The sequence below is a fragment of the Mycobacterium sp. 852002-50816_SCH5313054-b genome, from assembly GCF_001667185.1.
GTDB lineage: Bacteria > Actinomycetota > Actinomycetes > Mycobacteriales > Mycobacteriaceae > Mycobacterium.
In genome coordinates this window covers 55,018-110,802 of sequence record NZ_LZIC01000126.1, presented here as the reverse complement: position 1 = coordinate 110,802, position 55,785 = coordinate 55,018, and the positions used below count along the sequence as shown (strand labels likewise).

The following is a 55,785-nucleotide window of genomic DNA, read 5'->3' as shown; positions in this document are numbered from 1 at the left end:
GGTCGCTGCACCGATGCCCCGGCTGGCGCCGGTGATCAGTGCGACTCGTGGCATCGGCGCTCGCCTCCGGTCCATCCCCGCGGCCGCTTAATGCGCACCGCTGGTCGCCTGGGAGGCCGCCCAGTCGCTGAAGCGGGTGGGGTAGATCGTCGGGTCCTCGCTGTCGAGGGGAACGATGGTGTGCTCGTCGAGCTGGGTGCCGAAATAGCGCGCCTCGGGGTCCCCCACCACCTGACGTGGATCGTTGGACGCGGCAAGGGCAGCCCGGATGAACTCATCCATGCCGCGCTTTTCGGGGCCGGCGATGTTGGTCATGCCGTTGGTCGGATCGCTGATCGTTGCGCCGGCGACGGCGGCGGCGACGTCCTTGGCGGCGATCGGCTGGAACGCCCCGACCGGCAGGCGGACGGTGTCGCCTTCGGTTGCCGAATCGGCGATGGCATTGACGAATTCGAAGAACTGGGTCGCTCGCACGATGGAATACGGGTTTCCCGATTCCTCGATCAGCTTCTCCTGGGCGACCTTGGCCCGCATGTAGCCACTGTCCGGGGCACGGTCGGCGCCCACGATCGAGAGGGCGACGTGGTGCTGCACACCGGCGGCGCGCTCGGCCGCGAGAAGGTTTCTGGTCGACGCGGTGAAGAAGTGCATCACCGGGTCGTCGTCGAAGGACGGCGAGTTGGACACGTCCACCACCGTGTGCACGCCCGCCACCGCCTCCGCGAGACCCTCGCCGGTGACGGAGTCGACGCCCGAGCGCGGCGAGGCCGAGATCGCCTCGTGTCCCAGCGCGGTCAGGTTCGCGATGACCTGCGAGCCGATGAGTCCAGTGCCGCCGATGACCAAAACCTTCATGATCGAACCCTCCCGAAATAGCCGATGAACCGGTCAGCTCACCCTTCCACTTCTGCGCGAAGCGGACCAGAGACGGCCCACGGCTTAAATCAATTGCTTGACTTAACGCGGCCCGCGCCGATTAACTCGTCGTGTGGTCAACGATCTGGCGGGCAAAGTCGCCATAGTCACCGGCGGAGGGTCGGGCATCGGTAGGGGCACGGTCGAGAAGTTTGTGGCCGAGGGCGCGCGGGTCGTCATCGCGGACGTCGAAGCCGAGAGGGGCGAAGAATTGGCGGCGGGGCTGGGGCCCGACACCTTCTTCGTGCGCACGGACGTCTCCGACCCGGACCAGGTCGGGGCGCTGGTCGCCGCGGCGGTCGAGAGATTCGGCGGCCTGCACGTCATGGTGAACAACGCCGGCGTCTCGGGCACCATGCATCCCCGGTTCCTCGAGGACGACCTGGCCGACTTCCACCGCATCATGGCGGTCAACGTCCTGGGGGTGATGGCGGGAACCCGAGACGCCGCGCGGCACATGGCCGCCCACGGCGGGGGATCGATCATCAACATGACCTCGATCGGCGGCATTCAGGCCGGCGGCGGCGTGATGACGTACCGCGCGTCGAAAGCGGCGGTCATCCAGTTCACCAAATCCGCGGCAATCGAGTTGGCGTACTACGAGATTCGGGTCAATGCCATCGCGCCGGGCAACATACCGACGCCGCTGCTGAAGACGTCCGCGATGAACATGGATGCCGAGCAGCTCGAGCGCTACGAGGCGGGGATTCGCGAGACGATGCGGGCCGACCGGCCGCTGAAGCGTGAGGGCACAGCTGAGGACATCGCCGAGGCGGCGCTGTACTTCGCCAGCGACCGGTCTCGCTACGTCACCGGGACCGTGTTGCCGGTGGACGGCGGCACTGTCGCGGGCAAGGCGATTCGGTCCAAGAAGCGCGGAGGATGACGATGCGCCAGAGATTTAAATCAAGCGCTTGACTTAAAGTAATGGACGGGGTTGACTAGCGGGATGACCACGGCAGGCAGGACCGTTCGCACCGAGCGGGCAAGCTCCACCCAGGAAGCGATCCTGGTGGCGGCCGAACGGCTGTACGCCGAGCACGGCATGTTCGCGGTGTCGAACCGGCAGGTCAGCGAGGCCGCCGGTCAGGGCAACAACGCCGCGGTGGGCTACCACTTCGGCACCAAGGCCGACCTGGTGCGCGCCATCGAGCAGAAGCACCGCGGTCCCGTCGAGCAGCTTCGCGAACGCATGGTGACCGAGCTGCTGGAATCGGGCGGCTCGGCCGACATGCGCGGCTGGGTGGCCTGCCTGGTGCGCCCGCTCACCGATCACCTCGAACAGCTCGGGAACCCCACCTGGTACGCGCGCTTCGCGGCGCAGGCGATGACCGACCCGGCCTACTACAACATCATCGTCAAGGGCGCGCTCAGCTCTTCGTCGCTGGTTCAGGTCGTCGACGGGATCAACGACTGTCTGCCCAACCTGCCGGCCGAGGTGCGATTCGAACGCAACATCATGGCCCGCAACCTCTTGATGCACACCTGCGCCGATCGTGAACGCGCGCTGGCGGCGGGCTCATCGCTGCACCAATCGTCTTGGCGCGCGGCCGCATCCGGCCTCATCGACGCGATCGTGGGCCTGTGGCTGGCGCCCGTGACACCGGACGACTAGGGGTCAGCAGATGAAAGTCACTGTCGACCAGGACATTTGCGCGTCTTCGGGTAACTGCGTAATGAACGCACCCGAGGTATTCGATCAGCGCGACGACGACGGCGTGGTCGTCTTGCTCAATCCCCATCCAACGCCCGCGCTGGCCGACGGCGCACGACGCGCCGCCGCGGCGTGCCCCGCGCTGGCCATTCGCATCGAGGAATGAAATGTCGGACACACTGACGAGCATCAAGACCGAAGCGGGTCCGCAGATCCCGGACTACCCGATGGCGCGGGATGTGGGCTGCCCGTTCGCCCCGCCGCCGGACGTCATGGCGCTCGCCGAATCCAAGCCGCTGAGCAGGGTGCGCATCTGGGATGGCAGCACACCGTGGCTCATCACGGGCTACGACCAGGTGCGGGAGCTGTTCTCCGATTCGCGGGTCAGCGTCGACGACCGCACGCCGGGGTTTCCGCACTGGAACGAGGGCATGTTGTCCACCGTGCACAAGCGCCCGCGATCCGTCTTCACCTCCGACGGCGAGGAACACACCCGGTTCAGGCGAATGTTGTCGAAGCCCTTCACCTTCAAGCGGGTGGAGGGGCTGCGGCCGAGCATCCAACAGATCACCGACGACCACATCGACGCGATGCTCGCCGGCCCGCAGCCCGCCGATCTCATCACCGCGCTGGCCCTGCCGGTCCCGTCGCTGGTGATCAGCCAGCTGCTGGGGGTGCCGTACGAAGACGCGGACATGTTCCAGCACCACGCCAACGTGGGGCTGGCGCGCTACGCGACGGGGGAGGACACCGTCAAGGGCGCGGTGAGCCTCAACAAATACCTCGCCCAGCTGGTCGAGGCCAAGATGGAAAACCCGGCCTCGGAATCAGCGCCAGACGCGGTGTCCGACCTCGCCGAGCGGGTCAAAGCCGGCGAACTCAGCGTCAAAGAGGCCGCGCAGCTGGGCACCGGTCTGCTGATCGCCGGCCACGAGACCACCTCGAACATGATCGGGCTGGGTGTGCTTGCGCTGCTGCAGAATCGGGACCAGTTGGCCGTCATCCGCGATGCCGAGGATCCCAAGATCGTCGCGAACGCCGTCGAGGAACTGTTGCGCTACCTCAGCATCATCCAGAACGGCCAGCGCCGCGTGGCCCTCGAAGACATCACCATCGCCGGCGAGGTGATCCGCGCCGGCGAGGGCATCATCATCGACCTGGCCCCGGCCAACTGGGATTCAGGTGTGTTCACCGAGCCGGGTCGGCTCTACCTGCACCGATCGGGGGCGGACCGCAACGTCGCCTTCGGCTACGGCCGGCACCAGTGTGTCGGGCAGCAGCTGGCCCGCGCGGAGCTGCAGATCGTCTTCCGCACGCTGTTCCGCCGGGTCCCGACGCTGGAGCTGGGCATCCCGTTCGAGGAGGTGCCGTTCAAACACGACCGGCTCGCCTACGGCGTCTACGAATTGCCGGTGACCTGGTGAGCCAACCTGATTACTCTCGACAGAGCCGATCCCGAATGGAGGGTCAATGATGACGACTCAAGCAAGCACCGTTTCGCTTTATCCGCCGGGAGGCTTTGGCGCACCGAAGGATCGGCGCGGGCACGCCAGTGGCAGCAACGTGGGACTGCCGGAAGGGACGGTCGTTTTTTCGGCCGACAACCACATCTCCCTGGCCGCCGACATCTTCTACGAGCGCTTCCCCGAGGAGCTCAAGGACAAGGCGCCGCGGATCTGGTACGAGGACGGCGCCTATCAGGTGGGTCGCAAGGGCCAGTCGTTCCTGCCGGGTGACTTCAGCGCGGTGCTGATGCAGTACGACGACCTGCCCGGGGCCGCCAGCACCAACATCGAGGCCCGCATCCAGGAGCTGCACGAGGACGGCGTCGACAAGGAACTGGCGTTCCCCAACGCGGTGCTGGCGCTGTTCCACTACCCGGACAAGAAGCTTCGCGAACTCGCGTTCCGCATCTACAACGAGTACATCGCGGAGCTGCAGGCGCGCTCGGACGGCCACTTCTACGGCGCCGGGCTGATCAACTGGTGGGACGCACATGGCACCCGGCAAACGCTGGAGGAACTGAAGTCGTTGGGGCTCAAGACGTTCCTGATGCCACTCAACCCGGGCAAGGACGACGACGGCAACCCGATCGACTATTCCAGCACGTCGATGGACCCGGTGTGGGACGAGATCGAAGCCGCCGGCTTGCCGATCGCCCACCACATCGGGGAGACCCCGCCGAAAAGCCCGACCGAGTTCAACAGCGTCGTGGTCGGCATGATGATCAACATCGACGGATTCCGGGAGACGTTCGCCAAGTACATCTTTGGCGGCATCCTCGACCGCCACCCGGCGCTGCGCCTCGGCTGGTTCGAGGGCGGGATCTCGTGGGTGCCGTGGGCCCTGCAGGACGCCGAGCACCTGGTGGCCTCCTACCAGCACATGTTCAACCGGCCGCTGGAGCACGACGTGCGCTACTACTGGGACAACCACATGAGCGCGTCGTTCATGGTCGACCCCCTGGGTCTGCAGTTGATCGACAAGATCGGCGTGGACAAGGTGATGTGGTCCAGCGACTACCCGCACAACGAAAGCACTTTCGGTTATTCCGAAAAGTCGCTGGCCGCCGTCGTCAACGCCGTCGGTCCGGAGAATGCGGCACGCATCGTCAGCGGCAACGTGACCCAGTTCCTGGGCTTGTAGTGACGGCCGTCGCGCCGGCGGGCGGGCTGGCGATTCCCGAAACCCCCGACCTGACGCGGATGCGCTGCGAGACCGGGACTCGACTACGGGCGGCGATGGCCGAACGCGGCGTCGACGCGCTGATTCTGCTGGGCAACAGCGCGGTGGTCTACGCCACCGGGACGAGTTGGCCGCTGGGCGACGCCGGGATGTCCTACGTCGAGCGGCCGGTGGCCGTGGTGGTCGCCGGTGACGCGTCGCCGCATCTGTTCCTGCCGTTCCGTGAAGGCGCCGCGCACGAGTCGGAGCTGCCTGCCGACCACCTGCACGGGCCGGTCTACCTCGAATTCGACGAAGGTGTGGCCGATTTCGCTCGCCAGTTGGCCGATCTGCTACCGCCCGGCGCGGTGATCGCGGTGGACGAGTGCACCGGTGCGATGTCGCGCGCCGCGAAATCGTTGTTTCCCAACGGTGGTCCCGCCGATGCGTCCGCCATCGTCAGTGCCGCCAAGGTCGTCAAGACCCCGGACGAACTGGCCTGCATCCGTACCGCCGTTCGGATCAGCGATGAGGCGATGGTTGACGTGCACAAGGCTGTAGCCCCCGGCGTCCGCCAGAGCGATCTGTCGGCCAGCTTTCTGCGGCGGGCCTTCGAATTGGGCGCCATGGCCAGCATGCTGGAGCCGATCTGGCAGGTGATGCCGCCCAGCAAGGCGGAAGGGGTGTGGACGACGCACGGCGACTTGGCCCTGCCGCTGTTGAGCACCGAGCGCGAACTGGCCGAGGGTGACGTGCTGTGGACCGACGTCAGCATCACCTATCACGGCTATTGCTCGGACTTCGGCCGCACCTGGCTGGTGGGCCGTGACCCGGCGCCGCGCCAGCGGGCGCAGTTCGAAAAGTGGCAGGAGATCATGACCGCCGTCGAGGGCGTGGCCCGCGCCGGCGTCACCGCCGGTGATCTCGGCCGGGCCGCCATCGCGGCCAACGGCGGCGGCCGGCCCTGGCTGCCGCACTTCTACCTCGGCCACGGCATCGGCGTCAATGCGGCCGAGATGCCCATGATCGGAACGGATCTCGGACAGGACTTCGACGACAACTTCGTCCTGCAACAGGGCATGGTGCTGGTGCTGGAGCCGGTGGTCTGGGAAGACGGCACCGGTGGCTACCGCAGCGAAGAGGTCGTGGTGATTACCGAGGAAGGCACGATTCGATTGACCGACTACCCCTACGCCCCCTATGGCAACTGAAGTCCTCCCCGACGACCGGGCGCTGCGCTCCGGGCGCCGTCAGCGGGCGCTCGAGCAGATGGCGGCACACGACCTCGACGTCCTGGTCCTCGGGCGCCAGGCCAACATCCGCTATGTCACCGGCGCCCCGCAGCTGTGGGTCGCCGGGACCCGACCGTTCGGACCGTCCTGCGTGCTGGTGCGCGAAACCGGTGGCATCCACCTGCTCAGCACCTGGGACGAAGGCGTTCCCGACGACATCCCCCACGAGAACCTCTATGGCATCTCGTGGAACCCGATGAACACGATGTCCGCGCTGCAGCGCATCGACGGTGCGGCCGCCGCGCGCCGCGTCGGAACCGACGCGCTCTCACCGGCTTTCGCCCAGCTCCTGCCAACCGCGTTCCCCAACGCCGAGCTGGTCGACGGGGAGCTCGCCATGCGCGCCGCCCGACGTGTCAAGACGGATGAGGAGGTGGCGGCGCTGCGGGAGGCGATCGCGGTGGCCGAATCCGGCCTCGCGGCCGGGGTGGCCGAGCTGCAGCCGGGCGTGCGCGAACAAACGCTGGCCGGCGTGATGCTGGAGGCGATGGCGGCCGGCGGCGTGAGCACGCCGTCCAATCAGGAATTCGCCTGGATCACTTCGCCGGATCACCCGTGGCGGCGGGTCAACGGTGACAACCGCAACGGGCGTGTTCACGACGGTGACCTGGTGGCGTTCTCGGCCGGCGTGCTCGCCGGGGGCTACATGGGTGAGGTCGGCCGGACCTGGCCCGCGGGCGGCGTCGGCGGTGCGGCCGCCTTGTACCGCCGCTGGGACAACCTGTGCGCCAGGCTGTTAGCGGCATGCCAGCCCGGCGCCTCGGCCAGCGAACTGCTGGCCGCCTACGAAGCCGCGGGCGAACCGGCGCCCCCGATGCCGGTGGCCCGGGGCCTGGGCATGGGCTTCGATCCGCCCGTCGTGTCCAATCACCTGCCCCGCACCGCGGCCGACGAACGCCTGGAGCCGGGAATGGTTTTGGCAGTGACCGGATACGTCTGGCAGCAAGGAGTCGGCGCGGTGTTCGGGCGCGAGGCCGTGCTGGTCACCGCCGGCGGCCCCGAAGTGCTGACGTCGAGCCCGCACTGGCAGGGATAAGGTGCGCACCCGCTGCCGCCCAGGACGCTCGCCGCGACACATAAACCGTTGCGACGACACGCCGATAACCTTCGCACCCGCTTATGTCTCGCGGACCTAGCGCGTCTTCCGGGTCAGACGTCTCAGCAAAGAAGGGGCGCAGCAAGAAGGACTCCAAGGGGAAGAGAAAGCACTAGTGGCGCAACCCCTCTCCGAATTCCCGCTGGCCGGCTATACCGTGGTCGACCTGTCCATCGGGATAGCGGGCGCCTATTGCACGAAGTTGCTGGCCGACGGTGGTGCCGATGTCGTCAAAGTCGAACCGCCAGAAGGTGATCCGTTGCGTGCCTGGTCGGCGTCGGGAGCCGCCATCCCGCCCGGCGAGGATGGAGCGTTGTTCAGCTTCCTTGCCGGGGCCAAGCACAGCGTCGTCGCCGATCCCGAGGTCGGCGACGACCTCGCCCTGGTGAACCGGCTGCTGGCCACCGCGGAGGCGGTGGTGTGGTCGGGTGGTTCGAGACTGGCCGACGCCCCGGACTTCACACCGGCCGCCATCCACGACCGCCATCCGCACCTGACCGTCATGTCGATCACGCCGTTCGGGCTCGAAGGACCCTGGCGACACCGGGCGGCCACCGAGTTCACGCTGCAGGCCTGGTCCGGGGGAATCATCGGACTCGGACGTGGTGAGCCCGACCTCGCGCCGGTGTTCGTCGGCGGGCAGGTCGGGGAATACCTGGCCGGGGTCTACGCCAGTGCCGCCCTGCTGGCAGCGCGGTACGACCGAATCGGCGGTGGCCGCGGACAACTGCTGGACCTGTCGATGCTCGAGACGCAGATCCTTTGTCTGACCTACTATCCCGTCACCTACTTCGAAATGCTCGGGCGCCCGTGGCGCGACGCCAGGCGACTCACGGTGCCTGGTGTGGCCCGCGCCAAAGACGGACTGGTGAACCTCGGCTGTGGCACCGCGCAGCAGTGGTTCGACCTCTGCGCGATGGTGGGACACCCCGAGTGGATCGACGAGGAATCGCCGCTGACGATCACCGAGCAGGCCAACATCCACGCCGATGAGGTCTACGCGTGGGTCGAGAGCAACACCGTTGACGATATCCGGGAGCTGGCGACGGCGTTCCGGATCCCGAACGCGCCGGTCGCCAACGGCGCCAACATCGCAACGCTCGACCACTTCCGCGAACGCGGATCGTTCGTGCGCAACCCCCGCGACGGATTTCAGCAGCCGGGGCATCCGTACCGCATCGGGACCGCCCGGCTGCGTCCGCCGGGCCCCGCGCCGCGACTGGGGGAGCACACGTCGCGCTACCGGACGGCCGGCGCCGGTCCCCGGCCGGCGCCGAGAACTTCGTATGAACGCCCAAACCGACTGCCGCTGAGCGGACTTCGCGTAGTGGACATGACAACGTTCTGGGCGGGCCCTTGCGGCACCCACTTCCTGGCCATGCTCGGCGCCGAAGTCATCCACCTGGAATCCGCCCGCCGCCCCGACGGCACCCGCCTGATCGCCGGCCTACCGATCACCGAGGCCCAGTGGTGGGAGAAGTCGCCGATCTTCGCGGCGCTGAACACCAACAAGAAGGGGCTGACGCTGGACCTGCAGAGTCCGCGCGGCCGGGAGCTACTATGCCGGCTCATCGCGACGTGCGACGTCGTCGCGGAGAACTTCACGCCACGGGTGCTGGACCAGGTGGGGCTGGATTTCCCTGCAATTCAGGCGATCAAGCCCGACGCGGTCCTGTTGCGGATGCCGGGGTTCGGCCTGGACGGCCCGTGGCGCGACAACCCGGCGTTCGCCTATGTCATCGAGGCCGCGGCGGGCGTGAGCTGGCTGACCGGCTATCCCGACCGCACGCCGTATGACCCGTATTCGATCGGCGATCCCAACGCGGGTATGCATGCGCTCAATGCGTTGCTGCTGGCGCTGGAGCATCGTCGCCGCACCGGCGAGGGCGTGCTGGTGGAAGCGGCGATGGTGGACGCCGCGCTCAGCATCTCCGCCGAGCAGGTCATCGAGTACTCGGCTTACGGCGCGCTGCTGGAACGGGCGGGCAACCGGGGTCCGACCGCGGCGCCGCAAAACCTCTACCGCAGTGCCGATATCGACGAATTCGGCCGCCTGGACAGCTGGGTCGCCATCGCGGTCGCGACCGACGACCAATGGGCGCGCCTGGGCAAGGCGCTCGGGTCGCCCCGGTGGGCGACCGATTCGCAGCTGGCCACCGCGGCCGGCCGGGCGGCGCAGCACGATCTGATCGATGAGCACCTGGCCAAGTGGTGTGCGCCCCGCGGCCGCGACGAGATCGTCGCCACCCTTTGGGAGGTCGGCGTGCCGGTGGCCAAGGTCATGCAGCCGCATCGCCAAACGGAATTGGAACAGCTGGCGTTTCGACACTTCTTCGAAGAGGTCGATCACCCGGTGAGCGGTCCGGCGAGGCTGAGCACCGTGCCGATGAGGTTCTCCGCCGGGCCCGACGCGTTTCACACCCGGCACGCGCCGCTGCTCGGCGAGCACAATCGGGAATTGCTGACCCAGCTGGGTTTGACCGACTCGGAGATCGCCGACCTGGAAGCCGATGGCGTCATAGGGCAGGCGCCGGCGGTGCGCGCCGCGACGTGACCCGACGGCCCCCGGGGTGTCACATCGGTGACCGCTGCGGAGTCTAGAGGGTATGAACTCCCTACTGCATCGAAGCGTATTGGCCCTTTTGGGCGTCGGCGGCGCCGTGACGGGCGGGTGGGCCTATGCGGCGCCGCGCCACTGGTATGACACCTTTCCCGGTTTGGGGATGAGCTGGCTGCCGCCACTCGGCCCGTACAACGAGCACTTAGCCAAAGACGTCGGGGCGATGTTTCTGGCGATGGCGGCGGTCACCGCCGTGACGTTCGTCCTGGCGGCCAACCAAACCCTGGTCAGGGCCACCGCGGTGATGTGGCTTGTCTTCAACACGCTGCACTGCGTTTATCACCTGTCGATGCTGCAGATGTACGACACCCGCGATGCGACGGTGAACGGAATTCTGTTGCCCCTGGCCGTGTTAGCGGCGGCGGCACTGTTCATTCCGGTGCGCTCTGCGGCCGGCCGCTAGTGCTTCCAGCCCTCGGCGGCCTGGTCGTCGAACGTACCGTCAATGCGCTCGAACCTGCGCTTGATCGAGCGCCGGGCCGCCTCGTGTGGCAGGACGTACAGCCGGTTGGCCAGGATCGCATCGGCCGTCAGCCTGGCGACCTCGTCGACACTCACGCCCTCGTCCTGCGCGGGCAGCGGACCGAACGCGCCCTCGGGCGATGAGGACAACCCGTAATCCGCGCCGCGGATTCGTTCCGAGTTGGAGACCAGCTTGGTCTCCACGACCATCGGGCACAGCACCGATACGCCGATCCCGTTGTCCTTGACCTCGCGCGCCAGCGTCTCCGCCAGGCCCACAACGCCGTACTTGGCAACGCCATACGCCCCCAGGCCGGCGTTGGGCACGAGTCCGGCGAACGACGCGGTGAACGCGATGTGGCCACCGGTGCCCTGCTCGAGCAGTCTCGGCAGGAAGGCCTCGACGGCATGGATCGAGCCCCACAGGTCGATGTCGATCACCCAGCGCCAGTCGTCGTGCGTCATCTGTGCGATCGGGCCCGCGACGACGATCCCGGCGTTGCTGAACAGCACGTCGACCTGGCCGAGCAGGCGAAAGGCTTGTTCCGCGAGGTGAACCATCTCCTGGAGATGCCGCACGTCGCACATCACCCCGTGCGCGTCAAAACCCTGGCCGCGCAAGTGGGTCACGGCCTGTTCCAGCGCCGGTTGGTCGACATCGGCGAGCACCAGCCTGGCTCCGCGGCGGGCAAACTCGGTGGCGGTGGCCAAACCGATGCCGCTCGCCCCACCGGTGACCACCGCGGCGCGTCCTTCGAATCCGTCCATACGACGGCACCCTATTTCAGGCAGCTACCCGCATCGATGGGCAGGGTCACCCCGGTGACGTAGCGGGACTCGTCGGAGGCAAAGAACAGCACCGCGTTGCTGATGTCCACCGGTTCCACCCACGGCACCGGCAGCGTGTGGAACATCTGACAGATCGGCGCCATGTCGTCGGGGCCCGGGTTCTCCAGATCCGGACGGAACATCCTCCAGGTCCCCTCGTTCATGATCATGGCGGTGCTCACGTGGGTGGGATGCACGGAGTTGACGCGAATCATGTGCTGCCCCAATTCAACCCCGAACGCCCGCATCAGCCCGACCACGCCGTGTTTGGCGGCGACGTAGTGGCCGGTGTGCGGGTAGGCCTTGAGCCCGCCGACGGAGCTGGTCAGGATGATCGACCCGCCGCGGCCGCCGGCAAGGATGTGGGGGACACCGGCTTTCACCGATTTCCACACCCCGGACAGGTTGACATCGATCATCTCGGTCCAGTCTTCTTCGCTGGTCTTGTCCAGCGTTTGACCGCCATTGCCGATGCCCGCGTTGGCCACGATGATGTCGAGCCGGCCCAGCTGCTCCACGCCGCTGTCGACGGCGGCCTTGAGCGCGTCGTAGTCGCGCACGTCGACCTCCGCCGTGACGATGCGGCGGTTATGGCCCTTGACGAGGTCGGCCGTCTCCGCCAGGTCCTCGGGCGTCGACGCGGGAATCGCCGTGTCCGGGAGGCCGTCGCGGATCGGTTTGCAGATGTCGACCGCGATGATGTCGGCGCCCTCTTGCGCCAACCGCACCGCGTGGCTGCGGCCCTGACCGCGCGCCGCCCCGGTGATGAAAGCGACTTTGCCTTCGACACGTCCAGTCATTGGCTCCTACCTCATTTCCTCAACGGCTCAGCCGAGAACGGCCGGCATGGTCTCCCATCCCCGCACGGTGGAAGTCGGGGACAGCTTGGCCGCGGTCAGGTCGACGTCCCATTCGGGGAAACGCTTCAAGATCTCTTCGAGCGCGATGCGGCCCTCGAGGCGGGCCAGCGCCGAACCGAGGCAGTAATGGGTGCCGACACTGAACGTCAGGTGCTGGCGCGGTTCGCGGCGAATGTCGAAAACGTCCCCGTCCGGCCGGAATTGGCGGTGGTCACGGTTGGCCGCGCCCACGAGCATCATCATGACGCTGCCCGCGGGCACGCGTTGGCCGTAGTACTCGACGTCGCGGGTGACATAACGGGCCACGTGCGGCGCCGGCGGTTCGAAGCGCAGCAACTCCTCGATCGCCGCGGGGATCAGCGACCGGTCGGCGACCAAGGCGCGCCGCTGCTCCGGGTGTTCGGCCAGCACCTTGCCGGTCCACCCGATCAGCCGGGTGGTGGTCTCGTTGCCGGCGCCGGAGACCACGCTGATGTAGATGAGCAGTTCCTCGCGGGTGAGTCGGCGGACGGCTCCCGTCTCGTCCTCGAACTCGGCGCGGAGCAGTTCGGTCATGATGTCGTCGGAGGGATGCTCGGCCCGCCAATCGATGAACTGGCCGAAGAATTCGCCGTTCATCATGTGGTCGGCCGTGGCATCCATCGGCTTGCCCGCTTCGGTGCGCAGGTTCGCGTTGGCGCGATCGCGCGCGGCCTCCTGGTACTCCTCGGGAATGCCCAGCAGCATCCCGATCACCCGCATGGGCATCTGCGCCCCGAGGTCTGCGACGAAGTCGAACCGGTCCGTGCCGACCAGCGGATCCAAACTGCGAGCACAGAATTCGCGGATCTTCGGCTCGAGGTCGTTGATCTTGCGCGGCGTGAACATTCGGGACAGCAGCTTGCGGTGGACGTCATGGATCGGCGGATCCTCGAACAAGATCACCCCTGGCGGAATGTCGATGTTCGCCTTGATCAGCTCGAGGATCGCGCCCCTCGCCGAGCTGAAGGTTTGGTAGTCGACCAGCCCGCGGTCTACGTCGTCGAACCGGCTCAGCGCGAAGAAGTCGTGCTGCTCGTTGTAGTACAGCGGCGCCTCCTCGCGCAGCCGCCGAAACATCGGGTAGGGGTCGGCGTTGAGCCCTACGTCGTACGGATCGAAGTGGATTTCGCTGGGCGCGCTGAGTGTCACGGGTGGTCAATCGCCTCTCGCCGGAACCGCGTTCCCCCGGGATCGCGGATCTTGCCGCATGTGACTCTGTCATCACCCGCCAACGGGTGTCAACGACGAATCCGTTTCAGCTAGTTCTGATTCTAGATATTAGAGAATCAGATTCTCGGATGGCAAACGCCGTGCGTTATTTGCTCAGGTTCGCATGCCGAACGGGCCCGGGAAGGGTCAGCCGACGAATCCGCGTGAGCAGAAATCCCACACCTCGTCGGCGGTGATGGGGTGGACCGTCGCGTCGTCGGAACCGCCGCTGGATTGCGCGATGAACATGACGGTCTGCATGGCCATGGCGGCGATCCGCCGGGGGTTGACGTCCGCGCGCAGCTTGCCGGCGTCCGAGGCCGCCTCCATGAGCTCGGTCAGCAACGCCAGCAGCGGCGCGTGGGCGATCTTGACCTCCGCTGGATGCGTGACCAGCAAGCGCGGCGCAAAGTCGGTGAACAGCGGCCGCTTGGCCGTTGGGTCGGGGCGTGACGCCTCGTACAGCAGCTCGATGGCGACCTTCAGGCGCTCCAGCGGGTCGGCCTGGCTCTCGGTGGCCGCGCGGATCTGGTCGGCCGAACGGCTCAGTGCGTCTTCGAACAGGGCGAGCAGCAGCTCATGCTTGCCGTCGAACTGCAGGTAGAAGCTCCGCAACGACTGGCGGGACCGGTCGACGACCTCCTGGACGGTAAAGTCCGTGCTGCCCTTTTCGATGATGATGGCCTGCGCCGCGTCGAGAAAGCGCTGGACGCGCTGTGCTGCCCGCAGTTTCGCGGTTTTGATGGATCGTTCGACCGCGCGCTGCTTCCAGGCGGGCTCTTCGCTTGGACTCGTCACGGTCGGCTCAGATGATTGCCGCGTGGGGAGAACATGGTTGGACTCTACCGGAGAACGCCGTGCCATCGGTGTGCTCGACCCCCTATGGACGCCGTGTCGGAGATTGTAACTTTCTCACCACGAGAATACTATTCTCTTAGACGCGTGTATGGAAGCGCAATCGCAAGAGCATAACGCGCCGTGCCGGAGAATCCGGAAACCGCCATTCAAGGAGTGCAGTGCAGCTGACCTTTGACGCCGACGTCGAGGCGTTCCGCGCCGAGTTCGTGGCCTTTCTGGACGCACACCTCCCCTCGGAGGCCGAGGCGGTCGAGCGACCGCGCTCGAGTTCGCACATCCCGGAATGGGCCCGGCGCTGGCAACGGCTGCTCTTCGACAGCGGCTGGCTGTTGCCCGGCAATCCACCAGCATTTGGGGGCCGCAACGCCACGCTGTTGCAGCAATATGTGTACCTGGAGGAATTGGGCCGCCGGCGCATCTATCAAAGCTTCAATCCGCAGGGCGTGGGCATCATCGCGGCGTCGTTGTTGACGTTCGGCACTGACGAGCAGAAGCGGCGCTGGGCGGTGCCGATCCTGCGGGCCGAGATCACCGCGTCGCTGGGGATGAGCGAGCCCGGCGCGGGCTCGGACCTGGCGTCGTTGAAGACTCGGGCGGTGCTCGATGGAGACCACTTCGTCGTCAATGGGCAGAAGGTGTGGACGTCGGGCGCGCACGACGCCGACGTGCTGTTGGCGTTCGTGCGCACCGATCCGGACAAGCCGAAACACAAGGGGATCAGCGCGTTGATGATTCCCGCCGATGCCCCGGGTGTGGTGCGCCGCCCCTTTGCGTCGATGTGTGACGACGACGAAATCGACTTCAACGAGGTGTTTTTCACCGACGCGCGCGTGCCGGCCGAGAATCTGGTGGGTGAATTCAACGAGGGCTGGCGCGTGGCGACCGGTTCGCTCGGCCACGAACGGGTCATGCTGTGGATGGGCTACGTCGACTTATTGCACGAGCTGACCATTGATTTCAGTCCGTCGGGATCGCTCGAGCGGGACCGCTACGCGACCCTGGTGATGGATTCCTATGCGCTGCGGCTGCTGGGGTCCGCGGCCCTGGCGCGCGCGGCCCGCGGGGAAGAGGACGTGCCCGCGCAGTCGGTGCTCAAGCTGCTCGGCTCCGAGGCCCTGCAACGCGCCTCCGAGGACGCGCTCAACGCGGCGGACTCCGACGGGCTCACGTACCACGCGGTCACCGCGCCGTTTGCTCCGCTGAACCTCGACAGCCACTATCGCAGCTGGTTCGACCGCTACGCGCGCAGCTTCGCCGCGACCATCGCCGGCGGCACGTCCGAGATTCAGCGGAACATCATCGCCGAACGGGTGCTCGGCCTGCCGCGCAACTAGCGGGCGTCCGACCAGGCGTAGTAACCGATCGCGACGAGACCCGCGGCGATCGACACCGCCCCTAATATCATGCCCGCGAGGGCGATTCGTGGATTGTTCGCTTCGCCGCGCTGCACCCGTCTGCGGGCGACGTCGCCGGTGATCACCGCGGCTATGCCGAAGGGCACCCCGATGAGCAGCCAGCAGGTGAAGAGCGCGACGAGGCCGACGAGCAGCGAAGCAACGCCGACTTCGTTTCTGGGTGCGTCGGGCTGACTCATCGCGTCCCATCCTCGTGGTTGCCAGACGAGTGTACGCGCAGAAACGCGGTCCGCCGTTACAGCTGAGCCAGCCGTGGCGCAAAGCCTTTGGCTCGCAGTATCGTTCCGGCCTCGCGGGTCAATTCCCGGCTGCTGCCCAGCAGCGCATCGAGGATCAGCGCCCGCTTGACGTGGCGGTGCAGCGGGTGCTCGGCGGTGAAACCGATGCCGCCCAGCACCTGCTGACAGTGGCGCGCGGCGGTCAGCGCGGCCTGACCGGCCGCGGCCTTGGCGAGCAGGGCGGCCAACCCGTCCGCGTCGTCCGGCGATGCGGCCGCAGTCAGGGTCGCCTCGGCGCCCTCGATCGCGACGAGCGTCTCGGCCAGCCGGTGCCGGATCGCCTGAAAGGAGCTGATGTGCCGACCGAATTGAACGCGATCCAGGGCGTGCTGGCGCGCCAGGGACAGCATCGCCCGGCTCGTCCCGATCAGCCACCAGCCAACCGCCCGGCGGCCGGCGGCAAGCGCGGCCTGCGGCATGGGATCCCCCTGCGCCGCACGGTGTATCGGCAGCTCGCCGTCGAGCGCCGAGCCGGAGCCGTCGCTGCGTTCCCAGACCACCCAGGAGCCGCCGGCAAACGGCAGCGGCAGGGCGCCGCCGGGCGCGCTCAGCACGACATCGTTGAGGACCGGCGCGTGCGCGCCGGTTTCGCCCAGCAGCCGGAACACCAAAGGGATTGCGATGTCAGGTATTTCGTCGAGCATGTCGCCCCAGCCGAGGTCGGACAACGCCGCGTCGAGCTTGGCGCCGCTCGCAGCGGTCATGGTGGTGCGCAGGGAATCGGCCAGCATGCGCAGTGCCTCGGGATCCACGATTCACTCCTTCCCGAGGTCGAGCAGCCGGCGGGCGATGATGTTGCGCTGGATCTCGGCGGTTCCGCCATAGATGGTGGCCGCGCGCGAGTACAGGTACTCCGAGCGCCACGGCGTGTCGTCGAGTTCAAGCGTCGCGGGCAAAAGATCGCGCACGGTGTCGTAGAGCCGTTGCTCGGCGGTAGCCAGCAGCACCTTGTCGATGGAGGTGTCGGCCCCGAGGCGCGCACCCTCACCCAGCCGGCGCTGGGTGTCACGGGACCGGCAGCGCACGGTGTGCAGCGCGAGATAGGCTGCGCCGAGCGCGGATTCGTCCCGGCCGTCGGCTACTGAGCTCTCCGCGATGAGTTCGTCGAACCGCGAATAGAGGTAGGCGATCCGCTGCCAGAAGCAGGTGGAACGCTCATAGGGCAGCAGGTCCATCGCCAGTCGCCAGCCGTCGCCCGGGCGGCCGAGCATCCGGCCCGCCGGGACCACCACGTCGTCGTAGTACACCTCGCAGAACTCGTCGACGCCGTGCATGGTGCGCAGCGGACGAATCGTGATGCCCGGGGTGTCCAGGTCGACGAAGAACGCCGTAATTCCATCGTGGCCCGGCGCGGTGCGGGTGAGCAGGACGCAGCGCGTCGAGAACTGCGCGAAGCTGGTCCAGACCTTCTGCCCGTTGATGATCCAGTTGTCGCCGTCGGGGGTGGCGCGGGTGGTCAGCGAGGCGAGGTCGCTGCCGGATCCTGGCTCGGAAAAGCCCTGACACCATTGCTCGCGACCGCTCAGCAACCGCGGCACCATTTCGGCGGCGAGTTCGGCCGGCGCGTAATCGATCATCGTGGGCGCGAGCACCTCGAGCATCGAGTACGGACCGGGTTCGGCGAGGCGCCGACCGACGACCTCTTCGCCGACGATCGCCCGCAGCACGGCGGGGCCGCCCAGTCCGCCGACTTCTTTCGGCCAGCCGTAACGCATCCACTCGGCGTCATACAGCGCCCGGCTGACCCGGGCGAATTGCCGCATATGGCCCTGCAGCGAGTGGTCGGGCCCGGGGGTCAGGTCGTTCTCGTCGAGCCACGCGCGCAGGCCCGCCCGGAACTCTTCGACATTCACGGCGCGGGCTTTCAGGGCTGCGGGCGGCCGACCGCGTGCGGGCGCCCGGAATCGTGCACGCCGCTGCGGCGAATGAACGTCATGGCACGGGTTTTCAGCCGCCACCCATCGGGGGTGCGGGAGTAGGTGTCGCGGTAGTAGCCGATCCGCATGTCATGGGTGGCGTGGTCGATGAAGCACAACGGCTGGGTGCCGCTCGCCGAATCACCGTCGATGTTTTCGACCAACGCAGTTCCGGTGAGGAACAAGCCCTTTGGGGCCGCGGCCACCAGCTCGGGAAACCTGTCCAACTGGTAGGTGGAACCGAACGCGCTGTAGGTCCCGTCGGGCGTGAAGACGCCGGTGAGCCCGTCGATGTCTTCCTGGGTGATGGTGACGGCGTAGCGGGCCAGCAGCTGCTGGATCTCGACCAGGTCGTCAGTTCTGGTGGGTTGACTTGTCGACATAGACCTTGCCGCCTTTCATGACGAAACTGACATTCTGGGTAACCCGTATGTCTTCCAACGGGTTTCCCGGAACCGCGATGATATCGGCGAGCTGGCCCGGCGCGAGCCGTCCCCGGTCGGTGGCATTGATCAGCTCGGCGGCGGTCACCGTGGCGGCCCGCAGCACCGCCAGCGGCGGCAGGCCCCAATCCACCAGGGTGACCAGCTCGTCGGCGTTGCGGCCGTGCGGGATCGCGGGGGCGTCGGTGCCCACCGCAATCTTCACGCCCGCCTCGTAGGCGGCCAGTATCGAGGTGCGCGCCTTCGGAAACATCTCGGCCGCCTTGGCCTGCAGCTCCGGCGGCGCGTGCGAGACGTCCATCGCGTCGCCGTCGGCCAGCCGCCGGGTGCTGACCAGGAAGGTGCCGTGTTCCACGAGCTGCGCGATGGCCTCGTCATCGATCAGAAAGCCGTGCTCGATGCAGTCGATGCCGGCGGCGACCGCATGCTTGACCGCGTCGGCTCCGTGCGTGTGCGCGGCGACGCGCAGCCCGCGCCGATGCGCCTCGTCGACGATCGCGCGCAATTCTTCGTCGGAATAGTGTTGCGCGCCAGGCGGTCCCGTCATGGACATCACCCCGCCCGAGCAGCAGACCTTGATCAGCTCGGCGCCATGTTTGATCTGGTAGCGCACCGCCTTGCGAATTTCGTCGACGCCGTTGGCGATGCCTTCCTCGACCGTGAGGTCCAGCACGTGCGGCGCGAACGCGGCGAACATCGTCGGATCCAGATGCCCGCCGGTCGGGGTGATGGCGTGTCCGGCCGGTACCACCCGCGGTCCGTCGATCCAGCCCGCGTCGATCGCCTTGCCCAGCGCCACGTCGAGCAGATACCCACCGGTCTTGACGAAGAGCCCGAGGTTGCGCACCGTCGTGAACCCGGCGCGCAGCGTGCGGCGGGCGTTGCCGACCGCACGCAGCACCCGTGTCGGCGGGTCGTCCTGCACCTGGGACAGGCCGGGTTTCTCCCCGCGCCCGCCCATCAAAAGGTTGACCTCCATGTCCATCAGCCCGGGCAGCAGGATTTGGTCGCCCAGGTCGATCAGGTCGCCCTCTGAGCTGCCGCCGATTCCGGTGATGCGGTCGCCGTCGATGTGCAGGACGCCGGGCCGAACGATCTCACCGGCGTCAACGTCGAGCAGCCCGGCGGCCTTGAGCGTCAGCTGCGATGAGCCGCTTGCGCGAAGAGCGCCGGACAATGTCAGATCACCGGTTCCCTGATGAGTTCCACCCACGCGGCGCCGCTGTCCGGCACGCGCGGCTGCTTCCACGCCTCGATCGGGAACGACACCATGACGAGCGATTGCATGATGTGCATGAGGGTGCGGGCGTCCTCGGGCAGGTCGTCGAGCGGGAACTTGTCGCAGTAGGCGATGGCGTCGTTGAGGCGGGGGAATGCCGCATCGTAGAACGCCTGCATCTCGGTCATGGTAGACGCCAGCCGCTTGGCGTAGCGCTCGGGCTCGGTGGCCAGGTCCCAATCCAAATAGGGCTCCAGGTCGGCGAATTCAGACGGTAACTTTGCCATTGCCCTGGTACTCCTTCGCCCAATTCGCTACATAGTCACCGGTCGTCTTGTGGAGATGACGGATCAGGACTTCCTGATCGCACAACAGGAAGTTGCTGACGACCTTGGTGCCGATCATGGTCTGGGTCGCTTCCAGCGTGTTGGCGTCCTGCAGCGCGTACTCCTTGAAGGTCACGGCCGCCAGCTCCTGGGCCAGGCGTTCCCGCGCGTTGCGCGGCGGAACGAAATACAGCGTGCACTCGAAGATGTGCTTGTCGACGGCGGTCGGCCAGTAGTGGTAGGTCAGAAACCAACCCGGCTCCCAGATCAGCAGCATGAAGTTCGGGTAGAAGAGCCACGAGTCGATGCCCCACTGCGGCACCCGCTTCACGTTGACGCCCGGCGGCATCTCCAGGTTCTCGATGATCTCCGGCTTGTCCCACGGACCGAACAAACCGCTGCGCAACACTTGGTCCAACGGCTTGACCATGGACATGTCCGGGGGCGGCGCCTGACCGCCCCAGGTCGACTGCAGGCTGTGCGGGCCGGCCAATTCGTAGTGCAGGGCCTCATAGCCGTACTTTTGGATCTTGGCGGCCTCTTCCTTGGTGTACTGCCCCTGGTGCAGGATCGGCGCGTGATAGAACTCGATGAACGCGTCGATGAACAGCTTCCAGTTGCTGCCGACCTCGGCACGGTAGGAATAGGTCTCCGTCATCTCGCCGAACGGATAGCCCTCGATGCTCTTGGCCAGCGGCCCGAGGTAGTCGGTGAGCGGTGCCGCGTTGTTGTCGAAGTTGATGAAGATGAAGCCTTCCCACACTTCGCAACGGACGGGCACCAGGCCGTACTGGCCCTTGTCGACGCCGAAGAACTCATCCTCCTGCTGGACGAAGGTGAGGTCACCGTCGAGGCTGTAGCGCCACGCGTGGTACTTGCAGGTGAACTGCCGGCAGGTGCCGGCGGTCTCCTCGTGCGGAAAATCGTTCCACACCAACTTGTTTCCGCGGTGGCGGCAGACGTTGTGGTACGCCTTGACCGCCCCCTCCTTGGTCTTGACGACGATGACCGACATGCCCTTGCCCGCCGAGGGCAGCTCCTTGGTGAAGTAACTGCCGGTGCGCGGCACCCGCTCGACCCGACCGACGTTGAGCCAGGTCTTCTTGAAGATCGCCTCGCGCTCGGCCTCGAAGAATGCCGGGTCGATGGAATCGGTGTAATCGACCGGCGCGGTGCCCAGTTCGGGGTAGTTTTCGGTCCAGCTGCCGGCGGCCGGCTTGGGGAAGTGGGGCAAGGCTCTAACCTTTCTCGTTCTCGAGCTGTACGCCAAAAGCGTTGATGGCCATCGCCAGCGCGATGTAGCCGCCGATGGTGAACACCAGGTCCATCCGCTGGCGTTCGTCAAGCCGTTCACCAAGGGTGGTCCACGTCTGGTCCGAGATATTCGACTTCTCGTCGAGCTCGTCGACGGCGGTGAACACCGCGCGCTCGAACTCGTCGTCGGCTTCGCCGGATCGCGCGGCCGCGATCTCGGCGTCGGTCAGTCCTGCCTTCGTCGCGATGTCCACGTGGTGTGACCACTCGTAGGCGCATTCGCGCCGATGGGCGACCCGCAGGATCGCCAGCTCGCGGATGCGCGCCGGGAGGGATGACTCGAGTAGCAGGTATCCGCCGAACCGCAGGTATGCGCGCGCAAGTTTCGGGTGGCGCGCGAGCGTCGACATGAGTGTGCCGGCATCCCGGGGATTACGCCGTTCGGGCGGCAGCATGCCAGACAGCGATTGCTCGACAGCCTCGTCCCACTGGTCCGCGGGCAGCGGCGTCAGGCGCATCCGCGCGTCTCCTCTCGGCGTTCTGTCTGGTAACTCTCAACCTAGGAGAATCAGATTCTCATTTCCAACCAATAGGTTTGCATGATTCGCTTGGTTGGTCAATGCCGGCGAGCCGCGATCCGCATCCGCCACCCGGTCGGGGAGGCGCAAGCGGCCGCGCGCTTGTCGGCCGCGCCTCGCGTGGCCAGCGGGCGGGGTTCGGTCGGGTAATCCCAGCGTTTCTGTTGGCGCTTCGTCGGTCCGAAGGGGGCGATTCACCTGGCTTTGTAGCTGCTGGTCAGGATGCAGCGGCCGGCCGCAAGAGCCGGTGGATGTTGATTCTCGCTCCGCGAGAAGATAGTTTTCAAACAGTGATCTTGGCGTTGCGTGGCGGTTGGCCGAGGCTAAATGGGAGCAGCGCGTCCGAACGGCTCACAGGGATCTTTGGAGAGGACTGGCCATGAACAAAGAAGACATGATGCTGATCAGCGTCGACGACCACACCGTCGAGCCGCCGGACATGTTCAAGAACCACCTGGCGAAGAAGTACGTCGACGACGCGCCCCGGTTGGTGCACAACGCCGACGGCTCCGACATGTGGAAGTTCCGCGACACCGTCATCCCGAACGTGGCGCTCAACGCCGTCGCCGGCAGGCCCAAGGAGGAGTACGGCATCGAGCCAACCGGGCTCGACGAGATCCGGCCGGGTTGCTACAACGTGGACGAGCGGGTCAAGGACATGAACGCCGGCGGCATCCTGGCCTCGATCTGCTTCCCGTCGTTCCCCGGCTTCGCCGGGCGGCTGTTCGCCACCGACGACCACGACTTCTCGATCTCGCTCGTGCAGGCATACAACGACTGGCACATCGATGAATGGTGCGGGGCGTACCCCGCGCGATTCATCCCGATGGCCATCCCGGTGATCTGGGATGCCGAGGCGTGCGCGGCCGAGGTGCGCCGGGTGTCGAAGAAGGGCGTGCACGCGCTGACCTTCACCGAGAACCCGGCCGCGATGGGCTACCCCAGCTTCCACGACGAGTACTGGAACCCGCTGTGGAAGGCGTTGTGCGACACCAACACCGTGATGAACGTGCACATCGGATCCTCGGGCCGGCTCGCGATCACGGCGCCCGACGCGCCCATGGACGTGATGATCACGCTGCAGCCGATGAACATCGTGCAGGCCGCCGCGGACCTGCTGTGGTCCAAGCCGATCAAGGAGTACCCCGACCTGAAGATCGCGCTCTCCGAGGGCGGGACCGGGTGGATCCCCTACTTCCTGGAGCGGGCCGACCGCACGTTCGAAATGCATTCCGCGTGGACCCACCAGAACTTCGGCGGCAAGCTGCCCAGCGAGGTCTTCCGCGAGCACTTCCTGACGTGCTTCATCAGCGACAAGGTGGGCGTCGCGCTGCGCAACATGATCGGCATCGACAACATCGCCTGGGAGGCCGACTACCCGCACAGCGACTCGATGTGGCCGGGTGCGCCCGAAGAACTGTGGGACGTGTTGTCCATCAACGACGTTCCCGACGACGAAATCAACAAGATGACCTACGAGAATGCGATGCGCTGGTACTCGTTCGACCCGTTCACTCACATTTCGCGCGAACAGGCGACCGTCGGTGCGCTTCGCAAGGCCGCCGAGGGGCACGACGTGTCCATCAGGGCGCAGGGCCACGAAAAGGATTCCCGAGGCGGCTCGTCCTTCGCGGATTTCGCGGCCAACGCGAAATCCCTTACCGGCAACACGGACTGACCGTACCCTCGGACAAGCCTGTGCGCCGGTGCCTGTAACCGATTGAAGGAGATCTAGCTGTGCCCGGCGCAGGAATGAACTTCGAGCTGACCGATGACCAGGAGCTGATCCGCCGGTCGGTCGCCGAGTTGGCGCGCAAGTTCGACGACCAGTACTGGATGGAAAAAGACCAGGCGCACGAGTTTCCCACCGAGTTCTACCAGGCCATCGCCGACGGCGGCTGGCTTGGCATGACGATCCCCACCGAGTACGGCGGGCACGGCCTCGGCATCACCGAAGCCACCATCCTGCTCGAGGAGGTGGCGAAATCCGGCGGCGCCATGAACGCCGCCAGCTCGATCCACCTGTCCATCTTCGGCATGCAACCCGTGGTGGTGCACGGTTCCGACGAACTCAAGGCGCGCACGCTGCCCAGGGTCGCGACCGGCGAGGTGCACGTCTGCTTCGGCGTGACCGAACCCGGCGCCGGGGTCGACACGTCGCGCATCACCACCTTCGCCAAACGCGACGGCGATCGCTACATCGTCAACGGCCGCAAGGTGTGGATCTCCAAAGCCATGGAGTCCGACAAGATCCTGCTGCTCACCCGCACCCGGAGCTACGAGGAAGTCACCAAGAAGACCGACGGGATGACGCTGTTCATCACCGATCTCGACCGCAGCCGCGTCGACGTGCGCCCCATCCGGAAGATGGGCCGCAACGCCGTGAGCTCCAATGAGTTGTTCATCGACAACCTGGAGGTGCCGGTAGAGCACCGAATCGGCGAGGAGGGCAAGGGGTTTCAGTACATCCTGGACGGCCTGAACCCGGAGCGGATGCTGATCGCCGCCGAGGCGCTCGGCATCGGCCGGGTGGCGCTGGACAAGGCGGTGAAATACGGCAACGAGCGGGAGGTCTTCGGCCGGCCCATCGGCATGAACCAGGGCCTGCAGTTCCCGCTCGCCGACTCGCTGGCCCGCCTCGATGCCGCCGAGCTGATGCTGCGCAAGGCCACCTGGTTGTACGACAACGGCAAACCCTGTGGCCGCGAGGCGAATACCGCCAAATACCTGTGCGCCGACGCGGGCTTCACCGCCGCGGACCGGGCATTGCAAACCCACGGCGGCATGGGATACGCGGAGGAGTACCACATCGCGCGATACTTCCGTGAGGCCCGGCTGATGAAGATCGCACCGGTCAGCCAGGAGATGATCCTGAATTTCCTGGGTGCCAATGTTCTGAAACTGCCGAGGAGCTATTGATGACCTCGCCGGAGCGTTCATGTTTCTTGCCTCCGATGCCGCGTCGTACATCACCGGGCAGGTGCTGCCGGTGGACGGCGACATGGTGATGTGAGCGAGCCCGACGGGCCCGTGCTGCTGTCCGAGGATCGCGACGGCGTGCGCACGCTGACCCTGAATCGACCGCGCCGCAAGAACGCGATCAACCCCGAACTGTGGATCGCGTTGCGGGACGCCCTCAACGAGGCCGGTCACGACCGTAGCGTGCGCGCGCTCGTGATCACCGGCGCCGGGGGGAGCTTCTGCTCCGGTGCCGACATCTCGGTCCCCGACGACGTGCATCCGAAACACAAGCTGCAGCGCCTGACCGACGTGGCACTGGCGTTGCACGAGCTCCCGATACCGGCGGTCGCCAAGGTGACCGGGGTGGCCGTCGGCGCCGGGTGGAACCTGGCTCTCGGTTGCGATCTGGTAGTCGCGACGCCGGAATCCACGTTCTGTCAGATCTTTTCCAAGCGCGGCCTCTCGATCGACCTGGGTGGTTCCTGGCTGCTGCCGAAATTGGTTGGACTGCAACAGGCCAAGCGGCTCGCGCTGCTCGCCGAGACGATCGACGCCGCCGAGGCCCATGGCCTGGGGCTGGTGACCTGGGTGGTGCCCGCCGCCGAGATCGACGCCTTCGTCGACGATCTCACCGAACGGCTGGCGGCCGGCCCACCGATCGCGCTTGCGCACACCAAGGCCCTGCTGAACGAGGGCGCCGATCGCACCATGCGCGACGCGCTGGCCAACGAGGCCCGCGCCCAGCCCGGCAATTTCGCGACCGCGGACGCGGCGGCCGCCTATGCCGCCTTCGCCGAGAGACGCGAGCCGTCGTTTACTGGTCGGTGGGCGTTATCGAGATCTGATGGAGAACAAACGGAGTGAAGATGCGTGAGACGGTCATCATCGAGGCGGTACGGACGGCGGTAGGGAAGCGCAACGGAGGGTTGTCCGGCATGCACGCCGCCGACCTGTCCGCGGTCGTCCTCAACGAGGTACTGGAACGCGCCGGCGTGGGCCCGGACATCGTCGACGACGTGATCTGGGGATGCGTGTCCCAGGTCGGCGACCAATCCAGCAACATCGGCCGCTACGCCGTCCTGGCGGCCGGCTGGCCGGAAACCATCCCCGGAACCACGGTCAACCGGGCATGCGGTTCCAGCCAGCAGGCGCTGGATTTCGCCGTCCATGCGGTGATGTCGGGTCAGCAGGACGTCGTCGTAGCCGGCGGTGTCGAGGTGATGAGCCGCGTTCCGCTCGGCGCGGCAAGGGCCACCGGCATGCCCTACGGTCCGAAAGTCCTTGCGCGCTATGACGATTTCTCCTTCAACCAAGGCCTGTCGGCGGAGATGATCGCGAAGAAATGGGGATTTTCCCGCGGGCAGCTCGACGAGTACTCGGCTCAGTCCCACGAGCGGGCGGCCGCGGCCCAGGACGGCGGCGCCTTCAACGAGCAGATCGTTCCCGTGTTCACCGATGACGGGACCGTGATTGCCGACGAAGGCGTGCGCCGCGGCACCACCGTGGAGAAGCTGGCCGGGCTCAAGCCCGCGTTCGTCGACGATGGCGTCATTCACGCGGGCAATTCCTCACAGATCTCCGACGGGGCGGCGGCCCTGCTCGTGACCACGTCGGAGATGGCGGTCGAATTGGGGTTGACGCCGCTGGTCCGCTACCGCGCCGGCGCCGTCACCGGGGCGGACCCGGTGCTCATGCTCACCGGGCCCATCCCGGCGACCGAGAAGGTGCTGACCAAGGCCGGCGTCTCGCTCGCGGACGTGGGGGTCTTCGAGGTCAACGAGGCGTTTGCGCCGGTCCCGCTGGCGTGGCTGGCGGAAACGGGCGCGGACCCGGGACGGATGAATCCGCTCGGCGGCGCCATCGCACTGGGCCACCCGCTCGGCGCGTCCGGCGCGGTGCTGATGACGCGGATGGCCCACCACATGCGCGATAACGGGATTCGGTACGGCCTGCAGACGATGTGCGAAGGCGGCGGCACGGCCAACGCCACCCTGGTGGAGCTGGTCTCCTAGCGCTCGCCGCAAACGGTCGTTCTGAGACCCTTGTCACAGCGGGCAAACCAACCTACTGTGTGTTCAGTAGGTTGATCGTTACCCAGGGAGCCCTTTTGCCCGTCGCCCGGCGATACGACACGCTGCTCGCCAAGGGCGAGGACCGCAAGCAGCGGATCCTCGACGTCGCGCAGCGCCTGCTCACCCGCAACGGCTGGCGCAACACCACCCTCGCCCAGATCGCCGGCGCGGCCGGGGTCACTCCCGCGGGCCTGCTGCATCACTTCGAATCCAAGGAGCAGTTGCTGCACGCGGTGCTCGACGCCCGTGACGCCGACGACGACTCACACGCCAACCGGACCGGTGACCTGCTGGTCGAGATCGCGCGGGTCGCCGATCGCTTCACCCGGGCGCCCGACATGGTGGGCACGTTTACGGTGCTGCTGATCGAAAACATCGATCCCGATGCCCCGTTGCACGACCGGATGCTGGACCGTCAGCGCCAAGCCATCGACATCGTCGGCGAGCTGATCCGGCGCGGCCAGGCCGACGGCCGGTACCGCACCGACATAGACCCCGCCGTCAAGGCAGTAGAGATTCTCGCCTTCGTCCACGGAATGGAAACAATATGGTTGCTCGACCCTTCGATACCGCTGACCGACGCGTTCAAGGAGTACGCGGAGGCGCTGGCACGGGACTTCGCCCCGCCGAAGAAGAGCGGCAGGACATGAGGTACCGGCTCGACGTCGTCGCCTCCAGCGTCGTCGACGTGGTGCGGTTCGCCGGGGGCTGGCTCTTCGACCGGGCGATGGCGGGCTGGGACGTCACCGTGCTGCTCACCGACCTGGCCGACCACCCCGACACGCGGCCGCTGCAGATCATCGGCGCCCAGCCGCTCGACCTCGAAGACGCCCTGGCCGTGGTGGACTCGCGGCCCCGGCCCCAAGCGCTGGCGGCCGCGGCCGACCTGTTCGGATGCGACTCACGGGTGCGGCAGGGCGTCTTGCAGGCCCTCGATCACGGGGTTACGGAGGTGACGCTGTGGGGGGAAAGCTGGCCGGCCGAGCTGGATGAGAGCGTCGGCCTGGTTCAGCACCGGCTGAGCACGGCCGCGAACATCTTCAAGGCCCAGGCGCTCGCGGCGGCGGCCGCGCCGCACGGCTCGATCGGTTACATCGAGACGTTCCGAAGCGGGCTGCTGGCGTGGCCGTCGGTCGCCGCCGACCTGATTCCCGCGAGCTAGGCAGCGCCTCACCCTCGGGGGTTAGACCCGTCGTTTGACGACGACCAGCCCGTGTGGAAATGTAATATTCATCTCTGAGAGGCTCATTCTCACTGCTGAGATTCGAACGGAGCGACACGGTGAACGACTTCGCCAAAATGGACTTCTTCCGCGGCAAAGAGCTCATCGCCGACCCGTACCCCTACTACGAGGCGCTGCGGCAGCAGTGCCCCGTCACGCGGGAGAGCCACCACGACGTCACGATGATCACCGGCTGGGACGAGGCGTGCGCGGTGCTCAACGACGCCGAGACCTGGTCCTCCTGCGTCTCGGTGACCGGCCCGTTTCCGGGTTTTCCGGTGCCGATCGAAGGGGACGACATCACCGAGCTGATCGAGCAGCACCGGGACGAGCTGCCATTCAGCGACCAGCTGCCCACGCTGGATCCGCCGACCCACACCAACCACCGCTCGCTGCTGATGCGGCTGATCACCCCGAAGCGCCTCAAGGAGAACGAGGACGCGATGTGGGCGCTCGCCGACCAGGTACTCGACACGTTCCTCGCGCCCGGGCACGGCGACTGGATCAAGGGCTTCGCCGGCCCGTTCACGCTGCTGGTCATCGCCGACCTGCTGGGCGTTCCGATGGAGGATCGCGACAAGTTCGTCAAGGGCATCGCCGAGCACGCGGGTGGCGGCGTCGGGGGCACCGGCAAGGAGTCGCTGTCACACAGCCCGCTGGAATTCCTCTACGGCCTTTTCTCCGATTACATCCGGGACCGCCGGCGCGAGCCCCGCGACGACGTGCTGACCGGCCTGGCCACCGCGACGTACCCCGACGGCTCGATCCCCGAGGTCGAAGACGTGGCCCGCGTCGCCAGCAACGTCTTCTCGGCCGGCCAGGAGACCACCGTGCGGCTGCTCGGCGCCGCGCTGCAGACGCTCGGGGAGCGCCCCGACATCCAGGCGCAGCTGCGCAAGGACCGCAGCCTGATCCCCAACTTCATCGAAGAGTCGCTGCGCCACGAGAGCCCGGTCAAGGGCGACTTCCGGCTGAACCGGGTGCCCGTCAATGTCGGCGGGGTGGACCTGCCGGCGGGCACCACCGTGATGGTGGTGCAGGCGGCCGCCAACCGGGACCCGCGCCGGTTCGAGGACCCCACCACGTTCGACCCGGCCCGCAAGAACGCCCGCCAGCACATTTCGTTCGGGCGCGGCATCCACAGCTGCCCCGGCGCACCGCTGGCGCGCGCCGAAACCCGGGTGGCGATCGAGCGCCTGCTCGACCGGACGTCCGACATCAGGATCGACGAGGGCGTGCACGGTCCGGCGAATGACCGCCGCTACCAATACGTTCCGACCTACATCCTGCGCGGGCTGACGGAACTGCACCTGGAGTTCACCCCGGCATGAGGGTTTGGGTCGACGACCAACGCTGCCGCGGCCACGGCGTGTGCACGACGCTGTGCCCGGAAGTGTTCAGCCTGACCGACGATGGCTACGCGGAGGCGATAACCTCCGAGGTGCCAACGGAATTCGAGGCCGCCACTCGGGAGGCCATCCAATGCTGTCCCGAGCAGGCCATCAGCGACCTGACGAAGGAGACGTAGTGCCCAAAGGATATGTCATCCTCACCGAGGCCATCAAAGATCCGGAGGGCATGAAGGCCTACGGCCAAGCCGCGGGGGCGGCGATGGGTGGGGTCAACATCCTCGCGGTGGACACCGCTCCCAAGGTCCTCGAGGGCAGCTGGCACGGTGATCAGACCGTCGTGCTGGAATTCGAATCGGTCGATGCGGCCCGGGCGTGGTACGAGTCCGAGGCTTACCAAAAGGCGGCGAAGCTGCGGCAGGCGGCGGCCGACTGCAACGCGGTCATCCTCGCCGGGTTCGAAATGCCTTCGGCCAGTAGCTGATCGCTACTCCACGATGGAGATCGCCTGGCGCGGGCACTGACGCACGGCCTCGCGGACGTCCGCCTCGGTCTCCGGCGTGACCTCCGGCTGCAGGACGGTCAGCATGTCGTCGTCACCGAGGTGGAAAATCTCCGGGTTGATGCCCATGCAGACGCCGTTGCTTTCGCAAAGACCCCAATCGACTTCGATTTTCATGCGGCCCCCTCTACCGAAGCACCTTCACCGGCACATTCTTCCAGCCGGCGACGTTTTGCATGTTCACCCGCGTGCACCCGGCCCAGTCCACCTCGTAGCGCGGCATGAAGTCGAGCAGCCTCTCCAGCGCGATCCTGCTTTCCATGCGGGCCAGTGCCGCGCCAAGGCAGCTGTGAATCCCGTACCCGAGACCGAGGTGCTGCGCCTCGGTCTGATCGCGCTCGATGTCGAAGGTGTCGGCGTCCGTGAAGGCGTCCGGATCGCGGTTCGCCGCAGCGCCGCAGAGGAACACCGGCTTTCCCGCAGGAATCACCCCACCGCCGACGTGCGCCTCCTTCAGGGTGTAGCGGACGTTGTATTGGACCGGCCCCTCGTAGCGCAATAGCTCTTCCACCGCACCGGGGATCTTGTCGCGGTCTTCCTGCAGCTTCTGCCACTGGTCGGGGTGGCGGGCGAATATGACCGCCGCGTTGCCGAGCAGCTTGGTGACGGTTTCGGCGCCCGCCCCGCCCAAAAGGGTCGCGAATCCGGTGATTTCGATGTCGTCGAGTTGGCGCGACTCACCGTTCTCGCCGGGGATCTCGGCGGCGATCAGCCGGCTGATCATGTCGTCCTGCGGGTTCTCGCGCCGCTCCTGGATGAGGCCGAAGTAGTACATCGCGGTGTCGATGTTGGCCTGCATCCCGGCTTCGCTGATCTCGATCTGTCCCGGTTCGTGATGCAGGCTGGTGTCGATCCAGTGCCGCACCTGCTGGCGGTATTCCTCAGGCACCCCGGCCATAGTGGTGATGACTTCCACCGGGAACGGTCCGGAGAAGTCCTGGACGACGTCGAAGTGGTCGGGATCGGCCGCGCCCAGGTACTTGTCGATCACCTCGATGACCGTCTCGCGCTGCGATTGAATCGCCCGCGGGGTGAACGCCTTGTTGAGCAGGCTGCGCATGTGCCGGTGCTCCGGTGGGTCCATGAAGATGATCGACTTCTGTTCTGCGGAGATCCCCCGCCGCACCATTGCGAGGTCGCAGCCGCGAGCCGAGGAATACGTCTCGAAGTCCTTGAACGCCGCCGCGACGTCCTCGTGACGGGTCAGCGCGTAGAAGTCCTCCTTCTCGTCGTAATACAGCGGCGCGTCCTCGCGCATCCGCCGGTAGATGTCGAACGGGTTATTGAAGTAGTCCTCCGAGAACGGATCGAAGACAACCTTCGGCTTGGTCACTGCATGCTCCTCATCGGCGGGCTGAAACCGTTACAGCGGATTGCCTGACTGTAACGCTAACGGTAGCGGTTTCGTTTCAAACCGGAAAGACCAAAACGCCCCCACCTCAGACCCTCCTGGCCGCATGTAACACGGGACCGACCACGTCGATGACGCCGTCCAGCGCACCCAGGTCACTGCCCAGTTCGGCGGCGATGCCACGCGCGACGGCCACGTCTTTGCCGACGAATTCGCCGGCTACCTCGACGAACGACGCGACCGAACCCCTGGCCGAGACGATGTCCAGCACCCTGCTCGTGGCGCTGCCATGCGCCAGCGCGTCCAGCAGGGTCGATTCCGGCACGCCGAGGCGTTCGCCCAGCCGGATCGACTCCGCGAGCAGCCCGATGTGACCGGCGAACAGGGCATTGTTGACCACCTTCACCTTCTGGCCGGCGCCGAGCGGCCCGACGTGCACGATCGGATCGCCGTAACAGCCCAGCACGGTTCTCACCCGTGCCACGGCGTCGTCGGCGCCGCCGACGAACAGGGTCAGCCTGCCGGCCGCGATCTCGTGCGGGCCGCCGCTGACGGGTGCGTCGACGACATCGAGGCCGCCGCCGGCGCGGCCGGCGATAGCGTCGATCGTTTTCGGGCTTGCGGTGGTGTGCACCACCACTGTCGAGCCCGGCGGCATCGCGGCGAGCAGGGGGCCTTCCAGACATACCTGCCGTACCTGTTCGTCGGTGAATACGCAGACGATCACCACGTCGGCGTGCGTACCGGCGCCGGCCACGTCGCTCACCGCGCGGGCGCCCAGCTGCTGGAGGTCGCGGCGCCGTTCGTCCGTCCGCCCCAGCGCGCGGACGTCGTGGCCGGCCTCGACGAGGCGGCTCACCATCGGGAGTCCCATCCGGCCGGCGCCGATGAACCCGACCCTCATTGGGTCCTCATCGTGGGTGTCCCATCGCGGCAAGCGTGGCGTCCGCCGCATCGAGCACGGCGCCGGGGTCGGCCGAGGCGCGCTCGGCGAGTTCGGCGACCAGGCGGACGTCCTTGCGCAGCAGAGTCCCGGCCAACCCGGCCAGGCGTTCCAGGCCGCCGGCCCCGCCAAGGGCGTTGAGCGCGAAGCTGTTTGCGCTACCACGGGACACGACCTCGGTGAGCCGTTCCGGGGAGACACCCAGTGCTTCGGCAAGCGAGAGGGCGGCGGCCGCCGTGCCCAGGTTGGCGGTGAACAACAGGTTGTTGAGCAGCTTGGTGGTCTGCCCGGACCCGAGGTCGCCGAGGTGAACGACCGGGTCGGCGTAGGTTTCGAACACCGGACGGCAGCGCTCGACGACTTCGGCGTCGCCGCCGAGCATCACCAGCAGGCGCCCTTCCGACGCCGCCCCACCACCGCCGCTGACCGGCGCATCGACGACCGAAACACCGCGGGCGCCGGCCTTTTTGGCAAGCCCGCGGCACGTGTTGGGATGCACCGTGCTGTGCACCGCGATGATGCCGCCCGGTTCCATCGCCGCCAGCAGCCCGCCCGCGCCGGAGGTGATTTCCTCGATGTCGGCGTCGCCGACCACGCACAGGCAGACCAGGTCACTGGCCGCCGCGAGTTCGGCCGGCGACGCGGCTACCTCGGCGGGGGTGTCGGCGAACGGCTCGAGGGTCGCGGGCCTGCGCGCCCACAGCGTCGTCTGGTAGCCGCCCTCGACGATCCGCCGCGCCATCGGACCGCCCTGGCTGCCCAGTCCGATGAATCCGACCCTCATCCGGCCTCCAGATCATCTTGCGTGTCAACCGTTTCCGCTCGGGCTGCCACGCATTCGTCCGCGAACGACAAGACTTCCGCGTGATAGTCCGCGGCAGTGTGGCCGAGGCTGATGTTGTGCCCGGCTTCCGGTTGCCTATGCACAACGAACCGAGTCGCGCTGGAGAACAGGGCGGTGATTTCGGCTACCGCCGAATCATCGGCCTGCCAGACCTTTTCGTGCTCGGCGATGCTGAAATGCACTGGGACGCGCACGGCGGGCGCGAGCTCCGGGAACGTTTGACGGGCCCAGTTCGACACCATCTTGTCCTCGTAGGCCGGCGCCGACGGGGACACCGTCGCACCGCCGAGGACCTCGGGTGGGTACAGCTCCTCCGGGCTCCACAGCAGGCCGCGCATGCCCGGCGGGCGGCTTTCGCGGGTCGCGGTTTTCAGTATTTCCCGGGCCGCGGGGTGGTAGTGCCGACCCGTGCCCGCGAGCTCGATGCCCAGCAGCTCGGCGCCGCGCTCGTCACCGGCCATCCGCATCGTCAACTCGCACCCACCCGAATGGCCCATCACGAATAGTCCAGCGCCCCTTGGCCCTTCGCCGAGGATGCGATCGATCGCCCCATATGCCAGGTTGACGCGCTGCTCGCCCTCGACCATTGCCTCGGGATAGGGGGCCGAGCTGCCATAGCCGGGCCGGTCGAGCGCCACCACGGTGAATCCCGCCGCCGCGCCGGTCCGGAGCAGCGAGTACGACGGGTGGCCCGGGCAGTCGAAATATATGGCGGTGGTGCCGCCGCCGTGAATGGCCACGATCACCGCCTTGGGCTCGGCCGCCTCGGCAACCAGCGCCGACATTGGCACGCCGTCGACGATCACGAGGCGGGGACGGGGCGCGGTGCTCATGCGTCCGCCCGCAACAGCAGGACGCCGCTCGGAGTGAGGCCGCCGCTACTGACCACGCCGACGCGGGCGCCGGTGACCTGCCGGTCGCCGGCCTCCCCGCGCAGCTGGCTGACCGCCTCGTGCAGCAGGCCCATGCCGTGGGTGCGGCCGTGTGACAGCTGGCCGCCGTGGGTGTTGAGCGGCAGCTGCCCGTCGCGAGCGATGTTCTTGCCGCCGTCGAGAAACTCTTTGGCCTCACCGATGCCGCAGAATCCCAGCGCCTCGATCCAGGACAGGCAGTTCATCGTGAAGCCGTCGTAGAGTTCGGCGACGTCGACGTCGGTGGGGCGCAGCGACGTGCGGGTCCACACGTGCGCGGCTTGGCCCAGCACCTGCGGCTCGTGGGTGAGAGTGCTTTGGTCCCAGTCGATTCGCTCGATGATCTGCGTGCCCACCGCCTCTACCAACACGGGTGGCTTGGCCAGGTCGCGGGCGGCGTCGACGGCGGAGACGATGACGGCGATCGCGCCGTCGCACGGCACGTCGCAGTCGTAGAGGCCGAACGGTGTGGTGATGGGCCGCGCGTTGAGGTAGTCGTCCATCGTCATCGGGGTCCGATAGACCGCGGTGGGGTTCAGTTCGGCGTTGGCGCGCTGGTTCAGCGCGATCCAGCCCAGCGTCTCTTTCGTTGTGCCGTAACGGTGGAAGTGCCGCTGCGCGTTCATCGCCAGGGTGTGTGCGGCCGAGGTGGCGCCGAACGGGAATGTCCAGCCGGCCATGCGGCCCATCGATGGGGTGACCTTGCCCTGCTTCATCAGCTCGTTGTGGGTGGCTTCCCACAGCGTGCGGAAGCACAGCACGTGCCGGGCCAGGCCGCCGGCGACGGCAAGCATGGCGGCGATCACCGAACCGCCAGGACCGAAGGTCTCCATGGCACCGTTGTGCCAGGTCGGGCGGATTCCCAGCGCCGCCTCCAGGGCGGTCACCCCGCCCTCGCCGAAGCCGCCGACATTGATCGCGCCGGGGTAGGTGGACAGGCCGTCGATGTCGGCGAGCGTCAACCCGGCGTCGGCGATCGCGGCCTCGCAGGCCTGCATCGTCAGCGACAGCGGCGGCTCCATCAGCCGCCGCCCGATCGGTGACATGCCGATTCCGGTGAGCGCCACCTTGTCTTCGAACTTCTCCGCCGTCAGCATGGGGCGGACGTGCTCCCCGAAGCGTTCGGGCTCGATCTCGTCGGCCGGCAGCGGGCCGGGTGCGGCATCCGGAACCGACCGGAACAACGGCAGCCAGACGTCCTCGATCTGCTCGAAGACGACCTCCACCTGTTGACCGAGCTCGAGCCGATCGGGTTCGCATTCAACGATGTTGGTGGTCAGCCGGACCCGCGGGTCTTCCGCGATCGCCACCTGGGCGACCACGTACGGCGCCGGCATCCCGGGCAGGCTGAACCGATGGTTGATGGTGAACCCGGCGAGCGTGGCCCTGCCGGAGACGGCCCGCACGCCCACGTCACGGGAGCGGCAGTACCGGCACACCGGCGCCGGCGGATGGATCAGCGATGCGCAGGCCCGACATTCCTGAAACCGCAGCGTGCCGTCGGCTCCTGACTTCCAGAAGAATTCGTTGTCCAGCGTGAGCAGGGGCAGCGGTCGTCCCGGTGCTGCTGACACGTCACCTCCGGAAATCGGCTGGCTCGTCCGAAAAACCGAACTGGGTAGGCCCGTTATGCAAATCAGAGAATTACGTTACCACTTCTTGGCGCGCACGATCCATCGGAGCGGCGACGGATCAGCGCGTGAATCCCCACTCCGCCTCGTTCTCTTCGGTCTTGAGTTGCTCGGCGGGATCCTCCGCCTCTGTCAGCGGTAGCTGAGGGGCGCGAGAAATGCGCTCGCCGAGCTCGGCGATGGCGTGCACGGGGCAGTCCATCAGCGCGCGCATGACCGCGTCGCGATCCGATTCCGCGACGGTGCCGTCGCCGATCAGGGACGCGTAGCCCCAGTCGTCGAGCGAGAAATATCCGGGCGCGTACTTGGCGCAGATCCCGAAGCCGTCGCACACGGTGCGGTCCAAACGAATCCTCATGGTTGCCTCACCGCTTCCGCCTCGTAGGGACGGTCGGCGCGGAATGCGCCGCGGGCGCAGTCCGGGCAGGTGCCGTCGAGGTGTGCGGCGACCTCGCCGGGGAACTGATCGAGCAGGCTGGCGGCCACGTTGGTGGCGGCGTCCAGGGTCGCGCAAGCGCCGCGCCCGCGCAGCAGCACCGACCAGCGGCGCAACCGTTCCACGTCCTGGGCGGTCGCGGCGCCGTCGCGCAGTGCGCCGGCGGCGGCGGCCATCGCCGCGGTTCCGTTGAAGCAGGACCCACATTGCCCGGCGTTCTCGCGGTCGAAGTAGGCCAGCACCGACGCCGCGACCGCGACGGGGCAGTCGTCGGTGATCACCGAGATCGCGCCGCAGCCCAGGCCGCTGCCGATCCGCCGCATCGTCTCGTGGTCCAGCGATGTCTCCAGGACGCCGCGGTTGAGCAGGCCGGCGAAGTAGCCGCCCATCAGGGCCCCGCGGACCCGGTCCGGCGAAACCTTATGCAGGGCAAGCAGTTCGGTGAATGCCAGGCCGTGCGGAAGCTCGTAGAGCACCGGCGGACGCCCGGCACCGGTGATGGTGGCCAGGAAGGTACCCGGCGACAGTGAGGTGCCCTGGGCGCGGAACGACGCCGAACCGTGGCGCTGCAGGTAGGGCAGGTTGGCCAGGGTCTCGACATTGCTCACCAACGTGGGCCGCTCGCCGACGCCCGCTTCGAATGGGCGCGGCGGCTTGTCCGTCGGCTTGGCCGGGCCGCCGTTGAGTGCGCGGACCGCGGCGGTCTCCTCGCCGGCGACGTATCCGGGTTGCACCGTCGACATGCGGACGTCGACGCCCCCCAGGGTGTCCGGCTCGAGCTCGCCGAGCGCCGTTTCGACGCTGTGCGCCGATTCCGGATCGGACACATACACGTAGGCGCGGCGGGCGCCCACGATGGCCGCGGCCAGCCGCAGCCCATCGAGGACGAGGTGCGGGCGGTTGCGCAGCAGCCAGCGGTCCTTGATCGAAGCGGGTTCTCCCTCTTCGCCATTCGCGACGACGACGGCGCCACCTGCGATGCGGCCGTTGTCGCGCACCGCACGCAACTTCACCGCCAGGGGGAAGGCCGCACCGCCGCGGCCGACCAGCCCGCTGGATTCGACCTCGCCCAGCAACTCGTCGGCGCCGGCGAGCGGGCGGTATCCGCCGAGGCGTCGATACGCCGCCAGGTCCTCGCGCTGTCCGGCCAGCAGCCGTGGTTCGAGCCCGGGCGGCGCGGCGGTGGTGATGATGGTCGTGGATTGGGTGGTGTTCACGGCTGACCTGCCATCGTCTTAGTTAGGCTTGCGCACATGCGAACTGCGGTGGTGCGCGTCAACGTTGATCCGGAAAGCGCGTTCACCGCCGCGCAGCTACGCGATGGCATGGCCGCGCTCCTCGAGCTCGCGGGCGAGGCGGGCGCCGACGTGGTCCACAACGACCTCGCGGCCATGCCCGCGGGCCGCCGCGAGGTCGAACTGCTGATTGCGGCCGAAGACGGCGACGCGGCCAGCAACGTCGCAATTGAGTTGTGCACCAGAGTGTTCGGCGCCGGACCGGTCGCCGGCGTGGTGACCTTCGTCAGCCGGGGAACCGACGATGACGCGCACGGGGTGTTGTCCGGCTTCGGGCTCACCGGTGAGATCGAGCGAACCCCGGGCGACGACGGCTTCGACATCGTGTACGTGACGCTGCGCGAGGAGGACCTCGAACGCATCCCGGAAAGCCGGGTCCACACGGCTCTCGAGGCGTCGCTCAACTGCGAGGTTCACATTCGTACCGTGTAGAGCCATTACGACCCCAGGAACTCGAGGATCGCGGGCGCCGCCTGCACCCACGTGTCGAACATGTTGAAATGCTGCACCCTGCCCGCTGCGCGGTCCTCGGACGCGCGCTCCCAGGCGTCCTCCGGCCACGGCGGGTCGATGAGCTTCGAACCCTTGATCAAGCAACTGACCTCGAGCGACGTCCGCTTCGGGTGATCCATGTCGTTCTCGCCGCCGCGAATGATCAAGGTGGGCACCTTGATCCGGTCGAACATCTCGTCCTCGACGCCCGGAATCGTCTGTCCCGGCTTGGACACGAATGCGTTGAGCCAGCGCAGCATCACCTTGAGGAACTCGTCTTTGTCGAAGTCGAGGAACCGCTGCTTGTTGTCCGGGTTCTGCTCGATGCGGTCGCGCCACTCCTGAACCTTCACCACGCCGTCCATGCCGGTGCCGCGCACCGCGAGAATGCTCGGGATGATGTAGAAGGAGCCGAGCACGAAGCTTCCGTAGATGCCGCCGACGATGTTCCACACCACCAGCTTGGTGACCAGCTCGGGGTAAAGCATCGTGGTCAGCATCGAATCCCTTGCGCCGCCGGATCCTCCGGCGAGGATGCAGCGTTCGAAACCCAGCCCGGTCACCAGCTTCTGCAGCGTCTCGGCGCGCATGTGCGATTCGCTTTGCCCGTAGAACTGCACATCGGAGGCTCCACAGTTGGGCCGGTCCCACAGCAGCACTCGATAGCCGCCGGCGGCGAGCGCGTCGGCAAGCGGACGCAGGCCCTCGATCTCCTTGCTGAACCGGCCGCCCGGGGTCAGGGCGATGAGATCGCCTGATTCGCCGAGGATTTCGTAGACGACGTTTCCGCCGTTGATCTCGATTGAAGGCACCCGATTCTCCTGTGGTTAGGCCTGCACCAGAACGTCGTTGCCGACGACGCGCACCGGATAGGTGCGGATGCTCCATTCGGGCTTGACCGCGGTGGTACCCGTCGCCAGCTCGAAACCCCATTGGTGCCAGGGGCAATAGATGAACTCCAGGTCGCGCACCATGACCGAGTCACCGGGGGCGGTCTCGTCGACGATCGTGCGCCCGCGGGGGCGTCCCGAACACAGCGGGCCGCCCTGGTGGGGGCAATAATTCGCGATGGCGTAGAAGCTGCCGTTGACGTTGTAGACTCCGACGCCGTGCCGCCCGATCGGCACGAGTTTGTGTGTGCCCGAGGGGATTTCGTCGACGGTGGCAACGACATGCTCGCGGCCCTGGGCGAGACGCGGCTCGGGCCGTTTGGTTTCCTCCGTCAATTCAGAACACCCTGGTCTGACCCTCGAGGACCGGGACGGTCTCGGGCAGGTGATAGGTCGCGATGCCGTTTTTGTACATCACCGCGTCGCGGGCCGCCTTCGGAAGGTGCTTGACCAACCAGCGCGGGTCATCGAACGTCCAGTGCGGGTAGTCCGAGGAGAAGAGCAGGATTTTCTCGCACTCCATCCATTCCAGCGCGCGGGTCAACTCCGTCTTGTCCTCGGGGTAGTCCAGCGGCTGGGTGGTGAACTTGATGTGGTCTTTGACGTACTCCGACGGCTTGCGCTTGATGTCCACCCGCGACTTGCGCGCTTCGTAGATCGAATCCATGCGCCACATCAGCGGCAGGATCCAGCTGAATGCGTGCTCGACGAACACGATCCGCAGCGTCGGGAAGCGGTCGAAGACGCCGTCGAAGATCAGGCTCATCACCTGGTTGGCCGCCAGCAGCGAGTAGGTCACCATGAAGTCGTGGTTGTAGCTGGGGAACCCCACGGGCGGGATGGGTAGCTCGTCGAACTGGCTGCGCGACAGGTGGCAGCTGACCGTGATGTCGTGCTTGGTCGCGGCGGCCCAGATCGGATCGTACTTGGGATGACCCCAGGACGGCTTCGGCTCGGCCTTGATCAGAATCTGCGCCATGAAGGGGTGCCCGGCCCAGCGCTCGATCTCGCGCACGGACGCTTCCGGCTCCTCGATCGCGAGGCAAATCGAACCGCGCCACCGCTCGTGCCAGTTGTTGTGGCTGTCGAGCCAGTGATTGGCCTGCCAGTCGTTCAACGCGTACGACATCGCGTGCTGCGCTTCGGGTAGGCGGGCCGGGTAGGCGGCGGGTTCCAGGATCGCGATGTCGGAGCCCGCCTCCATGATCAGCTGGCGGAACGCCATATCCGGGTCGCTGCAGGGAAACTCGCCGTTGGGCGGGAACGAATCCACGCGCATCGCGTAGCTGTGCGCGTAGTCCGGGGCGTCGTAGAAGATCATCTCGCCCACATGGCGGTTGAGGAAATACTTGCTGCGCCAGGGCTCGGGGATGTACTGGACGAGCTCGCCGCGCTTGGGTGAGGGGTGGACGTCCGAGTCGACGCACCGGACGGCGATGCGCTCGGCAGCGGGAACCCGCTCCTGCGAATGGGTCAACGTCATCTGAATCTCCTCAGTCTGCCGTGTTAGCTCTACTGTGCGCCCACTCCGGCGGGGATGTCTATGCCGTACAGCCGCGCCGCATTGCGCCAGCACACTTTTTCGCGCTGCTCGGCCGATAACGCCGTCGGCAGCTTCTTGGCATCGCCGAACTGCCAATGCGGGTAGCTGGAGCCGAACATCACCATGTCCTCCTTGCCGGTGAAGCCGAACCATGCGCCGGCGAACTCGACGTCTCCGGGGCCGTCGAGGCTGCCCTGCACGAAATAGACGTGGCCGGGCAGGTAGTCGCTCGGGATGCGCGGCGCCCACGGCGTCTGTTCCAGGTGCGGCCGGCCGAAGGTGTCCATCCGCCAGATGAACGGCGTCACGAAGTCCGCTGCGCCGTCCGCCCAGACGAATTTGAGTCCGGCGAAGCGCTCGAAGACGCCCTCGGCGATCATGTTCATCAGGTGATAGATGTAGTTCAGCGCCATGAAGCTGACGTACTGCTCGTAGGTGCGGGTGTTCCCGGACGGCGTCGGCGGGAACATGATCCCGTTGCCCACTTCGATGTGCGCGGCGACCGCAAGGCCCGCGTCGGCCGCGGCTTCCCACAGCGGCCAGAACTGCGGTTTGCCGTAGACCTCGCGCGACTGCAGCGGCACACCGATCTGGACCACGCGCGGATGCCCGCGCCATTTCTCGATCTCCCGCAGCGCCCCGGCGATGTCGTCGGGGTTGATCCGGATGGTGCCTCGGAACCGCTCGCCGAACTCGCTGGAGTCCAGCCAGTCCGACACCATCATCTCGTTGTGTGCGGCATGCAGAGCGCTGCCCAGGTGCCGGTCCGGCATGATCCCGCGCCCCATCGGATGCAGCACCGCCACGTCGACGCCACGCTTCGAAAACAGTTCGTGGGCAACGAATTCGGGATCCGAACCGGGGTACTGACCGTCCGGGCCCTCGGTGTTGGGCGCGTACTCGCCGCCCGGAGCGCCGTACCAGTCCATCTCGTAGTCGGGAAAGCCCCGGCTCTTGAACGGCTCGCGCAAGGCCTTGCGCAGCGCCCTGTTGGACGGGAAGAAGATGTGCACGCTCGCGTCGATGAGCGGCGTGCGTGTTCCGTCGGCGTGTTCGATCACAAGAGCCACCCTTCGGCTCCGGCAGCCCAGCCAGTCCGGCCGGGGCATCTGATAGGTAAGCTAACATTTTTGCGGATCGTCAATCAATGGATTTTCGGTAAGCGTTTCGATTAGCCATCGGCCCTGGTAGTCATCAGTATTGCGGTCACTTAGGTAAGTAGCGTTCTTGCTAAACGATAATAGCATTCTCGGCCGCTGCGTCGGGATCGGTGGGTTAGCCGGGGACCTCGCCCACGGTCACGCCGGCGGCCGTTTCCAACGGCTTGATGACCGTCGTGAAGTCGGAGTCCGGGCCCTGGTCGCGCGCGACCGCCTCCCAGAGCCGGCCGATCGCCTCGGCGATCTGCCCCGGCACGCCCAGCGCGCGGGCCTCGTCGAGATAGAGTCGCACATCCTTGACCATGAGCCCGGTGGCAAAGCCGTAATCGAAGGTCCGCGGGAGGATCGCGCGCGGGAACTTGTCGCGGCTGGCGCTGGTGCCGCCCGACCCCGCGTTGAGCACGTCGATCATCACCCCGGGGTCCAGACCGGACTTGACGCCCATGACGACAACCTCCGCCGTGGCGGCCAAAACGTTGGCCGCCAGCATGTTGTTGGCGAGCTTCATCGTCTGCGCCGAGCCGGGCTTGTCACCGACGTAGAAGGGCTTGCCGAGCGTTTCGAGTACGGTTCGTACGACGTCGAATTCGTCGCGCGGCCCGGACACCATGAGCGCGAGCGATCCGTTCTCGGCCCCGCCGACGCCGCCGCTCACGGGGCTGTCGATCGCCACGATGTCCCGTTGGGCCAGCCGGCCATGGATCTGGGTCGCCGCCCGGCTCCCCACGGTCGACAGGTCGACGTAGCGCTTGACCCGCGAGCCCTCGATCACCCCGCCGTTGCCGGTCGCCACCGCGAGCGACGCGGCCGGCGACGGGAGGCTGGCCATGACGGTTTCGGCGCGATCGGCGACGTCCTTCGCCGACGTGGCGGCGCGTGCCCCGAGCGCCACGATCCGATCGAGCGCGTCGCCGCGCGTGTCGAACGCGACGACGTCGTGGTCGTCCCGAACGAGGCGAACTGCCATGGGAAGGCCCATGTTTCCCAAGCCGATGAAGCCGATCTGCATCGCAGCCCTAGCCCTCGTCCACTTCGGCGAACGCCTCACCCGCGATGCGAAAGCTGTCGACGGCGGCGGGCACGCCGGCGTAGATCGCGACCTGAAGGAATATTTCGCGGATTTCGTCGCGCGTGACGCCGTTGGTCAGCGCCGCCTTGACGTGGGTGCGCAATTCGTTGGGGCGGTTGAGGACCGAGATCATGGCCAGGTTGAGCATGCTGCGAGTCTTGAGGGCCAGCCCCGCGCGCCCCCACACCGCGCCCCAGCAGTATTCGGTGACGAGGTCTTGCAGAGGCTGGGTGAAGTCGTTCGCGGTCGCCAGCGCCCGGTTGACGTATTCCTCGCCCAACACCGCGGAGCGGATTTCAAGTCCTCGTTGGTAGGTTTCGCGATCCAATGGTCTCTCCTTTGACGGCTCCGGGCGCTCTCCTGATATGACCTTCGTATAGCAGCACGGAGCCGCAGGGGAGAAGAGATGACCGGAGCAACCAGTGACGTCTGGCAGGTGATGTCGACCGCCCGCACGATCCGGCGGTTCACCGACGACCCGGTCGACGACGCGACCCTGGCGCGCTGCCTCGAAGCGGCTCGGTGGGCTCCCTCGGGCGCCAACGCGCAGGGCTGGCGGTTCGTGGTGCTGCGGTCACCCGAGCAGCGGGCCGTGGTGGCCAAGGCGGCGGCCCACGCCCTGGAGGTGATCGAGCCCGTCTACGGGATGAGCCGGCCCGCCGACGGCGACAGCAGCCGCCGGGCCCGCACCTACCGCGCGACCTACGAATTGCACGATCGTGCGGGCGAGTTCACTTCCGTGTTGTTCGCGCAGCAGCACTACCCCACGGCGTCCGAGCTGCTGCTGGGCGGGTCGATCTTTCCCGCGATGCAGAACTTCCTGCTGGCCGCGCGCGCCCAGGGCCTGGGGGCGTGCCTCACGAGCTGGGCTTCGTACGGAGGCGAGCAGCTGTTGCGCGAAGCCATCGGCATCCCCGACGGCTGGTTGGTCGCGGGCCACGTGGTGGTGGGGTGGCCCAAGGGCAACCACGGGTCGCTGCGCCGCCGCCCGCTTGCCGAGTTCGTCAACCTCGACCGCTGGGGCGAGCCGGCCGACGAGCTGATGGCCACCACCTAGCGCTTTCGGGTACCCGTTAGTCGCTTTTCGAGATTACCGCTTCCATGTTGGAGAATGTTATTCTCGCGACGGCGGCGACGACAGGAGGGCGGCCCGGATGCTGTTGGAGTTCGATGCCGATCAGCGGCTGTGGCAGAAGACCGTTCGCGACGTCGTCGCCAAGCAGTGCCCGCCGTCGCTGGTGCGCAGCGTGGCCGAGGACGGCGTCGACCCGAGCCCATTGTGGAAGTCGTATGTCGACCAGGGTTGGACCGAGCTGAACGATCCGGCCGGCGCGGTGGAGTTGGCCATCGTGCTCGAGGAGTTGGGGCACGCGACCGACCCCACCCCCTTCCTGGCGACCATGAGCCAGTACGCCCCGCTGGCCGCGGATCGGTTCGACCCGCACGAGGCCGGCACCGCCGTGTACGGCGGGGTCTGTGCGCACCGGGACGCCGACGGCTGGGTGCTGGACGGCACGGCACGCCACGTCCTCGACGGGGACCGGGTCGACCGGCTGGCCGTGGTGACCGACGCCGGGGTGTTCGTCGTCGCGGCCAACCAGGTGTCCGCCCGCCGCTCGGCGGTGTTCGACCCGGTCCTTCATGTCGCCGACCTGTCGTTCGGCGAAGTCCGGGTGCCCGACAGCGCCCGGCTCACCGTCGACGCCGAGCGCGCGCACCACGTCGCATTGACGGGCATGGCAATCACGATGGTCGGGGCCTGCCAACGCATCCTCGACATGGTCCTCGACCACGTCCGCAACCGGCAGCAATTCGGTGTGCCGATCGGCTCCTTCCAGGCCGTCCAGCACAAGGCCGCCGACATGCACGTCGCGGTCGAACGAGCCCGGGCGCTGGCCTACTTCGCCGCGCTGACGATCGCGGCCGACGACCCCCGGCGCCGGCTCGCCGCCGCCATGGCCAAGGCGTCGGCGGGGGAGTGCCAGTCACTCGTGTTCCGGCACGGCTTACAGCTTTTCGGCGCGATGGGATTCACCTGGGAGAACGACCTGCAGTTCGCGCTCAAGCGCGCCAAGTCGGGCGAGCTCATGCTCGGCGGCGCCGCAGAACACCGGGCGCGAATCGCCGAGGAGTACCGTGCAGCTGACTTTTGATGCCGACGTCGAGGCGTTCCGGGCGGAGTTCGCGGCATTCCTCGACGAAAACCTGCCTGACGCAAGCGAAACCCTGGAGCGCCCCCGGTCGGTCTCCCACATGCCGCAGTGGGCGCGCGACTGGCAGCGCCTGCTGTTCGACAACGGCTGGCTGCTGCCGAGTCAGCCACCGGAATTCGGTGGCCGCAACGCGTCGGTCATTCAGCAGTTTGTCTATCTCGAGGAGCTCAGCCGCCGCCGGATCTACCACAGCTTCAACCCGCAGGGCGTGAACATCGTTGGGGCCTCGCTGTTGTCGTTCGGCAGCGACGAACAGAAGCGGCGCTGGGCGGTGCCGATCCTGAGGGCCGAGATCACCGCCTCACTCGGGATGAGCGAACCGAGCGCGGGCTCGGATCTGGCGTCGCTGCGCACCCGCGCGGTGCGCGATGGCGATCACTTCGTCGTGAACGGCCAGAAGGTGTGGACCTCCGGGGCACACGACGCCGACGTCTTGTTGACCTTCGTGCGGACGAACCCGGATGCGCCGAAGCACAAGGGAATCAGCGCGCTGATCATCCCCACCGACAGCCCGGGTCTGGTGCGCCGGCCGTTCCCGTCGATCTGCGGTGCCGACGATCTCGACTTCAACGAGGTGTTCTTCACCGATGTGCGGGTACCGGCGGAGAACCTGGTCGGCGAGCTCGATCAGGGCTGGCGCGTGGCCAACGGGTCGCTGGGGCACGAACGCACGATGATGTGGCTGGGTTTCGCCGATCGCCTGGACAACATGATCGACGACTTCCGTCCCAGCACCGATGTCGAGCGCGACCAGTACGCCAGCACCATCATGGACAAGCAGGCGCTGCGCCTGCTGGGTTCGGTGGCCCTGGCCCGTGCCGCGCGCGGCGAAGACGACGTGGCGGCGATCTCGGTGCTCAAGCTGCTCGGGTCCGAGGCCGAGCTGCGTGGCATGGAGCTTGCGCTGACGTCGGCGGGCTCCGACGGGCTCGTTCACCCGGGCTTGACCGGACCGTATGCGCACATGAACCTGGACCACTACTTCGCCAGCTGGTTCGAGCGTTACGCCCGAAGCTTTTCGGGGACGATCGCCGGCGGCACCTCGGAGATTCAGCGCAACATCATCGCGCAGCGAGTGCTCGGCCTACCGCGCGGCTGACGCCGTGCGGCGTGCTAGCGCTGTCCGTGAGCAACCGCCTCCGTGTGATGTGGGTGCGTGGGCGCAGACTCCGTGCCCGGCAATGCGATCCGGGGCACGCCCGGGGTGCCCAGCCGGCCGGCCAGCCATGGCAGTGCGGTGCTGAAGACCGTCCCCGCGGTCGGCCAGTCGTGCTTTCCGGGGTGGGCAACCACCGCGCAGTCGATGCCGCTCGCCCGGCCGAGCGCACACAGCGAACCGGCGGCCGCGGCCTGGTTTCCCGGGTCGGCGGCGGCACCGCGCCCGGCGAGGGCCATGGCGGCGCTGTCGACGGTCGTGACATCGCGGCTGGGTGTCGGCGAACCACCCGACGAGATCGCGAACCAACCGGACACTCCGGTGTAGCGGCCGTGGCGGTTGATCACCGTCGTCGGGTCGAACGCCGCCCACGCGTCAGCGTTGCCGCCGAACAGGCTCGCGATGGTTTGCGCCTTGGTTCCCGTGTTGGGGGTCAAGTCGCCTTCGATGTCGACGAACGCGCTGAACAGGTTGGGGTGCATGACGGTCAGGTCCACGGCGCAGGTCCCCCCCATCGACCAGCCCACCACGCCCCAGCGGGAGGGGTCGGGGCTGACCCCGAAATTCGAGACAAGGTAGGGCACAACGTCTTTCGTCAGATGGTCGGCCGCGTTGCCGCGGCTTCCGTTGACGCATTCGGTGTCGTTGTCGAACGCCCCGCCGGCGTCCACGAACACCAGCACCGGCGCGTTGCCGCCGTGCGCGGCGGCGAAGGCGTCGGCGGTTTCCACCGCGTTGCCGGCCCGCACCCAGTCGGCGGGCGAACTGAGCATGCCACCGATCATCATCACCGTGGGCAGTTGCGGCGGCGGGTAGCTCGCGAACCATGCGGGCGGCAGGTACACGAGTTCCTCGCGGTGCTTGAAATGCGATGCGTCGGAGGGGATCTGCACCGGCACCAGGCTGCCGTGGGCCGGCTTGCTGCCCTTCGCCGCCATCGAGACGACGGTGGCTTTGTCGGTCTGGTCGGGCAGCGGGCGCGAGGTCAGCTGGTTCCAGGCGCTCTGCACCGTCTGGAAGTACCCGACCCATTGGTTGAGCACCAGCAGCGAGCACAGCAGGCACAGCGGCACCGCCACGATCGACAGTCCCCGCCGCCACCAACGCACGCCCCGCCAGCCCAGGATCAGCACGGCCGTGGCCATGCCGACCAACGCGATCCACACGTACAGTTCGCGCGGCGCCGGGCCGGTGTTCAGACCGGAGGTGGCGACGGACCAGTGTGCCCCGGCCGCCGTCACGCCTCCCACGACGGCGGTCAAGGGCAGCCACAACAGGCGCCAGCGGCGTGATCGCCACCCGACCGCCAGCGCCAGCGCGACGACGGCGACGACCTCGACCGTCAGCGGCACCCAGCCGTGGATCAGCGAGATGTGGTTACTCAGCGGCAGCTGCATCGTGGTTCCTCCTCCCAGCGGCGGGCGAGCCTGTGGGAAAAGGATCAAATGCGGGCCTCTACGAAGCCTCCAAGGATTCTTGGAGCCCCGGCCACAGCAGGCTGGCGACGCGGGTGACCGGCGAGCAGACGCAGAATCGCATGATAGCTGGCCGTTTAGTGCGATTCTGTGTCTGCTGGCGAGGCAAGTCGTCAGTCGATGACGGCAGCTTCTTTGCGCTCGGTGATCGGCCTGGCCAGTTCTTGCTCGTCGCAGGCGCGTTGCAGTTTGTCGAGCGTCTCGTCGAGGCCGGCTCCGACGCGGCGGCCGGGCGTGAAGGTGGCGGGCAGCTTGCGCATCCCCTGGATGACGCCGATGGTCTCGTAGTGGACGGTGCCCTCGGGGTCACACCGGTAGTCGGGCATCCGGTCGAGAACGGCCGTGAGCATGGACTTGAACACGGTGCGCGCCACGTTTGATCCGGCGCAGCGGTGTAGGCCGAGCCCAAAGCTGAAGTGCCGGTTGCCTTTGCGGTCGAGGACGATCTCGTCCGGATCGTGAAATACCGCAGGGTCGCGGTTGGCCATCGCCCACGAAATCCAGAGCCGCTCACCCTCTTTGAACTTGATGCCGTCGAGCTCGACGTCGTCGGAGAAAGTCCTGCCATCACCCGGCGCCGGGGTGAAGTAGCGGAGAAACTCTTCGGTGGCGGGGTCGAGCAGCGTTTCGCGTTGCGCGCTGAGCAGTTCCCGATGGCCGGGGTTCTCCGAAAGCCATTCCAGCGAATGGGCGGTCAGCGCCGTGGTGGTGTCGAAACCGCCGCCGATGATCAATCCGAGATTTCCGATGATTTCCAGATCGGGCGCGGGCTCACCGTCGATCCGCATTTCGAGCAGGGCATTGACCAGGCCGGGCCGCGGGTTGTTGCGGATCTCGATCATGTTGTTGATCAGGTCGATCCCCATCTGCCGGTGCATCTCGGTGACCCGTTGGATGTCCGGGGAGTGTTCCGGGGTGTACACCGCGGCATGTGTTGGCTCGCTGTACATCTGCCAGTTCTTCAGCGGGATGCCCATCATCGCCAGCGTCAGCACGGCCGGCACGATGTTGGCCAGGTCGTCGACGAAGTCGATGCGGCCTTCCTCGATCTTCTCGTCCAGGCAGGCGCGCGTCACGTCGTCGATGAACGGCTCCCAGCGCTTGACCGCGGCCGGCGACAGGTAGGGGTTGAGTACGGAGCGGTAGGTTTTGTGTTCGGGGTTGTCCATCTCCAGGATGCCGCCCCGGATACCGTTGATGCGGCTGGCTGTCGGGATCGAAATGCCCTTGTAGCCACGGCGTTCGTTGTTGACGTCGTGATCGTTGGAGACCGCCGGGCAACGGGCGAGCTCGAAGACCTCGTGGCTGCCGGCCGCCACCCAGTGCCCGCCATACGTGTCGCTCCAGGCCATCGGGCACCGGGCCTGCATCTCCTCGGTGATGTCCTTGAACTTCGAGCGGTACTCCGCGGAGTGCCGATCGAAGTGATACCGGTTCCGCTTACGGTCGCTGTCGCTGTCGCTGACGACGTCGTCGACGCTCAAGACACTGTCTCCCTTTACGTTTCATCCGTGATGATGATGGCCTGCTCCGGGCAGGAGTGGGCGGCTTCGCGGACCCGGTCCTCCTTGTCGGCCGGCACCACCTCGTCGATCGCCGACGAACTGCCGTCGATGTCGCTGAGCTGGAAGGAATCCGGAGCGATCATCGAGCAGAGGGTGTGGCCCTGGCAGCGTTCCGGATCAACCCAGACCTTCACGGTGTCTCCTTTGAAATTTTCTGTGGCTCACTTGTCGTGGTCGTACCACTTGAGGTAGCCGCCGGCGTCGACGCGCAGTTGCACGCCCGTCACGTACCTGGCCTCCTCGGAGGCCAACCACAAGACGGCATTACTGATGTCCTCGGGTTCGATATAGGGGATCTTCATCGCCTGCTGCACGCCGAAAACCGGCTCGGCGTCGGCCCGCGTCGGGTGTTCGAGGTCCGGCCGGAAGGAGCGGTACATCGGTTCGCTTTGCAGCATGGGGGTGTTCGTGTTGGTCGGATGGATGACGTTGGCGCGGATCCCCAGGGGGGCGAGCTCGGTCGCCAAGTCGTGGACGTAGTGCGACAGCGCCCGCTTGGAGTGGATGTAGGCCATGCCGCCCGGGTCGTTGCCGGGGTTGTCCTTCTTGGCGGTGTCCATCAGGGCGGCGGTGGATCCGGTGGCGATGATCGAGGCGCCCGCACGCAAGTGCGGCAGCGCGACCTGGATGGCGTTGATGGTGCCGATCAGGTTGGTGTTGATGACGTCGCACCACGCCTGCAGCGGCGGCTGGCCCTTCATGCCGGCGACACCGGCTTGCGCGACGACGATGTCGAGGCCCCCCAACTGGGCGACCCCGTCGTCGAGCGCGGCGCGTAGTTGTCCGGCGTCGCGGACGTCGGCGCGGGCGATGACGACGGCTTGGCCGGTTTTCTCGATGAGCCGGGCGGTTTCGTCGAGGTCCTCCGGGGCGGCCATGGCGTAACCGATGGTGTCGATGTCACGGCACAGGTCGACGGCGATGATGTCGGCGCCTTCCTCGGCCAGTCGCACGGCGTGACTGCGGCCCTGGCCGCGCGCCGCGCCGGTGACGAAGGCGACCTTGCCCTTGACGCATCCTGGTGCGCCGTCTGCCACAGTCTCTCCTCGGGTGTCGATGCTCAGGTGTTGCGGCCGCCGTTGACGCCCAATATCTGGCCGGTGATGTAGCCGGCCTCCTCGGAAATCAGGAAGGCACACGCCGCCGCGATGTCTTCAGGCTTGCCCATCCGGCGCACCGGGGTCCGGGCGATGGTCTCCTCGATGTCGCCGAGGAACCCGTGTTGTTCGGCGGCACGCAACATCGGGGTGTCGATGAATCCCGGCGGCACGGCGTTCACGGTGATGCCGCTGGGCCCGTATTCGAGCGCCAGCGATTTGGTCAGCCCGTTGACCGCGGACTTGGCCGCCACGTAGTGGCTCATGTAGGGAGCACCCGAGTGGGTGCTCGACGACGAGATGTTGACGATCCGCCCCCACCCGGCCTCGACCATGTCGGGCAGCACCGCCTGAATCGTGTGGAAGACGCCGTTGAGATTGACGTCGATGACGCGCCGCCAGTCCTCGAAGGTGATGTTGGCGAAGCGCTTGAAGCCATCGAGGCCCGCCGCGTTGACCAGAACGGTCACCGGCCCGAGGTGGGCGCGGATCGCGGCCAGCGCCGCATCCACCTGCGATCGATCGGTGACGTCGGCGGTGAAAGCCAATTCGGCTTCCGACGGTGTGAGGTCGATCGTGGCGACATCAAGACCGTCGGCGCGCAGGCGCTGCGCGACTGCTTGACCGATGCCGGAGCCGCCACCGGTGACAACCGCGGTCTTCACGTTCCCGACACCCAGCTAGCCCCGACTCCACATGCGGCAGTTTCAGTCACAAAGAATCTCCCTTGCAATTATGAGAACCTTACTCTCGGCGCGGAGCGCCGTGCAACACGGGTCTAAAACCACATTCGGCCTGCAGCGAGACGCGCGCCGCCTCGACAACTGAGCAATAACGCCGCTGGTTGGCGGCCCTGGTCCATTCCTGAGAGTTTCTTGAATTATCGAGACCCGAATGTAAGATTCGCCGGAGACGAGAATCAAATTATCGTGACCGTCACCACATACGTCGGATGCATAGGGAAGTAGGGATGCCAGTGCAGGACACGGCTGACACCGCCTTGGGGACCTCCTCAGTGACCACCGCGGATGCCGCGCCCGAGTCACCGGCCGACCGCCGGCTGTTGATCGACGGCCGGCTCGTGACCTCCGACCAGACATTTCCCTCGATCAACCCCGCCAGTGGTGCCGTCGTCGGGCACGCTCCGGACGCCGGCGTCGAGCAGGCCGAAGCGGCGATCGCGGCGGCCCGCCGTGCCTTCGACAGCACAAGCTGGTCGACCGACGTCGCGTTGCGGGCGCGCTGCCTCGACCAGTTGCACCGGGCGCTGGTCGACCACGCCGAGGAGCTTCGTGAGTTGACCATCGCCGAGGTCGGCGCCACCCGGGCGCTCACCCAGGGCGCTCAACTCGATGACCCCATCAAGATCGTGCGTTTCTACGCGGACCTGCTCCTCGCCTATCAGTTCTCAGAAGACCTCGGCGAGGTCGAGTCGCGGGGGATGCGGCACCACCGTTGGGTGGAGAAGGAAGCCGCGGGCGTGGTGGGGGCGATCATCGCCTACAACTATCCGAACCAGCTCGCGCTGGCCAAGCTGGCCCCGGCGCTGGCCGCCGGATGCGCCGTGGTGCTCAAAGGCGCGCCGGACACCCCGCTCATCACGCTGGCCCTCGGCGAGTTGATCGCCAACCACACCGACATCCCACCGGGTGTGGTGAACGTACTCACCTCGTCGGACGCCGCCGTCGGCGTCGCGCTGACCACCAGCCCCGACGTCGACGTGGTGACCTTCACGGGATCGACCGCGGTCGGCCGCCGGATCATGGCCGCCGCCAGCGAGACCGTGAAACGCGTCTTCCTGGAGTTGGGCGGCAAGTCGGCGGTGATCATGCTCGACGACGCCGACTTTGCCAGCGCCGCCATGTTCGCCGCCTTCAGCATGGTGACGCACGCGGGCCAGGGGTGCGCGCTCACATCCCGGCTGCTGGTGCCCAAGTCGCACCACGACGAGATCGTGGAGCTGATCGCGCAGAACTTCGCCAAGGTGCGCCACGGCGACCCGGCCGATCCGAAGACGTTCATGGGGCCGCTGATCAACGAGAGCCAGCGCGACAAGGTTGACGGCATGGTGCAGCGCGCCGTCGCCGCGGGGGCAACCCTGGTGACCGGCGGCAAACGGGTGGATCCCGGCTACTTCTATGCGCCCACCTTGCTCACCAACGTCGATCCCGACAGCGAGATCGCCCAGGACGAGGTCTTCGGGCCGGTTCTGGTCGTCATCGGATTCGACGATGACGACGACGCGGTGCGCATCGCCAACAACTCCATCTACGGGCTGGCCGGCGCGGTGTTCAGCCGCGACCAGGACCGTGCGCTGGCGGTCGCGCGCCGGATCCGGGCCGGATCGTTTTCCGTCAACGGCGGCAACTACTTCGGGGCCGACAGCCCGTTCGGGGGCTTCAAGCAGTCCGGCGTCGGCCGCGAGATGGGCGTCGCCGGGCTCGAGGAATTCCTGGAGCGCAAGACGATCGCCGTCCCAGCCGTTCCAGCCGCGGGGGCCCGAGCATGAGGCCGCTGGAAGGCATCCGCGTCCTGGAAGTCGCCATGTACGGGTTCGTCCCGTCGGCGGGTGCGGTGCTGGCCGAATGGGGCGCCGACGTGGTCAAGGTCGAGCACGCCGTGACCGGCGACCCGCAGCGCGGACTGCGGCAGACCGGCATGTTGCGCGTCGAAGGCGACCCGAATCCCAACATCGAACACGCCAATCGGGGCAAGCGCAGCATCGGGCTGGACATGTCGGTGCCCGAGGGCAAGGAGGTGCTCTACGAGCTGGCCCGCCGGTCCGATGTCTTCCTGACCAGTTTTCTGCCCGGCGCCCGGCAGAAGTTCGGCATCGACGTCGATGACATTCGCGCGGTCAACCCGACGATCATCTACGCGCGCGGCAGCGCGCTCGGCCCGCGCGGCGAGGAGGCGACCAAGGGCGGCTACGACATGACCGCATTCTGGTGCCGGGCCGGAACCGCGGCCACCATCACTCCCGCCGGGATGCCCGGCATGATCGCGCCGCCCGGACCGGCCTACGGCGACACCATCTCCGGCACGAACCTCGCCGGCGGCATCGCCGCGGCGTTGCTCAAGCGCGAACGCACGGGCGAACCGTCGGTCGTCGATGTGTCGCTGCTCGGTAGCGGCCTGTGGTCGATGGGGCATACGGTCGCGCTGACAAAGCATCTGGGCCAGCGGATGGAGGCACCGCCGCCGGGTGTGCATGGCGCGCCGAACAATCCGCTGGTGGGGCTCTACACCACCTCCGACGGCCGTTACATCTCCTTCGTGATGATGCAGCCGACCAAGTTCTGGGCGGACGTGTGCCGGCACGTCGACGTGCCCGAGCTGGCCGACGATCCGCGCTTCGCCACCGTCGAGACGATCGCCGCCAACACCCCGGATGCCGTCGAGATCTTGACCAAGGTGATCGCAACCCGCACTCTTGCCGAGTGGAGCGAGCGCTTTGCCACGCTTGCCGGGCCTTGGGCCCCCGTGCAGGACACCTTGCAGGCGGTCGACGACGCGCAGATCCGGGCGAACGAGTACCTGGTTCACGCAGGCGAACTCGACCTGGTCGCCAACCCGGTCCAGTTCGATGTCACGGCGCCGCACACCGGGCCGGCGCCCGGATTCGCCGAGCAGACCGACGAGATCCTGTTGGAGATCGGACTCGATTGGGACCGCATCATCGAACTCAAGACGGCCGGGGCCGTGACGTAAGTGCGACAGGGACCGGAGCTTTATCAAATGTTTGAGCCGAACGGCGCTTTTCACCCCGGCGGGCCGCCCGATAACGGTTTTAAATTTTCCATTCCACCAGGACGCGGCATGAGTCATAATCGCCGGACGCTTCAAGACGTGGGGCCGCTCGTTTTGGAGCGCCAACTCACGCGACAGAACGGAGGTCTGGCGTGAGGATGGTAGCGGTTGCCACACCGGAGGCGGACGCCGGAAGGTGGCTGCCCGCTACGCATTTCGCCGCCGGCGGCAGGTGTTCATGGCTGCCGCTTCAGCCGAATTTACAGCAGTCGACGACGAGGAACAAGACGGCCCGTCTCGAAAAGTTGGAAGGGCGTCGGTTCGATGGCGACTAAGCGAGCCGGCCCGGAGCGCTGGACCGGCGGCATCTCACTCGGCCGGGGCTCCAAGCCCATGGAGGCGGTCGGCGGCTTGTTCGCCATGTCGGCGGACGCGATCAAGTTCTGTTTTCGCCGCCCCTTTCAGTGGCGGGAGTTCTTGGAGCAGTCATGGTTCATCTCACGGGTCGCGCTCGCGCCGACGTTGCTGGTGGCCATCCCGTTCACGGTCCTGGTCAGCTTCACGCTCAACATCCTGTTGCGCGAACTGGGTGCCGCGGATTTGTCCGGGGCCGGTGCTGCTTTTGGGGCGGTGACCCAGGTCGGCCCGATCGTGACTGTGCTGATCGTGGCCGGCGCGGGCTCCACGGCGATGTGTGCGGACCTGGGTTCGCGGACGATCCGCGAGGAGATCGACGCGATGGAGGTGCTGGGCATCAACCCGGTGCAGCGACTGGTGACGCCCCGCATGCTGGCCGCGGGCCTGGTGGCCCTGCTGCTCAACAGCCTGGTGGTCATCATCGGCATCGTGGGCGGCTACGTCTTCTCGGTGTTCGTCCAAGATGTCAATCCGGGGGCGTTCGCCGCGGGGATCACGCTGCTTACCGGCGTGCCCGAGGTGGTCATTTCGTGCGTCAAGGCAGCGCTTTTCGGCCTGATCGCCGGATTGGTCGCGTGCTACCGGGGGTTGACGGTTTCCGGCGGCGCCAAGGCCGTCGGCAACGCCGTCAACGAGACGGTGGTGTACGCGTTCATGTCGCTGTTCGTCGTGAATGTGGTTGTCACCGCCATCGGCATCCGAATGTCGACCAAGGGCCACTGAGGAGGTGTAGGGACAAACCGTGATCACGCTACGCGCCACCTATCCGCGCCTGACGCGACAACTCGACAAGCCGGTCGCCACCCTGAGCCGAATCGGCGATCACACTCTGTTCTACGGGCAGGCGCTGGCCGGGGTTCCTTTCGCGGTCCGTCATTACCGGCGGGAAGTCATCCGCCTCATCGCCGAAATCAGCATGGGCGCGGGAACTTTGGCCATGATCGGCGGCACGCTGGTCATCGTCGGTTTCTTGACGCTGGCCGCGGGCGGCACGCTGGCGGTGCAGGGCTACAGCTCGCTGGGCAACATCGGCATCGAGGCGCTGACCGGGTTCTTGGCGGCCTTCATCAACGTTCGCATCGCGGCGCCGATCGTCGCGGGAATCGGTTTGGCTGCGACCTTCGGCGCCGGCGTGACCGCGCAGCTGGGCGCCATGCGGATCAACGAAGAGATCGACGCGCTGGAATCGATGGCCATCCGCCCGGTTTCGTATCTGGTCAGCACCAGGATCGCCGCCGGGATGATCGCGATCACGCCGCTGTATTCCATCGCCGTCATCCTGTCGTTCTTCGCCAGCCAGTTCACGACCGTGGTTTTGTTCGGCCAATCGGGTGGGCTGTATCAGCACTACTTCTCGACGTTCCTCAACCCGATCGACTTGTTGTGGTCGTTTTTGCAAGCGGTTCTGATGGCGATCACGATCTTGTTGATCCACACGTATTTCGGCTACTTTGCTTCGGGCGGACCGGCCGG

General features: G+C 66.9%; 60 protein-coding genes and 1 pseudogene (2 of these 61 cut by a window edge). 28 read left to right on the top strand and 33 right to left on the bottom strand.

What is annotated here, in order from left to right:
• Both A5787_RS22720 and A5787_RS22715 read right to left on the bottom strand, forming a co-directional pair.
• On the bottom strand, positions 1-54 hold the 5' portion of the coding sequence (locus tag A5787_RS22720) for an SDR family NAD(P)-dependent oxidoreductase (RefSeq protein ID WP_066971194.1). Its footprint begins 690 nt before the window's first position; 54 of the gene's 744 nt are visible here — the first part of the coding sequence; it begins with the start codon at positions 52-54; its stop codon lies beyond the left edge, outside the window.
• Positions 55-87: 33 nt separating this feature from the next.
• Entirely contained in the window at positions 88-855 is a 768-nt protein-coding gene (locus A5787_RS22715; RefSeq protein WP_066971192.1) for an SDR family oxidoreductase, read from the bottom strand.
• Positions 856-988: 133 nt separating this feature from the next.
• Here A5787_RS22715 and A5787_RS22710 point away from each other — a divergent pair, with 133 nt between their 5' ends.
• The 9 genes from A5787_RS22710 (at position 989) to A5787_RS22670 (ending at position 10,644) form a co-directional block, all read left to right on the top strand.
• Positions 989-1,801, top strand: coding sequence for an SDR family NAD(P)-dependent oxidoreductase (locus A5787_RS22710; protein ID WP_066971190.1), 813 nt, complete (start codon positions 989-991; stop codon positions 1,799-1,801).
• A 63-nt stretch (positions 1,802-1,864) separates the two neighbouring features.
• Positions 1,865-2,530 carry a TetR family transcriptional regulator gene (locus A5787_RS22705; RefSeq protein ID WP_066971188.1) on the top strand — a complete coding sequence of 222 codons (666 nt, stop codon included), beginning with the start codon at positions 1,865-1,867 and terminating at the stop codon, positions 2,528-2,530.
• Between the two features lie 10 nt (positions 2,531-2,540).
• Complete coding sequence (locus A5787_RS22700; RefSeq protein WP_066971187.1) at positions 2,541-2,735, top strand: ferredoxin; 195 nt, start codon at positions 2,541-2,543, stop codon at positions 2,733-2,735.
• Between the two features lies 1 nt (position 2,736).
• Entirely contained in the window at positions 2,737-3,993 is a 1,257-nt protein-coding gene (locus A5787_RS22695; RefSeq protein ID WP_066971185.1) for a cytochrome P450, read from the top strand.
• 49 nt (positions 3,994-4,042) lie between these two features.
• A complete protein-coding gene (locus A5787_RS22690) occupies positions 4,043-5,215 on the top strand; it encodes an amidohydrolase family protein (RefSeq protein WP_066971246.1) in 1,173 nt (390 codons plus the stop codon).
• 59 nt (positions 5,216-5,274) lie between these two features.
• Positions 5,275-6,444, top strand: coding sequence for a Xaa-Pro peptidase family protein (locus A5787_RS22685; protein WP_082977394.1), 1,170 nt, complete (start codon positions 5,275-5,277; stop codon positions 6,442-6,444).
• Positions 6,434-7,561, top strand: coding sequence for a Xaa-Pro peptidase family protein (locus tag A5787_RS22680; protein WP_066971181.1), 1,128 nt, complete (start codon positions 6,434-6,436; stop codon positions 7,559-7,561). The genes A5787_RS22685 and A5787_RS22680 overlap by 11 nt, the downstream gene beginning before the upstream one ends.
• 175 nt (positions 7,562-7,736) lie before the next feature.
• Positions 7,737-10,175 (top strand): CaiB/BaiF CoA-transferase family protein, encoded by a 2,439-nt coding sequence (locus A5787_RS22675; RefSeq protein ID WP_066971179.1) that lies wholly within the window; start codon positions 7,737-7,739, stop codon positions 10,173-10,175.
• Between the two features lie 52 nt (positions 10,176-10,227).
• A complete protein-coding gene (locus A5787_RS22670; protein WP_066971177.1) occupies positions 10,228-10,644 on the top strand; it encodes a hypothetical protein in 417 nt (138 codons plus the stop codon).
• Here the strand turns inward: A5787_RS22670 and A5787_RS22665 are convergent.
• The 4 genes from A5787_RS22665 to A5787_RS22650 all read right to left on the bottom strand — a co-directional run bounded on the left by A5787_RS22665 (position 10,641) and on the right by A5787_RS22650 (position 14,419).
• The gene (locus A5787_RS22665) at positions 10,641-11,471 is read right to left on the bottom strand and encodes an SDR family NAD(P)-dependent oxidoreductase (RefSeq protein WP_066971175.1); all 831 of its coding nucleotides are present in this window, start codon (positions 11,469-11,471) and stop codon (positions 10,641-10,643) included. The genes A5787_RS22670 and A5787_RS22665 overlap by 4 nt on opposite strands.
• Before the next feature lie 11 nt (positions 11,472-11,482).
• Positions 11,483-12,331, bottom strand: coding sequence for a mycofactocin-coupled SDR family oxidoreductase (locus tag A5787_RS22660; protein ID WP_066971173.1), 849 nt, complete (start codon positions 12,329-12,331; stop codon positions 11,483-11,485).
• Between the two features lie 27 nt (positions 12,332-12,358).
• Complete coding sequence (locus A5787_RS22655) at positions 12,359-13,561, bottom strand: cytochrome P450 (RefSeq protein WP_066971171.1); 1,203 nt, start codon at positions 13,559-13,561, stop codon at positions 12,359-12,361.
• A 207-nt stretch (positions 13,562-13,768) separates the two neighbouring features.
• Entirely contained in the window at positions 13,769-14,419 is a 651-nt protein-coding gene (locus A5787_RS22650) for a TetR/AcrR family transcriptional regulator (protein ID WP_066971169.1), read from the bottom strand.
• A 218-nt stretch (positions 14,420-14,637) separates the two neighbouring features.
• Between A5787_RS22650 and A5787_RS22645 the strand changes: the two genes are divergently transcribed.
• Entirely contained in the window at positions 14,638-15,813 is a 1,176-nt protein-coding gene (locus A5787_RS22645; protein WP_066971167.1) for an acyl-CoA dehydrogenase family protein, read from the top strand.
• Here A5787_RS22645 and A5787_RS22640 read toward each other — a convergent pair.
• The 8 genes from A5787_RS22640 to A5787_RS22605 are packed head-to-tail and all read right to left on the bottom strand — an operon-like array spanning position 15,810 to position 21,848.
• Positions 15,810-16,073, bottom strand: coding sequence for a DUF4190 domain-containing protein (locus tag A5787_RS22640; protein ID WP_066971165.1), 264 nt, complete (start codon positions 16,071-16,073; stop codon positions 15,810-15,812). The genes A5787_RS22645 and A5787_RS22640 overlap by 4 nt on opposite strands.
• A gap of 56 nt (positions 16,074-16,129) precedes the next feature.
• The gene (locus A5787_RS22635) at positions 16,130-16,903 is read right to left on the bottom strand and encodes an acyl-CoA dehydrogenase family protein (RefSeq protein WP_066971244.1); all 774 of its coding nucleotides are present in this window, start codon (positions 16,901-16,903) and stop codon (positions 16,130-16,132) included.
• A gap of 24 nt (positions 16,904-16,927) precedes the next feature.
• A complete protein-coding gene (locus A5787_RS22630; RefSeq protein WP_066971163.1) occupies positions 16,928-18,025 on the bottom strand; it encodes an acyl-CoA dehydrogenase family protein in 1,098 nt (365 codons plus the stop codon).
• Between the two features lie 11 nt (positions 18,026-18,036).
• Positions 18,037-18,471 (bottom strand): nuclear transport factor 2 family protein, encoded by a 435-nt coding sequence (locus A5787_RS22625; protein ID WP_066971161.1) that lies wholly within the window; start codon positions 18,469-18,471, stop codon positions 18,037-18,039.
• Complete coding sequence (locus tag A5787_RS22620) at positions 18,443-19,708, bottom strand: amidohydrolase family protein (RefSeq protein WP_066971159.1); 1,266 nt, start codon at positions 19,706-19,708, stop codon at positions 18,443-18,445. Before A5787_RS22620 ends, A5787_RS22625 begins: the two co-directional genes overlap by 29 nt.
• Before the next feature lie 2 nt (positions 19,709-19,710).
• On the bottom strand, positions 19,711-20,037 hold the full coding sequence (locus A5787_RS22615) for a hypothetical protein (protein WP_066971157.1): 327 nt from the start codon (positions 20,035-20,037) through the stop codon (positions 19,711-19,713).
• Positions 20,018-21,310, bottom strand: coding sequence for an SRPBCC family protein (locus A5787_RS22610; RefSeq protein WP_066971155.1), 1,293 nt, complete (start codon positions 21,308-21,310; stop codon positions 20,018-20,020). The genes A5787_RS22615 and A5787_RS22610 overlap by 20 nt, the downstream gene beginning before the upstream one ends.
• Positions 21,311-21,314: 4 nt before the next feature.
• On the bottom strand, positions 21,315-21,848 hold the full coding sequence (locus A5787_RS22605; RefSeq protein WP_066971153.1) for a carboxymuconolactone decarboxylase family protein: 534 nt from the start codon (positions 21,846-21,848) through the stop codon (positions 21,315-21,317).
• A gap of 439 nt (positions 21,849-22,287) precedes the next feature.
• On the opposite strand from A5787_RS22605, the gene A5787_RS22600 reads away from it, so the two are divergent.
• The 10 genes and pseudogenes from A5787_RS22600 to A5787_RS22560 all read left to right on the top strand — a co-directional run bounded on the left by A5787_RS22600 (position 22,288) and on the right by A5787_RS22560 (position 29,996).
• Positions 22,288-23,586, top strand: a complete 1,299-nt coding sequence (locus A5787_RS22600; RefSeq protein ID WP_066971151.1) for an amidohydrolase family protein — start codon at positions 22,288-22,290, stop codon at positions 23,584-23,586.
• Positions 23,587-23,660: 74 nt separating this feature from the next.
• A complete protein-coding gene (locus A5787_RS22595; RefSeq protein WP_066971149.1) occupies positions 23,661-24,827 on the top strand; it encodes an acyl-CoA dehydrogenase family protein in 1,167 nt (388 codons plus the stop codon).
• Positions 24,826-24,921: pseudogene (locus A5787_RS27050) on the top strand (SDR family oxidoreductase); the annotation flags it as partial. The gene A5787_RS22595 and the pseudogene A5787_RS27050, both read left to right, overlap by 2 nt.
• A complete protein-coding gene (locus A5787_RS22590; protein ID WP_066971147.1) occupies positions 24,918-25,733 on the top strand; it encodes an enoyl-CoA hydratase/isomerase family protein in 816 nt (271 codons plus the stop codon). The pseudogene A5787_RS27050 and the gene A5787_RS22590, both read left to right, overlap by 4 nt.
• A 2-nt stretch (positions 25,734-25,735) precedes the next feature.
• Positions 25,736-26,881, top strand: coding sequence for a thiolase family protein (locus tag A5787_RS22585; protein ID WP_066971242.1), 1,146 nt, complete (start codon positions 25,736-25,738; stop codon positions 26,879-26,881).
• 95 nt (positions 26,882-26,976) lie between these two features.
• The gene (locus tag A5787_RS22580; RefSeq protein WP_066971145.1) at positions 26,977-27,591 is read left to right on the top strand and encodes a TetR/AcrR family transcriptional regulator; all 615 of its coding nucleotides are present in this window, start codon (positions 26,977-26,979) and stop codon (positions 27,589-27,591) included.
• Positions 27,588-28,103 carry a hypothetical protein gene (locus tag A5787_RS22575; protein ID WP_066971144.1) on the top strand — a complete coding sequence of 172 codons (516 nt, stop codon included), beginning with the start codon at positions 27,588-27,590 and terminating at the stop codon, positions 28,101-28,103. The genes A5787_RS22580 and A5787_RS22575 overlap by 4 nt, the downstream gene beginning before the upstream one ends.
• 137 nt (positions 28,104-28,240) lie before the next feature.
• Positions 28,241-29,494 carry a cytochrome P450 gene (locus A5787_RS22570; RefSeq protein WP_066971240.1) on the top strand — a complete coding sequence of 418 codons (1,254 nt, stop codon included), beginning with the start codon at positions 28,241-28,243 and terminating at the stop codon, positions 29,492-29,494.
• The gene (locus A5787_RS22565; RefSeq protein WP_066971142.1) at positions 29,491-29,691 is read left to right on the top strand and encodes a ferredoxin; all 201 of its coding nucleotides are present in this window, start codon (positions 29,491-29,493) and stop codon (positions 29,689-29,691) included. The genes A5787_RS22570 and A5787_RS22565 overlap by 4 nt, the downstream gene beginning before the upstream one ends.
• The gene (locus A5787_RS22560; RefSeq protein ID WP_066971141.1) at positions 29,646-29,996 is read left to right on the top strand and encodes a DUF1330 domain-containing protein; all 351 of its coding nucleotides are present in this window, start codon (positions 29,646-29,648) and stop codon (positions 29,994-29,996) included. The genes A5787_RS22565 and A5787_RS22560 overlap by 46 nt, the downstream gene beginning before the upstream one ends.
• Before the next feature lie 3 nt (positions 29,997-29,999).
• Here the strand turns inward: A5787_RS22560 and A5787_RS22555 are convergent, their stop codons facing one another.
• The 8 genes from A5787_RS22555 to A5787_RS22520 all read right to left on the bottom strand — a co-directional run bounded on the left by A5787_RS22555 (position 30,000) and on the right by A5787_RS22520 (position 37,407).
• A complete protein-coding gene (locus A5787_RS22555) occupies positions 30,000-30,191 on the bottom strand; it encodes a ferredoxin (RefSeq protein ID WP_066971139.1) in 192 nt (63 codons plus the stop codon).
• 10 nt (positions 30,192-30,201) lie between these two features.
• Positions 30,202-31,407 (bottom strand): cytochrome P450, encoded by a 1,206-nt coding sequence (locus A5787_RS22550; RefSeq protein ID WP_066971138.1) that lies wholly within the window; start codon positions 31,405-31,407, stop codon positions 30,202-30,204.
• Between the two features lie 106 nt (positions 31,408-31,513).
• Positions 31,514-32,329: an NAD(P)-dependent oxidoreductase gene (locus A5787_RS22545; protein ID WP_082977388.1), complete on the bottom strand. Its 816-nt coding sequence runs from the start codon at positions 32,327-32,329 to the stop codon at positions 31,514-31,516.
• A gap of 7 nt (positions 32,330-32,336) precedes the next feature.
• A complete protein-coding gene (locus A5787_RS22540; protein ID WP_066971136.1) occupies positions 32,337-33,152 on the bottom strand; it encodes an NAD(P)-dependent oxidoreductase in 816 nt (271 codons plus the stop codon).
• Entirely contained in the window at positions 33,149-34,045 is an 897-nt protein-coding gene (locus A5787_RS22535; RefSeq protein WP_066971134.1) for an alpha/beta hydrolase, read from the bottom strand. Before A5787_RS22535 ends, A5787_RS22540 begins: the two co-directional genes overlap by 4 nt.
• Positions 34,042-35,697: an OB-fold domain-containing protein gene (locus tag A5787_RS22530; RefSeq protein WP_066971132.1), complete on the bottom strand. Its 1,656-nt coding sequence runs from the start codon at positions 35,695-35,697 to the stop codon at positions 34,042-34,044. Before A5787_RS22530 ends, A5787_RS22535 begins: the two co-directional genes overlap by 4 nt.
• Before the next feature lie 118 nt (positions 35,698-35,815).
• On the bottom strand, positions 35,816-36,112 hold the full coding sequence (locus tag A5787_RS22525; RefSeq protein WP_066971130.1) for a ferredoxin: 297 nt from the start codon (positions 36,110-36,112) through the stop codon (positions 35,816-35,818).
• Positions 36,109-37,407, bottom strand: a complete 1,299-nt coding sequence (locus A5787_RS22520) for an NADH-ubiquinone oxidoreductase-F iron-sulfur binding region domain-containing protein (RefSeq protein WP_066971128.1) — start codon at positions 37,405-37,407, stop codon at positions 36,109-36,111. The genes A5787_RS22525 and A5787_RS22520 overlap by 4 nt, the downstream gene beginning before the upstream one ends.
• Before the next feature lie 36 nt (positions 37,408-37,443).
• Between A5787_RS22520 and A5787_RS22515 the strand changes: the two genes are divergently transcribed.
• Positions 37,444-37,917 (top strand): hypothetical protein, encoded by a 474-nt coding sequence (locus A5787_RS22515; RefSeq protein ID WP_066971126.1) that lies wholly within the window; start codon positions 37,444-37,446, stop codon positions 37,915-37,917.
• Between the two features lie 5 nt (positions 37,918-37,922).
• Here A5787_RS22515 and A5787_RS22510 read toward each other — a convergent pair whose 3' ends face one another.
• The 6 genes from A5787_RS22510 to A5787_RS22485 all read right to left on the bottom strand — a co-directional run bounded on the left by A5787_RS22510 (position 37,923) and on the right by A5787_RS22485 (position 42,967).
• Positions 37,923-38,789, bottom strand: coding sequence for an alpha/beta fold hydrolase (locus A5787_RS22510; protein ID WP_066971124.1), 867 nt, complete (start codon positions 38,787-38,789; stop codon positions 37,923-37,925).
• A 15-nt stretch (positions 38,790-38,804) separates the two neighbouring features.
• Entirely contained in the window at positions 38,805-39,203 is a 399-nt protein-coding gene (locus A5787_RS22505; protein ID WP_066971122.1) for a Rieske (2Fe-2S) protein, read from the bottom strand.
• 1 nt (position 39,204) lies between these two features.
• On the bottom strand, positions 39,205-40,350 hold the full coding sequence (locus tag A5787_RS22500; protein WP_066971120.1) for an amidohydrolase family protein: 1,146 nt from the start codon (positions 40,348-40,350) through the stop codon (positions 39,205-39,207).
• A gap of 29 nt (positions 40,351-40,379) precedes the next feature.
• Positions 40,380-41,471, bottom strand: a complete 1,092-nt coding sequence (locus A5787_RS22495) for an amidohydrolase family protein (protein ID WP_066971118.1) — start codon at positions 41,469-41,471, stop codon at positions 40,380-40,382.
• A gap of 214 nt (positions 41,472-41,685) precedes the next feature.
• Entirely contained in the window at positions 41,686-42,579 is an 894-nt protein-coding gene (locus A5787_RS22490) for an NAD(P)-dependent oxidoreductase (RefSeq protein ID WP_066971116.1), read from the bottom strand.
• Positions 42,580-42,586: 7 nt separating this feature from the next.
• Positions 42,587-42,967, bottom strand: a complete 381-nt coding sequence (locus tag A5787_RS22485) for a carboxymuconolactone decarboxylase family protein (protein WP_066971114.1) — start codon at positions 42,965-42,967, stop codon at positions 42,587-42,589.
• A 78-nt stretch (positions 42,968-43,045) separates the two neighbouring features.
• Between A5787_RS22485 and A5787_RS22480 the strand changes: the two genes are divergently transcribed.
• The 3 genes from A5787_RS22480 (at position 43,046) to A5787_RS22470 (ending at position 45,951) form a co-directional block, all read left to right on the top strand.
• Complete coding sequence (locus A5787_RS22480) at positions 43,046-43,696, top strand: nitroreductase family protein (RefSeq protein WP_066971111.1); 651 nt, start codon at positions 43,046-43,048, stop codon at positions 43,694-43,696.
• A 97-nt stretch (positions 43,697-43,793) separates the two neighbouring features.
• Positions 43,794-44,792: an acyl-CoA dehydrogenase family protein gene (locus A5787_RS22475; RefSeq protein WP_066971109.1), complete on the top strand. Its 999-nt coding sequence runs from the start codon at positions 43,794-43,796 to the stop codon at positions 44,790-44,792.
• Positions 44,776-45,951: an acyl-CoA dehydrogenase family protein gene (locus tag A5787_RS22470; RefSeq protein ID WP_066971108.1), complete on the top strand. Its 1,176-nt coding sequence runs from the start codon at positions 44,776-44,778 to the stop codon at positions 45,949-45,951. Before A5787_RS22475 ends, A5787_RS22470 begins: the two co-directional genes overlap by 17 nt.
• Before the next feature lie 14 nt (positions 45,952-45,965).
• On the opposite strand, the gene A5787_RS22465 is transcribed toward A5787_RS22470, so the two are convergent.
• From A5787_RS22465 to A5787_RS22445, 5 genes are all read right to left on the bottom strand, one after another.
• Positions 45,966-47,405: an alpha/beta hydrolase family protein gene (locus tag A5787_RS22465; protein WP_066971106.1), complete on the bottom strand. Its 1,440-nt coding sequence runs from the start codon at positions 47,403-47,405 to the stop codon at positions 45,966-45,968.
• Between the two features lie 191 nt (positions 47,406-47,596).
• On the bottom strand, positions 47,597-48,967 hold the full coding sequence (locus A5787_RS22460; RefSeq protein WP_066971104.1) for a cytochrome P450: 1,371 nt from the start codon (positions 48,965-48,967) through the stop codon (positions 47,597-47,599).
• Between the two features lie 14 nt (positions 48,968-48,981).
• The gene (locus A5787_RS22455) at positions 48,982-49,182 is read right to left on the bottom strand and encodes a ferredoxin (RefSeq protein WP_066971102.1); all 201 of its coding nucleotides are present in this window, start codon (positions 49,180-49,182) and stop codon (positions 48,982-48,984) included.
• A 27-nt stretch (positions 49,183-49,209) separates the two neighbouring features.
• Positions 49,210-50,085: a mycofactocin-coupled SDR family oxidoreductase gene (locus A5787_RS22450; RefSeq protein WP_066971100.1), complete on the bottom strand. Its 876-nt coding sequence runs from the start codon at positions 50,083-50,085 to the stop codon at positions 49,210-49,212.
• A gap of 23 nt (positions 50,086-50,108) precedes the next feature.
• On the bottom strand, positions 50,109-50,810 hold the full coding sequence (locus A5787_RS22445) for an SDR family NAD(P)-dependent oxidoreductase (protein WP_066971099.1): 702 nt from the start codon (positions 50,808-50,810) through the stop codon (positions 50,109-50,111).
• Positions 50,811-51,115: 305 nt separating this feature from the next.
• Between A5787_RS22445 and A5787_RS22440 the strand changes: the two genes are divergently transcribed.
• From A5787_RS22440 to A5787_RS22425, 4 genes are all read left to right on the top strand, one after another.
• Positions 51,116-52,654 (top strand): aldehyde dehydrogenase family protein, encoded by a 1,539-nt coding sequence (locus A5787_RS22440; RefSeq protein ID WP_066971097.1) that lies wholly within the window; start codon positions 51,116-51,118, stop codon positions 52,652-52,654.
• Complete coding sequence (locus A5787_RS22435; RefSeq protein WP_066971094.1) at positions 52,651-53,856, top strand: CaiB/BaiF CoA-transferase family protein; 1,206 nt, start codon at positions 52,651-52,653, stop codon at positions 53,854-53,856. Before A5787_RS22440 ends, A5787_RS22435 begins: the two co-directional genes overlap by 4 nt.
• 363 nt (positions 53,857-54,219) lie before the next feature.
• Positions 54,220-55,035 carry an ABC transporter permease gene (locus A5787_RS22430; protein WP_066971092.1) on the top strand — a complete coding sequence of 272 codons (816 nt, stop codon included), beginning with the start codon at positions 54,220-54,222 and terminating at the stop codon, positions 55,033-55,035.
• Between the two features lie 22 nt (positions 55,036-55,057).
• Positions 55,058-55,785 carry the 5' portion of an ABC transporter permease gene (locus tag A5787_RS22425; protein ID WP_066971237.1) on the top strand. The gene runs 118 nt beyond the window's last position, so 728 of the gene's 846 nt are visible here — the first part of the coding sequence; the start codon lies at positions 55,058-55,060; the stop codon falls past the right edge of the window.

What these genes read in the sequence shown, in the direction of transcription:
- A5787_RS22715 (WP_066971192.1), bottom strand. Translation starts at nt 855, where the DNA reads ATGAAGGTTTTGGTCATCGGCGGCACTGGACTCATCGGCTCGCAGGTC.
- A5787_RS22705 (WP_066971188.1), top strand. Translation starts at nt 1,865, where the DNA reads ATGACCACGGCAGGCAGGACCGTTCGCACCGAGCGGGCAAGCTCCACC.
- A5787_RS22700 (WP_066971187.1), top strand. Translation starts at nt 2,541, where the DNA reads ATGAAAGTCACTGTCGACCAGGACATTTGCGCGTCTTCGGGTAACTGC.
- A5787_RS22695 (WP_066971185.1), top strand. Translation starts at nt 2,737, where the DNA reads ATGTCGGACACACTGACGAGCATCAAGACCGAAGCGGGTCCGCAGATC.
- A5787_RS22690 (WP_066971246.1), top strand. Translation starts at nt 4,043, where the DNA reads ATGACGACTCAAGCAAGCACCGTTTCGCTTTATCCGCCGGGAGGCTTT.
- A5787_RS22685 (WP_082977394.1), top strand. Translation starts at nt 5,275, where the DNA reads ATGCGCTGCGAGACCGGGACTCGACTACGGGCGGCGATGGCCGAACGC.
- A5787_RS22680 (WP_066971181.1), top strand. Translation starts at nt 6,434, where the DNA reads ATGGCAACTGAAGTCCTCCCCGACGACCGGGCGCTGCGCTCCGGGCGC.
- A5787_RS22670 (WP_066971177.1), top strand. Translation starts at nt 10,228, where the DNA reads ATGAACTCCCTACTGCATCGAAGCGTATTGGCCCTTTTGGGCGTCGGC.
- A5787_RS22665 (WP_066971175.1), bottom strand. Translation starts at nt 11,471, where the DNA reads ATGGACGGATTCGAAGGACGCGCCGCGGTGGTCACCGGTGGGGCGAGC.
- A5787_RS22660 (WP_066971173.1), bottom strand. Translation starts at nt 12,331, where the DNA reads ATGACTGGACGTGTCGAAGGCAAAGTCGCTTTCATCACCGGGGCGGCG.
- A5787_RS22640 (WP_066971165.1), bottom strand. Translation starts at nt 16,073, where the DNA reads ATGAGTCAGCCCGACGCACCCAGAAACGAAGTCGGCGTTGCTTCGCTG.
- A5787_RS22635 (WP_066971244.1), bottom strand. Translation starts at nt 16,903, where the DNA reads ATGCTGGCCGATTCCCTGCGCACCACCATGACCGCTGCGAGCGGCGCC.
- A5787_RS22625 (WP_066971161.1), bottom strand. Translation starts at nt 18,471, where the DNA reads ATGTCGACAAGTCAACCCACCAGAACTGACGACCTGGTCGAGATCCAG.
- A5787_RS22615 (WP_066971157.1), bottom strand. Translation starts at nt 20,037, where the DNA reads ATGGCAAAGTTACCGTCTGAATTCGCCGACCTGGAGCCCTATTTGGAT.
- A5787_RS22605 (WP_066971153.1), bottom strand. Translation starts at nt 21,848, where the DNA reads ATGCGCCTGACGCCGCTGCCCGCGGACCAGTGGGACGAGGCTGTCGAG.
- A5787_RS22600 (WP_066971151.1), top strand. Translation starts at nt 22,288, where the DNA reads ATGAACAAAGAAGACATGATGCTGATCAGCGTCGACGACCACACCGTC.
- A5787_RS22595 (WP_066971149.1), top strand. Translation starts at nt 23,661, where the DNA reads ATGAACTTCGAGCTGACCGATGACCAGGAGCTGATCCGCCGGTCGGTC.
- A5787_RS22585 (WP_066971242.1), top strand. Translation starts at nt 25,736, where the DNA reads ATGCGTGAGACGGTCATCATCGAGGCGGTACGGACGGCGGTAGGGAAG.
- A5787_RS22575 (WP_066971144.1), top strand. Translation starts at nt 27,588, where the DNA reads ATGAGGTACCGGCTCGACGTCGTCGCCTCCAGCGTCGTCGACGTGGTG.
- A5787_RS22570 (WP_066971240.1), top strand. Translation starts at nt 28,241, where the DNA reads ATGGACTTCTTCCGCGGCAAAGAGCTCATCGCCGACCCGTACCCCTAC.
- A5787_RS22565 (WP_066971142.1), top strand. Translation starts at nt 29,491, where the DNA reads ATGAGGGTTTGGGTCGACGACCAACGCTGCCGCGGCCACGGCGTGTGC.
- A5787_RS22560 (WP_066971141.1), top strand. Translation starts at nt 29,646, where the DNA reads ATGCTGTCCCGAGCAGGCCATCAGCGACCTGACGAAGGAGACGTAGTG.
- A5787_RS22555 (WP_066971139.1), bottom strand. Translation starts at nt 30,191, where the DNA reads ATGAAAATCGAAGTCGATTGGGGTCTTTGCGAAAGCAACGGCGTCTGC.
- A5787_RS22545 (WP_082977388.1), bottom strand. Translation starts at nt 32,329, where the DNA reads ATGAGGGTCGGGTTCATCGGCGCCGGCCGGATGGGACTCCCGATGGTG.
- A5787_RS22540 (WP_066971136.1), bottom strand. Translation starts at nt 33,152, where the DNA reads ATGAGGGTCGGATTCATCGGACTGGGCAGCCAGGGCGGTCCGATGGCG.
- A5787_RS22535 (WP_066971134.1), bottom strand. Translation starts at nt 34,045, where the DNA reads ATGAGCACCGCGCCCCGTCCCCGCCTCGTGATCGTCGACGGCGTGCCA.
- A5787_RS22525 (WP_066971130.1), bottom strand. Translation starts at nt 36,112, where the DNA reads ATGAGGATTCGTTTGGACCGCACCGTGTGCGACGGCTTCGGGATCTGC.
- A5787_RS22515 (WP_066971126.1), top strand. Translation starts at nt 37,444, where the DNA reads ATGCGAACTGCGGTGGTGCGCGTCAACGTTGATCCGGAAAGCGCGTTC.
- A5787_RS22500 (WP_066971120.1), bottom strand. Translation starts at nt 40,350, where the DNA reads ATGACGTTGACCCATTCGCAGGAGCGGGTTCCCGCTGCCGAGCGCATC.
- A5787_RS22490 (WP_066971116.1), bottom strand. Translation starts at nt 42,579, where the DNA reads ATGCAGATCGGCTTCATCGGCTTGGGAAACATGGGCCTTCCCATGGCA.
- A5787_RS22480 (WP_066971111.1), top strand. Translation starts at nt 43,046, where the DNA reads ATGACCGGAGCAACCAGTGACGTCTGGCAGGTGATGTCGACCGCCCGC.
- A5787_RS22475 (WP_066971109.1), top strand. Translation starts at nt 43,794, where the DNA reads ATGCTGTTGGAGTTCGATGCCGATCAGCGGCTGTGGCAGAAGACCGTT.
- A5787_RS22465 (WP_066971106.1), bottom strand. Translation starts at nt 47,405, where the DNA reads ATGCAGCTGCCGCTGAGTAACCACATCTCGCTGATCCACGGCTGGGTG.
- A5787_RS22440 (WP_066971097.1), top strand. Translation starts at nt 51,116, where the DNA reads ATGCCAGTGCAGGACACGGCTGACACCGCCTTGGGGACCTCCTCAGTG.
- A5787_RS22435 (WP_066971094.1), top strand. Translation starts at nt 52,651, where the DNA reads ATGAGGCCGCTGGAAGGCATCCGCGTCCTGGAAGTCGCCATGTACGGG.
- A5787_RS22430 (WP_066971092.1), top strand. Translation starts at nt 54,220, where the DNA reads ATGGCGACTAAGCGAGCCGGCCCGGAGCGCTGGACCGGCGGCATCTCA.